This is a genomic window from Pseudomonas flexibilis, from assembly GCF_000806415.1.
GTDB lineage: Bacteria > Pseudomonadota > Gammaproteobacteria > Pseudomonadales > Pseudomonadaceae > Serpens > Serpens flexibilis.
On sequence record NZ_JTAK01000002.1, the window covers coordinates 670,883 to 724,814 of the forward strand.

Annotated in this window: 60 protein-coding genes (2 of these 60 cut by a window edge); 28 read left to right on the forward strand and 32 right to left on the reverse strand. The window is 64.8% G+C overall.

Annotated elements, in window-relative coordinates; all coding sequences use genetic code 11:
• The 4 genes from PT85_RS06910 to PT85_RS06925 form a co-directional block, all read left to right on the forward strand.
• Positions 1–226, forward strand: partial view of a VOC family protein gene (locus PT85_RS06910; protein WP_039562762.1) — the end only. 251 nt of this gene lie to the left of the window's left edge; 226 of the gene's 477 nt are visible here — the last part of the coding sequence; its start codon lies beyond the left edge, outside the window; the stop codon is at positions 224–226.
• 188 nt (positions 227–414) lie between these two features.
• A complete protein-coding gene (locus PT85_RS06915) occupies positions 415–1,587 on the forward strand; it encodes an efflux RND transporter periplasmic adaptor subunit (protein ID WP_052199861.1) in 1,173 nt (390 codons plus the stop codon).
• Positions 1,588–1,590: 3 nt separating this feature from the next.
• Positions 1,591–2,811, forward strand: a complete 1,221-nt coding sequence (locus PT85_RS06920) for an ABC transporter permease (RefSeq protein WP_039606247.1) — start codon at positions 1,591–1,593, stop codon at positions 2,809–2,811.
• Positions 2,804–3,508 (forward strand): ABC transporter ATP-binding protein, encoded by a 705-nt coding sequence (locus PT85_RS06925; protein ID WP_039606248.1) that lies wholly within the window; start codon positions 2,804–2,806, stop codon positions 3,506–3,508. The genes PT85_RS06920 and PT85_RS06925 overlap by 8 nt, the downstream gene beginning before the upstream one ends.
• 5 nt (positions 3,509–3,513) lie before the next feature.
• On the opposite strand, the gene PT85_RS06930 is transcribed toward PT85_RS06925, so the two are convergent.
• The 3 genes from PT85_RS06930 to PT85_RS06940 form a co-directional block, all read right to left on the reverse strand.
• The gene (locus tag PT85_RS06930) at positions 3,514–3,927 is read right to left on the reverse strand and encodes an IrmA family protein (protein WP_039606249.1); all 414 of its coding nucleotides are present in this window, start codon (positions 3,925–3,927) and stop codon (positions 3,514–3,516) included.
• Positions 3,928–3,980: 53 nt separating this feature from the next.
• The gene (locus tag PT85_RS06935; protein ID WP_027589144.1) at positions 3,981–4,913 is read right to left on the reverse strand and encodes a DUF808 domain-containing protein; all 933 of its coding nucleotides are present in this window, start codon (positions 4,911–4,913) and stop codon (positions 3,981–3,983) included.
• Positions 4,914–5,051: 138 nt separating this feature from the next.
• Positions 5,052–6,014, reverse strand: coding sequence for a LysR family transcriptional regulator (locus PT85_RS06940; protein WP_027589143.1), 963 nt, complete (start codon positions 6,012–6,014; stop codon positions 5,052–5,054).
• Positions 6,015–6,116: 102 nt separating this feature from the next.
• On the opposite strand from PT85_RS06940, the gene PT85_RS06945 reads away from it, so the two are divergent.
• Positions 6,117–6,872, forward strand: coding sequence for a sulfite exporter TauE/SafE family protein (locus PT85_RS06945; protein ID WP_039562757.1), 756 nt, complete (start codon positions 6,117–6,119; stop codon positions 6,870–6,872).
• A 193-nt stretch (positions 6,873–7,065) separates the two neighbouring features.
• Here the strand turns inward: PT85_RS06945 and PT85_RS06950 are convergent, their stop codons facing one another.
• A complete protein-coding gene (locus PT85_RS06950; RefSeq protein ID WP_039606250.1) occupies positions 7,066–7,926 on the reverse strand; it encodes a LysR substrate-binding domain-containing protein in 861 nt (286 codons plus the stop codon).
• A 96-nt stretch (positions 7,927–8,022) separates the two neighbouring features.
• Between PT85_RS06950 and PT85_RS06955 the strand changes: the two genes are divergently transcribed.
• Both PT85_RS06955 and PT85_RS06960 read left to right on the forward strand, forming a co-directional pair.
• Positions 8,023–8,262: a DUF1127 domain-containing protein gene (locus tag PT85_RS06955; protein ID WP_074467485.1), complete on the forward strand. Its 240-nt coding sequence runs from the start codon at positions 8,023–8,025 to the stop codon at positions 8,260–8,262.
• A gap of 103 nt (positions 8,263–8,365) precedes the next feature.
• Positions 8,366–9,286 carry a DMT family transporter gene (locus tag PT85_RS06960; protein ID WP_027590496.1) on the forward strand — a complete coding sequence of 307 codons (921 nt, stop codon included), beginning with the start codon at positions 8,366–8,368 and terminating at the stop codon, positions 9,284–9,286.
• Here the strand turns inward: PT85_RS06960 and PT85_RS06965 are convergent.
• The 6 genes from PT85_RS06965 to PT85_RS06990 form a co-directional block, all read right to left on the reverse strand.
• Positions 9,276–9,584 (reverse strand): PhlB family protein, encoded by a 309-nt coding sequence (locus tag PT85_RS06965; protein WP_027590495.1) that lies wholly within the window; start codon positions 9,582–9,584, stop codon positions 9,276–9,278. The two genes, PT85_RS06960 and PT85_RS06965, sit on opposite strands and share 11 nt — an antisense overlap.
• 257 nt (positions 9,585–9,841) lie before the next feature.
• Complete coding sequence (locus PT85_RS06970; protein WP_039606252.1) at positions 9,842–10,618, reverse strand: outer membrane protein OmpK; 777 nt, start codon at positions 10,616–10,618, stop codon at positions 9,842–9,844.
• Positions 10,619–10,737: 119 nt separating this feature from the next.
• Positions 10,738–11,442, reverse strand: a complete 705-nt coding sequence (locus PT85_RS06975) for a succinate dehydrogenase iron-sulfur subunit (RefSeq protein WP_027590493.1) — start codon at positions 11,440–11,442, stop codon at positions 10,738–10,740.
• A gap of 81 nt (positions 11,443–11,523) precedes the next feature.
• The gene (locus tag PT85_RS06980; protein WP_052237624.1) at positions 11,524–12,231 is read right to left on the reverse strand and encodes a hypothetical protein; all 708 of its coding nucleotides are present in this window, start codon (positions 12,229–12,231) and stop codon (positions 11,524–11,526) included.
• Positions 12,232–12,499: 268 nt separating this feature from the next.
• On the reverse strand, positions 12,500–13,789 hold the full coding sequence (locus tag PT85_RS06985) for an MFS transporter (RefSeq protein WP_039606253.1): 1,290 nt from the start codon (positions 13,787–13,789) through the stop codon (positions 12,500–12,502).
• Positions 13,790–13,976: 187 nt separating this feature from the next.
• Positions 13,977–14,315 carry an FKBP-type peptidyl-prolyl cis-trans isomerase gene (locus tag PT85_RS06990; protein WP_027590490.1) on the reverse strand — a complete coding sequence of 113 codons (339 nt, stop codon included), beginning with the start codon at positions 14,313–14,315 and terminating at the stop codon, positions 13,977–13,979.
• Between the two features lie 399 nt (positions 14,316–14,714).
• Between PT85_RS06990 and PT85_RS18010 the strand changes: the two genes are divergently transcribed.
• The 10 genes from PT85_RS18010 to PT85_RS07005 all read left to right on the forward strand — a co-directional run bounded on the left by PT85_RS18010 (position 14,715) and on the right by PT85_RS07005 (position 21,747).
• Positions 14,715–15,137, forward strand: a complete 423-nt coding sequence (locus tag PT85_RS18010) for a hypothetical protein (protein ID WP_139181980.1) — start codon at positions 14,715–14,717, stop codon at positions 15,135–15,137.
• 84 nt (positions 15,138–15,221) lie between these two features.
• Positions 15,222–15,686, forward strand: coding sequence for a hypothetical protein (locus tag PT85_RS17720; protein ID WP_074467484.1), 465 nt, complete (start codon positions 15,222–15,224; stop codon positions 15,684–15,686).
• A gap of 80 nt (positions 15,687–15,766) precedes the next feature.
• Positions 15,767–16,798 (forward strand): hypothetical protein, encoded by a 1,032-nt coding sequence (locus tag PT85_RS18275; RefSeq protein ID WP_234702675.1) that lies wholly within the window; start codon positions 15,767–15,769, stop codon positions 16,796–16,798.
• 74 nt (positions 16,799–16,872) lie between these two features.
• Complete coding sequence (locus PT85_RS17730) at positions 16,873–17,241, forward strand: hypothetical protein (protein ID WP_197058165.1); 369 nt, start codon at positions 16,873–16,875, stop codon at positions 17,239–17,241.
• An 88-nt stretch (positions 17,242–17,329) separates the two neighbouring features.
• Positions 17,330–17,758, forward strand: a complete 429-nt coding sequence (locus tag PT85_RS18530; RefSeq protein WP_074467483.1) for an Imm50 family immunity protein — start codon at positions 17,330–17,332, stop codon at positions 17,756–17,758.
• Positions 17,759–17,857: 99 nt separating this feature from the next.
• On the forward strand, positions 17,858–18,187 hold the full coding sequence (locus PT85_RS17740; RefSeq protein WP_074467482.1) for a DHCW motif cupin fold protein: 330 nt from the start codon (positions 17,858–17,860) through the stop codon (positions 18,185–18,187).
• Positions 18,188–18,270: 83 nt separating this feature from the next.
• The gene (locus PT85_RS06995; RefSeq protein WP_039606254.1) at positions 18,271–18,603 is read left to right on the forward strand and encodes a hypothetical protein; all 333 of its coding nucleotides are present in this window, start codon (positions 18,271–18,273) and stop codon (positions 18,601–18,603) included.
• Between the two features lie 94 nt (positions 18,604–18,697).
• Positions 18,698–19,126 (forward strand): VOC family protein, encoded by a 429-nt coding sequence (locus PT85_RS17745; RefSeq protein ID WP_074467481.1) that lies wholly within the window; start codon positions 18,698–18,700, stop codon positions 19,124–19,126.
• A gap of 645 nt (positions 19,127–19,771) precedes the next feature.
• Positions 19,772–20,251 (forward strand): YqhA family protein, encoded by a 480-nt coding sequence (locus PT85_RS07000; protein ID WP_039606255.1) that lies wholly within the window; start codon positions 19,772–19,774, stop codon positions 20,249–20,251.
• A gap of 638 nt (positions 20,252–20,889) precedes the next feature.
• Positions 20,890–21,747 (forward strand): alpha/beta fold hydrolase, encoded by an 858-nt coding sequence (locus PT85_RS07005; RefSeq protein WP_039606256.1) that lies wholly within the window; start codon positions 20,890–20,892, stop codon positions 21,745–21,747.
• A 12-nt stretch (positions 21,748–21,759) separates the two neighbouring features.
• On the opposite strand, the gene map is transcribed toward PT85_RS07005, so the two are convergent.
• Together map and PT85_RS07015 are read right to left on the reverse strand one after the other, a co-directional pair.
• Positions 21,760–22,572, reverse strand: coding sequence for a type I methionyl aminopeptidase (map, locus tag PT85_RS07010; protein WP_039606257.1), 813 nt, complete (start codon positions 22,570–22,572; stop codon positions 21,760–21,762).
• The gene (locus PT85_RS07015) at positions 22,572–22,826 is read right to left on the reverse strand and encodes a ParD-like family protein (RefSeq protein WP_039606258.1); all 255 of its coding nucleotides are present in this window, start codon (positions 22,824–22,826) and stop codon (positions 22,572–22,574) included. Before PT85_RS07015 ends, map begins: the two co-directional genes overlap by 1 nt.
• A gap of 45 nt (positions 22,827–22,871) precedes the next feature.
• Here PT85_RS07015 and queC point away from each other — a divergent pair, with 45 nt between their 5' ends.
• Genes queC through queE form a run of 3 tightly spaced genes read left to right on the forward strand, consistent with a single transcriptional unit; the run spans position 22,872 to position 24,744 of the window.
• Complete coding sequence (queC, locus tag PT85_RS07020; RefSeq protein WP_267958198.1) at positions 22,872–23,687, forward strand: 7-cyano-7-deazaguanine synthase QueC; 816 nt, start codon at positions 22,872–22,874, stop codon at positions 23,685–23,687.
• Positions 23,675–24,031: a 6-pyruvoyl trahydropterin synthase family protein gene (locus tag PT85_RS07025; protein WP_039606260.1), complete on the forward strand. Its 357-nt coding sequence runs from the start codon at positions 23,675–23,677 to the stop codon at positions 24,029–24,031. The genes queC and PT85_RS07025 overlap by 13 nt, the downstream gene beginning before the upstream one ends.
• Positions 24,028–24,744: a 7-carboxy-7-deazaguanine synthase QueE gene (gene queE / locus PT85_RS07030; RefSeq protein ID WP_039606261.1), complete on the forward strand. Its 717-nt coding sequence runs from the start codon at positions 24,028–24,030 to the stop codon at positions 24,742–24,744. Before PT85_RS07025 ends, queE begins: the two co-directional genes overlap by 4 nt.
• Positions 24,745–24,752: 8 nt before the next feature.
• Here queE and PT85_RS07035 read toward each other — a convergent pair whose 3' ends face one another.
• The 3 genes from PT85_RS07035 to PT85_RS07045 form a co-directional block, all read right to left on the reverse strand.
• Positions 24,753–25,559: an alpha/beta fold hydrolase gene (locus PT85_RS07035; RefSeq protein WP_039606262.1), complete on the reverse strand. Its 807-nt coding sequence runs from the start codon at positions 25,557–25,559 to the stop codon at positions 24,753–24,755.
• 19 nt (positions 25,560–25,578) lie between these two features.
• Positions 25,579–26,199, reverse strand: coding sequence for an isochorismate family cysteine hydrolase YcaC (gene ycaC, locus PT85_RS07040; RefSeq protein WP_039606263.1), 621 nt, complete (start codon positions 26,197–26,199; stop codon positions 25,579–25,581).
• Positions 26,200–26,296: 97 nt separating this feature from the next.
• Positions 26,297–26,701, reverse strand: a complete 405-nt coding sequence (locus PT85_RS07045; protein ID WP_039606264.1) for a RidA family protein — start codon at positions 26,699–26,701, stop codon at positions 26,297–26,299.
• A 124-nt stretch (positions 26,702–26,825) separates the two neighbouring features.
• Between PT85_RS07045 and PT85_RS07050 the strand changes: the two genes are divergently transcribed.
• Positions 26,826–27,737, forward strand: a complete 912-nt coding sequence (locus tag PT85_RS07050; protein ID WP_039606265.1) for a LysR family transcriptional regulator — start codon at positions 26,826–26,828, stop codon at positions 27,735–27,737.
• A gap of 112 nt (positions 27,738–27,849) precedes the next feature.
• A complete protein-coding gene (locus PT85_RS07055) occupies positions 27,850–28,257 on the forward strand; it encodes a hypothetical protein (protein WP_027590478.1) in 408 nt (135 codons plus the stop codon).
• A gap of 342 nt (positions 28,258–28,599) precedes the next feature.
• Here the strand turns inward: PT85_RS07055 and PT85_RS07065 are convergent, their stop codons facing one another.
• Entirely contained in the window at positions 28,600–29,361 is a 762-nt protein-coding gene (locus PT85_RS07065) for an NYN domain-containing protein (protein ID WP_039606266.1), read from the reverse strand.
• Between the two features lie 430 nt (positions 29,362–29,791).
• On the opposite strand from PT85_RS07065, the gene PT85_RS07070 reads away from it, so the two are divergent.
• Complete coding sequence (locus PT85_RS07070; protein WP_027590475.1) at positions 29,792–30,280, forward strand: DUF3015 domain-containing protein; 489 nt, start codon at positions 29,792–29,794, stop codon at positions 30,278–30,280.
• Between the two features lie 93 nt (positions 30,281–30,373).
• Positions 30,374–32,230, forward strand: coding sequence for an Lnb N-terminal periplasmic domain-containing protein (locus PT85_RS07075; protein ID WP_039606386.1), 1,857 nt, complete (start codon positions 30,374–30,376; stop codon positions 32,228–32,230).
• An 82-nt stretch (positions 32,231–32,312) separates the two neighbouring features.
• Here PT85_RS07075 and PT85_RS07080 read toward each other — a convergent pair whose 3' ends face one another.
• The 6 genes from PT85_RS07080 to PT85_RS07105 form a co-directional block, all read right to left on the reverse strand.
• A complete protein-coding gene (locus PT85_RS07080; protein ID WP_052237625.1) occupies positions 32,313–33,362 on the reverse strand; it encodes a urate hydroxylase PuuD in 1,050 nt (349 codons plus the stop codon).
• Positions 33,363–33,434: 72 nt separating this feature from the next.
• Positions 33,435–34,283 carry an alpha/beta hydrolase gene (locus PT85_RS07085; RefSeq protein WP_037008908.1) on the reverse strand — a complete coding sequence of 283 codons (849 nt, stop codon included), beginning with the start codon at positions 34,281–34,283 and terminating at the stop codon, positions 33,435–33,437.
• 194 nt (positions 34,284–34,477) lie between these two features.
• Positions 34,478–35,023: a GTP cyclohydrolase I FolE gene (gene folE / locus PT85_RS07090; protein WP_027590473.1), complete on the reverse strand. Its 546-nt coding sequence runs from the start codon at positions 35,021–35,023 to the stop codon at positions 34,478–34,480.
• A 140-nt stretch (positions 35,024–35,163) separates the two neighbouring features.
• Positions 35,164–35,724 carry a Smr/MutS family protein gene (locus PT85_RS07095; RefSeq protein ID WP_027590472.1) on the reverse strand — a complete coding sequence of 187 codons (561 nt, stop codon included), beginning with the start codon at positions 35,722–35,724 and terminating at the stop codon, positions 35,164–35,166.
• Positions 35,725–35,758: 34 nt separating this feature from the next.
• Positions 35,759–36,067 (reverse strand): hypothetical protein, encoded by a 309-nt coding sequence (locus tag PT85_RS07100; RefSeq protein WP_027590471.1) that lies wholly within the window; start codon positions 36,065–36,067, stop codon positions 35,759–35,761.
• A gap of 75 nt (positions 36,068–36,142) precedes the next feature.
• Positions 36,143–36,736 (reverse strand): cysteine hydrolase family protein, encoded by a 594-nt coding sequence (locus PT85_RS07105; RefSeq protein WP_027590470.1) that lies wholly within the window; start codon positions 36,734–36,736, stop codon positions 36,143–36,145.
• Between the two features lie 176 nt (positions 36,737–36,912).
• Between PT85_RS07105 and prmB the strand changes: the two genes are divergently transcribed.
• Entirely contained in the window at positions 36,913–37,821 is a 909-nt protein-coding gene (gene prmB / locus PT85_RS07110) for a 50S ribosomal protein L3 N(5)-glutamine methyltransferase (RefSeq protein ID WP_407681082.1), read from the forward strand.
• On the opposite strand, the gene PT85_RS07115 is transcribed toward prmB, so the two are convergent.
• Together PT85_RS07115 and PT85_RS07120 are read right to left on the reverse strand one after the other, a co-directional pair.
• Positions 37,822–39,549 carry a thiamine pyrophosphate-binding protein gene (locus PT85_RS07115; protein ID WP_039606268.1) on the reverse strand — a complete coding sequence of 576 codons (1,728 nt, stop codon included), beginning with the start codon at positions 39,547–39,549 and terminating at the stop codon, positions 37,822–37,824.
• A gap of 86 nt (positions 39,550–39,635) precedes the next feature.
• The gene (locus PT85_RS07120) at positions 39,636–41,246 is read right to left on the reverse strand and encodes an FAD-binding dehydrogenase (protein WP_039561707.1); all 1,611 of its coding nucleotides are present in this window, start codon (positions 41,244–41,246) and stop codon (positions 39,636–39,638) included.
• A gap of 87 nt (positions 41,247–41,333) precedes the next feature.
• Here PT85_RS07120 and PT85_RS07125 point away from each other — a divergent pair, with 87 nt between their 5' ends.
• The 3 genes from PT85_RS07125 to PT85_RS07135 are packed head-to-tail and all read left to right on the forward strand — an operon-like array spanning position 41,334 to position 43,881.
• Complete coding sequence (locus tag PT85_RS07125) at positions 41,334–42,365, forward strand: AraC family transcriptional regulator (protein ID WP_039606269.1); 1,032 nt, start codon at positions 41,334–41,336, stop codon at positions 42,363–42,365.
• 39 nt (positions 42,366–42,404) lie between these two features.
• Positions 42,405–42,983: a LemA family protein gene (locus PT85_RS07130; RefSeq protein ID WP_039606270.1), complete on the forward strand. Its 579-nt coding sequence runs from the start codon at positions 42,405–42,407 to the stop codon at positions 42,981–42,983.
• Positions 42,984–42,993: 10 nt separating this feature from the next.
• Complete coding sequence (locus tag PT85_RS07135; RefSeq protein WP_052237627.1) at positions 42,994–43,881, forward strand: GIDE domain-containing protein; 888 nt, start codon at positions 42,994–42,996, stop codon at positions 43,879–43,881.
• Positions 43,882–43,969: 88 nt separating this feature from the next.
• Here PT85_RS07135 and PT85_RS07140 read toward each other — a convergent pair whose 3' ends face one another.
• The 8 genes from PT85_RS07140 to PT85_RS07175 form a co-directional block, all read right to left on the reverse strand.
• Positions 43,970–45,688, reverse strand: a complete 1,719-nt coding sequence (locus tag PT85_RS07140; RefSeq protein WP_052237628.1) for a bifunctional protein-serine/threonine kinase/phosphatase — start codon at positions 45,686–45,688, stop codon at positions 43,970–43,972.
• 145 nt (positions 45,689–45,833) lie between these two features.
• Positions 45,834–46,646, reverse strand: coding sequence for a formate/nitrite transporter family protein (locus PT85_RS07145; protein ID WP_039606272.1), 813 nt, complete (start codon positions 46,644–46,646; stop codon positions 45,834–45,836).
• A 32-nt stretch (positions 46,647–46,678) separates the two neighbouring features.
• On the reverse strand, positions 46,679–47,023 hold the full coding sequence (gene nirD, locus PT85_RS07150) for a nitrite reductase small subunit NirD (protein ID WP_039606273.1): 345 nt from the start codon (positions 47,021–47,023) through the stop codon (positions 46,679–46,681).
• Positions 47,023–49,548 carry a nitrite reductase large subunit NirB gene (gene nirB, locus PT85_RS07155; RefSeq protein WP_039606274.1) on the reverse strand — a complete coding sequence of 842 codons (2,526 nt, stop codon included), beginning with the start codon at positions 49,546–49,548 and terminating at the stop codon, positions 47,023–47,025. The genes nirD and nirB overlap by 1 nt, the downstream gene beginning before the upstream one ends.
• Before the next feature lie 365 nt (positions 49,549–49,913).
• Positions 49,914–50,378, reverse strand: coding sequence for a hypothetical protein (locus PT85_RS07160; protein ID WP_039606275.1), 465 nt, complete (start codon positions 50,376–50,378; stop codon positions 49,914–49,916).
• Between the two features lie 175 nt (positions 50,379–50,553).
• Positions 50,554–51,426, reverse strand: a complete 873-nt coding sequence (locus PT85_RS07165; protein ID WP_234702676.1) for a copper resistance protein B — start codon at positions 51,424–51,426, stop codon at positions 50,554–50,556.
• Between the two features lie 11 nt (positions 51,427–51,437).
• Positions 51,438–53,189, reverse strand: coding sequence for a copper resistance system multicopper oxidase (locus PT85_RS07170; protein WP_039606276.1), 1,752 nt, complete (start codon positions 53,187–53,189; stop codon positions 51,438–51,440).
• A gap of 39 nt (positions 53,190–53,228) precedes the next feature.
• Positions 53,229–53,932, reverse strand: the 3' portion of a protein-coding gene (locus PT85_RS07175) for a YncE family protein (protein ID WP_027591928.1). Its footprint extends 298 nt past the window's final position; the window shows 704 of its 1,002 coding nt (coding positions 299–1,002); the start codon falls outside the window, past its right edge; it ends in the stop codon at positions 53,229–53,231.

Here is a 53,932-nt window from a genome sequence, read left to right on the forward strand (position 1 = left end):
TTTGTATGTGGAGGACGTCGATACCTGTTTCGCCCAGGCCCTGACCGCCGGGGCCGAGCAACTGATGGCGCCGCAGGACATGTTCTACGGCGACCGCAGCGGCATGCTGCGCGACCCTTACGGTTTCGTGTGGAACCTGGCCAGCCATGTCGAGGATGTCGCCCCCGACGAGCTGGAACGCCGTGCTGCCGAGATGTTCACCCAGCCGCCGCCGGGCACGCCCTGAGCGAAGCTGTTAGGCCGGGCCGGGGCACATCCGGCGAGGTTTGCGGCGGCCAGAGCGAGCGGTGTTCCTGGGAGCGGCTCTCTAAAAGCAGACGACGGGCGCAGCCGTGCAATCCCCCCGGCGGCTGTGTAGGCTAGCCGCTGGTCGGCGCGCTTCGCGCCGAGTGCTGGAGTTTTCTGCTCGTGCGCATTGCCTCCAAGACGCTGCTCCGCGTGCTGCTCGCCCTGCTGCTGCTGGCTCTGTTGCTGTGGTTCTGGCGACCCTGGCAGGGGCCGCTGGTCACCGGCTACCAGCTGGAGGAACGCGCGCTGGTGCAGCGGGTGGTGGCCAGCGGCGAGGTCTCCAGCCAGTCGCTGGCGCGCATCGGCAGCGAGCTTACGGGGGTCGTGAAGGCCCGCCATGTACGCGAAGGCGACCGCGTCGAAGCCGGAGACCTGCTCATCGAGCTGCGCGACGACGAACAACAGGCTCGCCTGCGCGAAGCCCAAGCCGCGCTGCGCCAGTTGATCGATTCCAGCCGCCCGCAGGCCGAGGCACTGCTGCGTGATACCGAAAGCCAGCTGGCCCAGGCCAGCCGCGAGCGCGAGCGTCGCGAAACCCTGTTCGAGCGTGGTCTGCTGTCCGCCGAGGCCCGTGAACAGGCGCGGCGCGCTGAACTGACCAGCCGCGTAGCCCGTGACCGCGCCCGTCTGCAGCGCGACGCGCTGGCCGAGGGCGGCAGCGAGGAACAGCAACTGCGCCAGCGCCTCGAACAGGCGCACGTCGCCGTGGCGCGCACGCGCATCCATGCCGCCCACGCAGGCACCGTGCAGAGGCGCAATGTCGAGCCCGGCGATCTGGTGCGCCCCGGCGACCTGCTGCTGGAGATCGCCCGCGCCGACAGCCGCGAGATTCTCCTGCCGCTGGACGAGAAAAATCTTGGGCCGGTGGCCCTCGGCCAGCCGGCCTGGGTGATCCCCGATGCCTGGCCCGAGCGCGTGCTCAACGCGCAGGTCAGCTACCTGGCCCCCGCCGTGGACCCCAACCAGGGCACCCTGGACGTTCACCTGGAACTGCTCGACGAGGCGGATTTCCTGCGCCAGGGCATGAGCGTGTCGGTCAACATCGAAACGGCGCGCCGCGAGCGCGCCCTGGTGATCGGCAACGATGCCCTGCTCGGTCGCGAAGGTGGTCAGGCGCAGGTACTGCGGGTCGCCGCCGACGGCACGATCGAACGGGTAGGGGTGCGCCTGGGCCTGCGCAGCGTGGCGCTCAGCGAGGTGCTGGACGGGCTGCAGGCGGGCGATCGCGTGCTCAACGTGAATGCCGAGCCGGGCCGCCGGGTGCGTGTCGACCTGCTGCCGCTGCCGGGCGCGGAGTGAGCCATGCGCTGGCTGGATGCGCTGTGGCTCGAATGGAAGATCGCCCTGGCCTTCCTGTTCGACAACAAACTGCAGACCCTGCTGATCATGGTGGGCATCGCCGTGGGCTCGGCGGTGATCGTGTTCATCACCGCGCTGATCACCGGCCTGCAGGCCAACGTCATCGAGCGCACCCTGGGCACCCAGGCGCACCTGAAGGTGCAGATGCCCGATGACGCCAACCGGGTGCTGCCCGCGCCGGATGGCGCCGTGGCCCTGGTGCTGGAAAGCCCGCGCGCCCAGCGCCTGCGCTCGCTGAGCAACTGGCAGGCGCTGCGCGACCTGCTGGACGGCCAGCCGCAGGTACTGGCGGTATCGCCGCTGGCCACCGGCCCGGCCATCGCCCGGCGCGGCCTGGCACGCGCCTCTGTGGCGTTGATGGGCATCGACCCGGACCGTTACCAGCGCATCGTGCCCGTGGCCCGCGACCTGGTGGCCGGCCGCTTCAGCATCGAGGGCGATCAGGTGGCCATCGGCAGCGAGCTGGCCAAGGACCTCGGGCTGAGCGTTGGCGACAAGCTGCGCCTGGACGGCGGCCAGGGCCGCGAGCTGATCATGCGGGTGGCCGGCATCTTCGAGCTGGGCGTGCGCGAGCTGGATTCCCGCTACGTCTACCTGGACCTGCGCCAGGCGCAGATCCTCCTCGACCTGCCGGGCGGAGTGACGCAGATCGACCTGACCGTGGAGGAGATCTTCGCCGCCGAGGAGATTGCCGAGCGCCTGGCGCGGCTCACCGGCATGCAGGCGGAAAGCTGGATGGCCACCAATGGCCAACTGCTCAACGCCCTCAGCTCGCAGACCATGACCACCCAGATGATCCGCATCTTCGTCGGCCTGTCGGTGGCGTTCGGCATCGCCAGCGTGCTGGCGGTCAGCGTGGTGCAGCGCACCCGCGAGATCGGCATCCTGCGCGCCATGGGCAGCGCGCGCCGGCAGGTCATGCGCGTGTTCCTGTTGCAGGGCGGGCTGCTCGGCCTGGCCGGCTCGGCCCTCGGCGGGCTGGTGGGCTGGGCGCTGGTCATGGTCTTCAACCTGATGGGCCCGGGACTGTTCTTCGTGCAGGTGCCCACCGGGCTGGTGCTGTCGGCGATGGGCGTGGCAACCCTCACCGGCGTGCTGGCGGCCGTTGCGCCGGCGCGGCGCGCGGCCCGTTACGATCCGGCGGTGGCGATCCGTTATGTCTGATACGCAGGAGGTGCTGCGCCTGGAAGGGCTGCGCAAGGTCTACAACCCCGGCACCCCGCAGGAGCTGGAAGTGCTGCACGGCCTGGACATGCGCCTGGCGCGCGGCGAGCTGACGGCGTTGATCGGCCCCAGCGGCTCGGGCAAGAGCACGCTGCTGAATGTCATCGGCCTGCTGGACTCGCCCAGCGCTGGCGAGCTCTACCTGCTCGGCCAGCCGACCCGCACGCTGGACGACGAGGCGCGTACCCGCCTGCGCAACGAGGCCATCGGCTTCGTATTCCAGTTCCACCACCTGATCTCGGCCTTCAGCGTGCTGGACAACGTGCTGATGCCGCTGATGATCCGCCACGGTAAGCCGGAGCCGGCCGATGTGCAGCTGGCCGAGCAGTTGCTGGTCCAGGTGGGCCTCGAAGGCTTTGCCGGCAAGCGCGCCGGGCAGCTGTCCGGCGGTCAGCAGCAGCGCGTGGCCATCGCCCGCGCCCTTGTGACGCGCCCGGCGCTGCTGCTGGCCGACGAACCCACCGGCAACCTGGATACCCGCACGGCGGAGCAGGTGTTCGAGCTGTTCCGCGAGATCAACCGCGAGTTCGGCTGCGCCGTGCTGGTGGTCACCCACGACCCACGCCTGTCGGCCAGTTGCCGGCGCAGCATCGAGCTGGTCGACGGGCGCATCGTGCGGGATACGGGCGTGGCGTAGGGCGTTCAAAACCGAATCGGCAACGGCCGGAAATCGCGCGGGGTCAGGCTGTGGGTGGCCAGCAGGTCGATCATGCGGCCATCCAGCCGGGCAGTGGCCTCCTCGATCTGAATGGTGAGGTTCTCGGCGCACACGGCCTCGCCTTCCAGGAAGGCATCGGCATAGCGTTCGGCGGACGACTGGCCGAACTGGTCGATGGCCAGCTCGCCTTCCAGCACGGTCTCGCCCTCCGGGGAAAGCGCCTTCACGGCGACACGCAGGTCGGTGATCTCGTGCAGGCCGCTGTCGAAGGAAAACACCGCCGAGCACTGACCCTGGCCGGCCCAGATGGTGCTGGAATGCCAGAATTCGACCGCTTGCGTCAGGTTGGGCAGCCCGAGGGTGAGCAGGCTGACGGCGAGGATGAGGGGGCTACGCATCGGGGACTCCTGTTCTTGTTCTTCACTGAACCCACGAAACACTGCGGCGGCCCTCACTGGCCGGCCGGACGATGAAACTGCTTGCCGATCGCCAGCAGACCGACGATCAGCGCGCCGACGAGGATGCCGAACAAGGCGGCAAGCAAGGTCGGTGCCAGAAACGCCAGCACCTCGCCGGCCGGCAGCGCGGCAGTGCGTTGGGCGAGCTGATCGATGACGCGCTGCACGGGTGGCAGGCCATGCACGAGGATCGCGCCGCCGACCAGGAACATGGCGGCGGTACCGGCCACGGAAAGCCCCTTCATCAGCCACGGGGCGGCGCCGAGGATGCCGCGGCCCGCGCGTTGCGCCAGTGACGAGGCACTCTGGCTGAGGTACAGGCCCAGGTCGTCCAGCTTGACGATGCCGGCCACCAGGCCATACACGCCCACCGTCATGGCCAGGGCGATGCCGGACAGCACCAGCACCTGTTGCACGAAGGGGGCGCCGGCCACGGCGCCCAGGGTGATGGCGATGATTTCCGCCGAAAGGATGAAGTCGGTGCGGATCGCACCCTTGATCTTGTCCCGCTCGAAGGTCTTCATGTCCACCGCCGGGTTGGCGACCGCTTCCAGGCGCTGGTCGTGGTCGCTGGCGTCCTCGTCGCGGCTGTGCAGCAGGCGGTGGGCGATCTTCTCGAACCCCTCGTAGCAGAGGAAGGCGCCGCCGAGCATCAGCAGCGGCGTGATCGCCCAGGGTGCGAAGGCGGCGATCAGCAGGGCGGCCGGGACCAGGATGGCCTTGTTGAGCAAGGAGCCCTTGCACACCGCCCAGACCACCGGCAGCTCGCGGTCGGCCTTCACGCCGGTGACCTGTTGGGCGTTGAGTGCCAGGTCGTCGCCCAGCACCCCAGCGGTCTTCTTGGCGGCCACCTTGGTCATGACCGAGACGTCGTCGAGCAGGGTAGCGATGTCGTCGAGCAGGGCAAGCAGGCTGGAACCGGCCACGGTGGATCCTTGCAATGAATGGGGGCGACCGCATGGTCACGGGATGGAGCGCGATTTTGCTCCGTTGGATCACGCCCCGGCAGGCAGCGTTCAATTTTATGTGAAGGCTGTCACATCCATGGCGCCAGAAGTCCGGCTTCAGGTGCCGTGCGTCAGTAGGCGCTCTTGCAGCATGCGGTCCCACGGCGGCAGCTCGCCGAAGCGTTCTTGCAGGAAGGCCAGCAGCAGGCGGGTGCGCGACTGGGTCTCGCGGTTCAGGTTCAGGGCATAAATGCTGCTCGGTTCCGGGCGGGGCAGGCCATCGGGGCAGAGCAGGGGGACCAGCTCACCGCGCAGCAGGTGTTCGCTGACCAGCCAGGTCGGCAGATGGGCGATGCCCAGCCCGGCCACCGCGCCGAACAGCAGGGTTTCGGCGTTGTTGGTGGTCATGCGCTGGCGGCGCGGCCGGCACAGCTGGCGCTGGCCATTGATCTCGAAGCGCCAGGCGTACTGCGGTGTCAGGCCATCCCAATCCAGGCCGTCGTGGTCGACCAGTTCCAGCGGCGAGCTGGGCGCGCCGCGGCGCTCCAGGTAGGCCGGGCTGGCGCACAGCACCCGCACCAGCGGCGCCAGAGGCGTGGCGATCAACCGGGTATCGGCCAGCGGGCCGATGCGCAGCACCAGGTCCACCTCACCCAGGTGATCGCCGCGCAGGTCGACGAAGCTGTCGATCAGCCGCAGCTGCACGTCCAGGCCCGGGTAGAGGGCCAGGAAATCGGCGATCACCGGCGCCAGCCGGCGACGCCCGAAGGGGGCCGGGGCATCGATGCGGATGCGCCCCTCGGGCGCACTGCTCAGGGAAACCGCCTCGGCGCGGGCCTGGCGCAGTTCATCGAGGATTCGCTGTGCCCGTTGCGCAAAAGCCAACCCTGCCGGGGTGGCGCGCACGGCATGGGTGCTGCGCAGGAACAGGCTGCTGCCCAGGGCCTTTTCCAGGCTGTCGATGCGTCGCGCCACGGCCGAGGGCGTCAGCGGATGCCGGCGCGCGGCGGCGGAAAAGCTGCCGCATTCCAGAACATCGAGGAAGATCGCCAGCTGATCGGTGAGTTGATCCGGGTTCATGAAACGGTGCCTTTGCGGATTGCGCAAAGCCATTGTGCGCGGCATCCCGTTTCCCGGCCAGTGGGTCGTGGCTAGCATGGCGGCCCTGCGACTGGAGGCACCATGCAATTCCTCGATTTCTCCCTCAATCTGATTCTCGGCCTGCTGCTCGGTACGGTCGGCGGGCTGTTCGGCATCGGCGGCGGCCTGATCGCCATCCCGGCGCTGGGCATCCTGTTCGGCCTCGACCAGCAGATGGCCCAGGGCACCGCCCTGGTGATGGTGGTGCCCAACGTGCTGCTCGCGGTATGGCGTTACAACCAGCGCAACCGCATCGACCTGCGCTACGCGCTGGCGCTGGGCATCACCAGCTTCCTGTTCGCCGTCATCGGCGCGAAATGGGCGGTCAGCCAGGACCCGCGCCTGATGCGCCAGGCCTTCGTGGTGTTCCTGTTCCTGCTCGCCGCCTACAACCTGCTGCGCATCTATTACCGCCCGCAGGCCGGCAGCACCGAGCTGCGTTACCCGTGGCCCTGGCTGGCGCCGCTGGGCGCGGTGGCCGGCCTGGCCGGCGGCCTGCTCGGCGTGGGCGGGGCGGTGGTGGCCACGCCGGTGCTGACCAGCGTGTTCGGCACCACCCAAGTGATGGCGCAGGGACTGTCGCTGGCCCTGGCCATTCCCAGTACCTCGGTGACGCTGGTCAGCTACGCCTGGCATGAACAGGTGAACTGGGCGATGGGTATTCCCCTGGCCATCGGCGGCCTGCTCAGCATCAGCTGGGGCGTGAAGATCGCTTATGGCCTGCCGGAGCGGCGGCTGAAGCTGCTGTTCTGCGGTTTCCTGGTGGTGTGCGCGGTGGGGCTGGCGTTCAAGGTGTGAAGTCGCGACGGTAGGGCGGTCAGTGCTTTATCTGGCCGCTGTGGGGGCTCCTCGGTGGACAAGGAAAACGTTGTCCACCCTACGCCTGGCTGGAACCCCGGTGCGGGTAGACGTAAAACGTCAGTGCTTTATCTGGCCGAGGTGGGGGCACCTCGGTGGACAAGGAAGGCGTTGTCCACGCTACGCCGGCTCCCTACAGCCGGAAGCCTTCGACGATATGTTCGGCCATGGTTTCGGTCACCGGGTTGCTGCGGCTGCGGCTGCGGTTGCGCAGCAGCACGATGCTGGAGGTGGGTAGCTCCGGCAGGCCGCTGCCGGCATCCAGCACGCGCAGCTCCGTGGGGATCACGCTCTGCATCTGCGCGCTGATCGCCAGTCCGGCGCTGACGATGGCCAGGATCGCCGCCAGGCTCGGGCTGGTGTAGGCGACCCGGTAGTCGATTTCCCGCGCATCCAGTGCGTTGCAGGCCCAGGCGCGACAGAAGCAGTCCTCGTTGAACATGGCCAGCGGTATCGGCCGCTGGGCATGCACATCGAAGCCCAGCGCGCCCACCCATAGCATGCGGTCCTGGCGCAGCAACTGGCCGATCTCCTCGCCGGGCTGGCGGGTGACGATGGTCAGGTCCAGATCCTGGCGCTGCAGCAGACGCGCGGACGGGTCGCAGTGCACCTCCACCTGCACCATCGGATAGCTCTGCGCGAAGCGCGACAGGATGCCGGGCAGAAAGCGCATCACGTAGTCGTCCGGCGTGCCGATGCGCACCGCGCCGACCATGTGCGGCTCGCGCAGGGTGTTCATGACTTCCCCATGCAGCTTGAGAATGCGCCGCGCGTAGCCGAGCAGCACCTGGCCCTCGGCGGTCAGCCGCACCTGGCGCCCGTCGCGCTCGAACAGCCGGCGCTGCAGCACGTCTTCCTCCAGGCGTTTCATCTGCATGCTGATCGCCGACTGGGTGCGGTTCACCGACTCCGCCGCGCGGGTGAAGCCGCCGTGATCGGCGATGGCCACGAAGCTGCGCAGCAGTTCGGTATCGATGGCGGGATAGTGGGCCATTGATCAACCTCCGAGATGTGAGGCATCAGAAACATTCGTTGGATTGATCGTAGGCCCGGCGCAAGACTGTCGCCAACCCCACGGGAGGGCAGACCGATGAAAACTTCACACGTCGTCATGGACGTCCTGCACACACCTCGGGAAGAGGGCATTTCCCTACTCCATCGCGCCCAGCGACTGCTGCGCCAGCTGCGGCGCTGGAAGACGCTGCACGACCAGCGTCACCAGCTCGCTTCACTGAGCGATGCCATGCTCAAGGACATCGGCCTGAGCCGCGCGGATGCCGAGCGGGAGGCGAGCCGCCCGTTCTGGGACGACCCCGGCAAGCCGCTGTGAGTCGCCGGGTGATTGGCAACCGCCAGTCGTTCTGGAATGATGCGCGCCGACTGAACGGAGCCGCCCTGGCTCCGTTTTTTTTATGGGTGATCGGGAGGTCGGCATGAGCGTGGCCCGCAAAGGCGCGGATGGGTTTCTGGTCCAGCTGATGGTGCTGCTGTGCGCCCTGTGGGGCTTTCAGCAGGTGGCGATCAAGCTGGCCGCGCCGGACCTGTCGACCCTGCTGCAGGTGCTGCTGCGCTCAACCATTGCCGCTCTGCTGGTGGCCACGCTCATGCTGCGTCGGGACGACTGGCGCCAGGTGTCGTTCACCTGGTTGCCAGGCCTGCTGGCCGGCGGGCTGTTCGCCCTGGAATTTTTGTTCATCGCCCTGGGCCTGCGGCACACCACGGCGTCGCGCATGGCGGTGTTTCTCTACACCTCGCCGATCTTCTCGGCGCTGACCCTGCACCTGCTGCTGCCCGGCGAGCGCCTGAACCCGCTGCAATGGCTGGGCATCGGCCTGTGCTTCACGGGGCTGGCAATCGCCTTCGGGCTGAGCGGCGAGGGCGGTGGCGACGCGCAATGGCTGGGCGATCTGTTCGCCCTGCTGGCGGGTTTCGCCTGGGGCATGACCACCGTGGCGGTACGCTGCTCCAGCCTTTCCGAGGCGCCGCCGGGGCTGACCCTGTTCTATCAGTTGGCGGTGTCCGCCGTGCTGTTGCTGGGCTTCGCCGTGATGCTCGGCGCGTTCGAACCGCTGAACGTCACCGCGATCGCCGTGGCCAGCGTGCTGTTCCAGGGCGTGATCGTCTCCTCATTCAGCTATTTCGCCTGGTTCTGGCTGATGCGCCGTTACCTGGCCTCGCAACTGGCGGTGCTGTCCTTCATGACGCCGTTGTTCGGCGTGCTGTTCGGGGTGCTGATTCTCGATGAGCCGCTCACTGCCGGCTTCCTGATCGGCACCGCGCTGGTGCTGGCGGGCATCAGCCTGGTCAGCGGCGCCGACTGGCTGCGCCGGCACCTGCGCGGCGTCAGCGCCTGAACAGCAGGCGCAGGGCCTGGCGCGGCGAACAATCCTTGAGGACGTTGGCCTTGCGCAGGATCCACAGGCCCAGCCCCACCAGCAGCAGCGCGAGCGGGCAGACGGCCGGGCGCGCGGCGATCAGCAACAGACTGCTGAAGATCAGCATCAGGGCGAAGAACTTCAGTTCAAAGGCGCTGCGTTCCTGGTCCCAGTTCGGGCTGAGGCAGAACGGGCATTCGCTGTGGCCGTGATGAACGCGCGGCACCATGAGCCGACCGCATTGCTTGCAGCGCACGTTGTGGGGGGAGTGATCCATCTCGGGTTACCTGGGTTGAGGCCATCGTCCATGTTCCAGTTCATTGCCGGGCCCGCAGTGCAATAGCCTGACAATGGACATGGATATTGTGCCGCCAGGCTCGTCAGCCAAAAGTGGCTTTTTGCCGCATCGGCGTTGGCACGCCTGTTCCGGGCCGCCGACACGTCGGCGCTAACGCAAAGAGCCGGCGCGATGCCGGCTCTTTGCGGTGGTGCGTGCCTCATTGGCGGCCCGAAAGGCGCGGACCGCCCTACGACTCAGAAGTGCAGTTTCACCAGCAGGCTGGCGGTGTTCTGGTCGGTCTCGAAGGCAGGGCTGTCCTCGATGCCGTACTTGTTCTTCCAGTAGTCGTACTCGATACCCACGTACAGCTGTTTGGCGCTCAGGCTCAGGGCCTTGCCCAGGTCGTACTTGATCTGCGGGTTGAAGTGCAGGTTGTTGCGGTAGTTGTCTTCGTTGCCGACCACCCAGTCGATGAATCCGTCGATCACCAGGTCGGAGTTGCCGACCGGCAGGGTGTAGCTCCACACGGGGGTGATCTGCCACAGGCCTTCGTCATCGCCCTTGACGCTGCTATCGGTGTGGCGGCGATAGAGGTTGACCTGGAAGTAGTCGAAGCCGGGGATGGCCAGGTCGAAGCCCGGGCCGATCAGGTAGTTCTTGATGTCGCCTTCGCCGAACTCGTAGGTGGCGGCCAGCAGTACGTCCGTTACCGGGCCGGCCTTCAGGTTGGCGCCGGTCAGCTTGCCGAACGACAGGCGCGGCGAGAATTCGCCGTAGTAGGTGGTGTCGTCGCCTTCGCTCACATCGGAGTAGTGGATGGTGTCGACGAAGAAGAACACATCACCGAAGCTCCAGCCGCTGGCGTGTTCGAAGGTCAGGGTCTGTTGCTTTTCCGGGTTGACCTTGAAGTTGTCGCCATACAGGACGGTGAGGCTGTTGTTCTGCCACTGCAGCAGGTCGGCAGCGTTGGCCTGGGCGCAGGCCAGGGTGGTGCAGCCCGCCAGTAGCGAGGCGGTGAGGAAACGGGACATGAAATACTCCTGGATAGATACGTCCCGGGCACGTATGGCCCGGCCTCGACTACGAGGCGGGGCGCATTCTATACGTCTCGCTGTACGGATGGCTGCGACATCGTGACCGTTGTGGCGGGTCAGCTGCCGCGCTGCATCAACTCCCGGCGGATATGCCCGATGGCGCCCATGGGGTTGAGGCCCTTCGGGCACACCCAGCTGCAGTTGCCGATGCTGCGGCAGCGGAACAGGCTGAACGGATCGTCCAGCGCCGCCAGGCGTTCGGCCGTGGCCTGGTCGCGGCTGTCGACGATGAAGCGCCAGGCCTGCAACAGCCCCGCCGGGCCGATGTACTTCTCCGGGTTCCACCACCAGGACGGGCATTGCGAGGTGCAGCAGCCGCAGAGGATGCACTCGTACAGACCGTCCAACCGGGCGCGCTGCTCCGGCGATTGCAGGCGCTCGATGGCCGGGGCGGGCTCGTCGTTGATCAGCCAGGGGCGGATGCGCTCGTACTGGCGGAAGAACAGGCTCTGGTCGACCACCAGGTCGCGGATCACCGGCATGCCCGGCAGTGGGCGGATCGTCAGGCGCGCCCCGTCCAGCACCTCGGCAACCGGGGTGATGCAGGCCAGGCGATTCTTGCCGTTGATGTTCATGCCGTCCGAGCCGCATACGCCCTCGCGGCAGGAGCGCCGGTAGACCAGGGAAGTGTCCAGCTCGTGCAGGTGCTCCAGCACGTCGAGCACCATGCGTGCGCGGAACTCCTCCGGCACCGGGAACACCTGCATGCGGGGTGCGCGGTCCTGCTCCGGGTGGTAGCGGTAGATGTGCACCTCGATCATGGTGCTTCCTCTGTGCGGGCGGTCGCGGCATTGGGCGCCGCCGGCCCGGCAAGGTTCACGCCGGGCGACAGGCAGGCCGGATCAGGCCTCGTTGGCTCCCAGCGCGTCGGGGCACAACGGGATTTCCTTCAGGCGAAAGCCCTCGCGGCGACAGCCCCGCGTGTTGAGCAGCAGGTAGCGGCCCAGCAGGTGCAGCACATAGATCGAGCCGAAGATGCGGTAGCCCAGGCGCAGGCAGGACTTGAGCGAGTCGAGGTTGTGCGATTCCACATAGGCCACCAGGCCGGCCTTCCCGCAGCGCTGGTACCACTGCAGCGCGCGGTTGATACCGATCGGGTACAGGCGCAGGCCGCGGTGTTCGGCGCGGGTCATGCCCTTGTACATGTAGACGTAGCGGGTATCGAACTCCAGCAGCAGTTGCGGCGGATGGATCCGCGTCGGCTGCAGGGAATACCAGCTGTACGCGGCCAGGCAGCCGTCCTTCAGGATGGCGTAGCAGCGGTCGCCCTTGGCCAGCGCCTCGTCGAGGAAGTCGCCGTCCAGCTCGTTGCGCGGGTCCATGGCGTAACGGCGCAATTGTGGCTCGCTGAGAAAGCCGCAGGTGTAGCCGGCCGGGCAGGCGAGGTACGCCTGGTTGACGTGGTGCAGGTACATTCCGCGCAGGATTCTGAACAGGGCGAACTTGTTGATGACCTTTATCATCAGCAGGTAGAGGGTGCGATACAGGCCGTGGCGCTGCAGATCGAGTCGCAGCCGGCGCAGGGCACGCTGCTGGGGCATGGTTTCCATATTGGCCTCGTGGCATCGGACGGAACATGCGACTCCCGACGCCAGGGCACTCCCGCCCAGTAACGTTTCACGAGCCGCTCCTTGGCCCCGCCCGGGTGGGCGGGTGGCTCCTGCTGCCGCGCCGAGTATGCACGCGTGCGTCGCAAGGGCCGGGCTGTATGAGCCGCTCGCCGGAAAAAAATTCCCGTTGGAATAAAGAAATGTGAATTGATAGCCCCTTGCGATAGCTCCACCGAACATTCGGTCGGGTCTGCGCGCCGCGAAGGACTCAGGCCGGCTTTTCGTCCGCCGGCGCCGCAACGTCCAGGTCCTGCAGGTCGGCGCCGCCCGTTTCCTGCTCGGCCTCCTGGGCTTCCGGCATCATCTCCAGCACGGTGGGCGTGGTGTTCACTAGGGTGACGTGATGGGCCTGGCGCCTGGCCTGCTCGCGCACCTGGTGCATGCGCAGCAGCGTGAACAGCGCCAGCAGGCCCAGGATCAGGGTGTGGTACAGCGGCAACCCCGGCGCGCCCAGCCAGTGCATCAGCGCACCGGCCAACACCGGCCCGAAGGCCGCGCCCAGGCCGTTGAGCACCAGCATGCCGGAAGACCCGGCCAGCACGTCCTCGGGGGCCAGGCGGTCGATCATGTGGGTGACCGCGATCGAATAGGTGGAAAAGCTCAGGCCGCCCCACAGGAAGGCCGCCACCCACAGTGGCGCGGCGGCCGGCAACAGGCTCATGGCCAGCGAGACCAGCGCCGCCAGACCGGTGATCCACAGCAGCACCAGCGGGCGCGGGTAGCGGTCGGAAAGGCGTCCGATCGGCCACTGCAGCAACGCGCCGCCCAGCACCGTCAGGCTCATCAGCGAGGCGATGTCCGCCGTTTCGAAACCGCGTTGTCCGGCATACACCGGCGCCATGCCCCAGAAGGCGCTGAGCGCCAGGCCCGACAGCACGGAGGCGGTCACCGCCAGCGGCGATTTGCGCGCCAGTTGCACCAATCTGATGCTGGGCACATCGGGCAGGGTGGGTTGGGCATGGCGGGTGAGGGTGATCGGGAGGGTGGCCGCGCTGATCAGGATCGCCGCCAGCGCGAACAGGAAGAAGGTCATGATGCTGCCCAGCTGCAACAGCTGCTGGGCGACGGTCAGCGCACCGAGGTTGACGAACATGTACACGGCGAACACCTGGCCGCGTTTCTCGCCGGTGGCGTCGGCGTTCAGCCAGCTCTCGATGACCATGTACAGGGTCACCAGCGCGACGCCGAGCAGCACGCGCAGCAGCAGCCACGCCCAGGGGTTGACCACCATGGCGTGCAGCAGGGCGATGATGCAGGCCAGGGCGCCGCAGAAGGCGAAGGTGCGGATATGACCGATGCGGCGGATCAGCGGCGCGGTCAGCCATGAACCGAGCAGGTAGCCGGCAAAGTACCCCGACATCATCAGGCCCAGCAGGCTCTCGGAGAACCCTTCGGCCAGTCCGCGCACGGTGATCAGGGTATTGAGCAGGCCGGTGCCGAGCAGCAGGAGGGCAACACCCTGGAGCAGGGAAATGGCCGAGGGGAGGGCAGCGTACATGGATGAATCCCGGTCGGTGCGCGCGACGCACTGAACGTCTCGCCTTGGCGAGCGCTCATCAGGTCGCGGTGCTCATTGGTTGCGAGGCTTCCCGCGGGAGACGTGCGAAGGCCTCCACCCCGGGAAGCGGACCTAAGCTCTGAGCCTGCCGGGCGCGCTCAGTTCCGGGCCATCCGTGTCGGAGCGCTCAATCGTCCCGGGTCAGCACTTCCAGCAGCTCGATCTCGAATACCAGGTTGGCATTGGCCGGAATGCGCCCGACCTGTCGCTCGCCATAGCCCAGATGGGCCGGCACGAACAGCTTGCGCTTGCCGCCCACGCGCATGCCCATCAGCCCCTGGTCCCAGCCCTTGATGACCCGGCCGGTGCCAATCACACACTGGAACGGGCGACCCTTCTCCACCGAGGAATCGAACACCGTGCCGTCTTCCAGCCAGCCGGTGTAATGGGTGGTGATCAGCGCGCCCTTGACCACGGCCTTGCCGTCGCCGGGCTGGAGGTCTTCGATCTGCAGTTCGTTGCTCATGGCGAATGCCCTGTGGGATTGAAAAGGCGTGCGTTTTCGCAGGAAACGCAGTGCAGGGCAAGGGTGCCACCCTGTCGGTTGTTTGCCCCCGGCGCGGCGCGTTACCCTCCGGGCATCTCCGCTGGCAAAGGGAATTGCTGTCTTGCTGCGCACCTTACACCGTACTTCTCCTTCGCACTTCCACGGTTGCCACCGCCGTGCTCCATGCCGGCACCGGCAGCTGCCGCCTGCGTGATAGATCGACGTCACGCGAATACGGTGTGTCGGTGAAAAGCTCGGGTAAATGGTTGGGTGGAGAAGGATTTTTTCGTTGAGGCTAGGGGCGGGTTCGGAGTTATACGGAATCCACTGTTATCCGTTAGCATTGATTCCATCTAATCACTGTTAGATTTTAAAAGCATGAACTACAAAAAATTCTACGCCGATCTGTTTTCAGGAATAGTCAACGAGTATGGAGAGCTGGACCCCGAAACGCTAACGGCAATTATTGGTTTTTCTGGCGGCGGGCCGGTGTCCCTGAACAAAATTTCCAGGAAAAATTTATTTGTCACATGCGAGCTAGCGCTTTACCCCGAGCAGAAGCGGAGTACCGAACAGTTACGTTACGAATTTATGGCTACTGATTTCTCTGACGTAGGCTGGTGTCAGTCAGTATTCACGGCACTTGGAAATCTTTCCTTCAATGCTGTCCTTGGTGATAAGCACACAATTGATATTACAGGGGTTTCAGAAAGCGGGCCGAGGCTTATAAGGCTGTCGCTGTTCTCGCGATGCTCAATAGATGGTGGCCAATATGGGATCTACAAGGTTTCACCTGCGTAAGCATCTAACTAAAGGTTCAATTCGTTCGCGTCGCTCACTGGGACGGGCTAAAGCCCGCCCTTTAACCAAGCGTTAGGTCGCAAGATGGAAATCACAGAGATCGGTCGCTGCAAGCTGAGCTTTGATGCAACTCAGTTCTCCATTGAATGCCCGCTAGGAACAGCTAAGTTCTCCGGCCTTGCAACATCCAGACTACCAAAGCTTTACGTAGCTAGTGTTGACGACAAACCCATTTATGTCGGCATCACCAAACAGTCTATTCGCAATCGTCTTCGCCTTGGCTGGACGGCTAAAGGAGACAGTGGCTACTACGGTTACGCTTGGCGACACAAGTTCACGGCGGCGCACCTCGATCTTTGGTGCCACACCAATCCGGCGGCTGAGAAAGACTGCTTAGACATCGAAACAGTAGAGGCTGAACTGGTCTACCTCATACGCAAATCCGGTCAGTGGCCTTTGTTCCAGACAGAAATTCATTTCCACCCTTCAAACGAAGTGCATCGCGCAATCGCAGCGCAAATTGGATCAAGGTACGGAATTGCGCCCTAACATGGCATTCAAGAACGTTCGCTTCGCTCACTGGGACCGGCGTACCGCCGGCCCCTTAATTTCGCGTTATGCAAGCTGAGATGAGTATGGATTCTACACCGCGATATTCAGGAAAGCCGACGCTCTACTTAGATCAAAACATACTCGACCTTTTCGTTAAAAATGGTGTGGGTAGTTTTGGGCGAGAGCTTATGAACAGGTTCCAGATTGTTTATTCTGACGAAACTCTCAAAGAGATAAGACGCTCTGCTGGCTATGAAAGCGACTTTCTTATTGTTTTAAAAAACCTTGATTCATATCATTTAAAAATCGTTGTTGAGCTACCTGGCTTCATTGTAACTGACAAAGCGACCATCACTAGTAGGGACGTATTTGAAGTATTCGAAGAATACTGTAGCAATGATGATGAATATGGAAGCATTGAAAACTCAATGCACCAGTGGCTGTTCAAGTTCTCTGGCGGAAGATCGGGTGATAGCATTTCTGATATTCATGAGGAACAGTTGGCTGCTTTCGAACAGCTTATGGGCGGTATGCTCGCAAACGCTGATGAACTTCCTGCTGAAATGAGGGTGCAGATTAAAGAGTGTTCCGAACTGATGATGGAGCAATATAAATCTACACTACATGAGCTTGAAAATACGATGTCAAAAGACATTCCTGATACGAAGGAGTGGAATGGAATAAAATCCTATAGAGAGTCAGTGGGTATAGGTCCAAAGGAATTAAATAACTTAGAGCCACCGAATGTGATCGAGAAAATATGGGATGCCTTCAAAGCTAAGCTTCCAAAAAACGACCACATCAACAGCTTAGAAGATTTTTTCCAGATCCGCATAAACCCTATCTACCCTGACAGACCTTACCATCTACACCAGAAGGTAACCGGTATGTATAACATGCTTAACACTCTTGGCTACTTTCCCGACTCCAAAGTACATAAGGAAAGACGATTTATTGCCGCTATGAGTGATAATAGTCACGCATCAATGGCCTCATTTTGTAATTTATTATTATCTAGAGATGAGAACTTTGTAAAAAAGGTGCGGGCAGTTTATGAGTATCTCGGAGTGCAAACAGAAGTAAAGCTGGTTACGGTAAGTAATGCATAACAAAGTGCTGCTATCGGAAAAAATTTCCGCTGCGCTACAAATTTGCCGCAGAGCGCGTTATAAGGCTATGTGACATGAGCGTTGCCATCTATTACAAAGTTGTGCGGGTCGCGCCTCTGACAGATGCCGAAAAGAAAGCCATCGACGGGTTGGTTGAAAAATACTCGGTAGATAACGACATTGAAAAATATCTAAAAACTGGAAAAGGGCTCAACTGGGAGTCATTCAGTTTTTCTGAGGCCAACGAAACAAAGGTAGTCCTCTCCGGCTCCACTACGCTCCCAAACAACACCGAAGACGCTACCTGGGTAGGTGTACAGCACTGGTGCAAGCTTCTAAGTGAAATTAGGCGGCTGATTCCAAACGCAATCTGGAACGTTCATGTTGAAAATCATGAAATTCAATGGGACTCAAAAGCGTTTGTCTATGACCCAAACAAATAATGGACTTATAACACGTCGCTCAAGCCGACTCGCTATGTCGGCGCTCCGCGCCGCCTTCGCTCACGGCTTAGCTCAGCGTTAGGCTCGCATGGAAACTACAAAGCTAATCCACGGATCGGAGAAAGTTGTCGAAACCCTAGGGTTCTGGCCAGGCTTCCATGACGCAGAGGTCATATCCTTTTCCGCATCACCTGCGCTGCCACTAGACGCAAACTCTCCAATTGCAAATTTGGTCGTGCGTGTCAGGCAGTACACTGAGGTTGGTGCAGGAACCGCCGACTATGAGCTCGCAATCACCAAAAGCATCTTGGTAAATTTTAATTTTGGTGGCATCAGCGACATATCCATATCAGAGTTCAATCACCAGAACGTCATAAATTCAATCAAGTTCACGCCTATCGAGAATGGAGAAATGGTAGTCCTAATTGAATCAATTTGGGGTTTCGGTGGCAAAATAAAATGCAGTTCGGTCTCAGTTGAGTCCGTCCAAGAGCTACCAGTTGTTGTGCGCGCCTAACAATGCGCTCAACTATCGCTAACTTCGTTCGCTGGACGTCCAAAAACTGCGCTTTTGGCCGCCCCTTAGCTTAATCGTTAAAACGTTATAGGCCTCGCCATGGAAATTAGAGGAATACCATTCGGGACCACCGACTGGTCGAAAATTGAAGCGACGGAGCATCATGGCGAGACGGGTGCCGCTTACTGGAGAACGTGCCAGTTTGGAGTTATCCGTGTTCGCATGGTTGAGTACACGCCAGGTTATCTGGCAGATCATTGGTGCTCAAAAGGTCATATCCTTTTATGCTTGGAAGGCGAACTCGATACAGAACTCCCTGATGGGCGCAGGTTTACCTTGGCTCCCGGAATGAGTTACCAAGTGGCTGACGGAGCAGAACCGCACCGCTCATCCACAAAGGTGGGTGCCAAGCTTTTTGTGGTTGACTGAAATTTCTAATAGGTGGTTCACGTTCGCTTGCACAATGGGGCGTCGCCGCCTCATAACCTGAACGTTAGGCCAAGGAGGCCCGCATGAAAGCATTCGCCGCAATCCTTTTGGCACTGTTCGCAGGCCTGCAGGCGCTAATTGCCCGGTATTGGTCTCATACAACAGCCGCCGAGCAACTCAAGAGTGTCTTCACCTCTATGTATGGAAGTGTGCCCGCTTGGTCCGAGCTAGCCTTCTCTATTGGCGCAGGCTGGCTCGCGGTACCAATCCTTATTGCTGCCTTTCTTGTGGCATCCATATTTTCAGCAGGCTTACGGTCTTATCTTGGAGCGGCCTCATTCGCGGCTTTTTTCATCACCATCCTTATGGTGTATGCCATGTACCCAGTACATCTAATTCTTGCCATCGAGGCCTAGGGGCCTAACAATTCATCTAGAAGGACGCCTGCTAAAGTTTCACCTGCGCGGCCGCCGCTTAGGTCCAGCGCTATGCATCAAGGAGACAGAAACATTGAAGCCTCGAATTTCCGTTATCACACTTGGCGTAGCTGACCTTGAGAAAGCTGTCCGGTTTTACCGGGATGGTCTTGGGCTTCCGGCCGAGGGAATTGTTGGAAAAGAGTTCGAGTATGGGGCTGTGGCATTTTTCGATCTAAGTGCCGGCCTAAAGCTAGCTCTTTGGCCGAGGCAGAGCCTTGCTCATGATTCTGGACTACAACTGAAGAGTCCGAGCTCGACAGAGTTTTCCATTGGCCATAACGTGATGTCTAAATCCGAGGTTGATGAAGTAATGGCACAGGCTGAAAGTGCCGGCGCCAGCATTGTAAAACCGGCAAATGATACTTTCTGGGGTGGTTACGCTGGCTATTTTCAGGATCTTGATGGCCATTTGTGGGAGGTTGTCTGGAATCCGCAGCTACTTCCGGAGCAAGATGCATAACAATCGGCTGTTTTCGCCCTTTTGGGGCTGGGTATAAGGTGGAAAAATGGATCTTAACCAGCAGCTAGACCTAAGATGCCCAAAATGCGAAACAAGAGTTTCGCAAAAGGTTCAACGCCGAATGAATAGTTTCTGGGGTGGTCTATCGGTGGCTGTGTGCGAAGAGTGTAAGGCTAATATCCAATGGCATCACTCCTTGCATCGTCGATTCAGAGTTGGTGGCTTTCTCTTCAGGTGCGGACTGTTTTTAGCATTGGCCTCGTTGGCGAATTTCATCACTCAGAACAAGGGGCTTGCATCATTACTGCTAATTGCAGGGGTGTTTCTCACTTTCTCTGGAATTCTCTGGACCTATACGAAGCATGAGGGCATTAAGGTTGAGGTTGTAGAGAAGACATAGCAATGCGCTCAGTTGTCAATGATTTCGCTCGTTAGCTTGATAGTTGTGTGCTTAAGGAGAAGCAAGTTGGACATTAGGAGCCTGCACTTTGTGGTTGCTGATAAGTCCGCAGCAAGTCTGTGGCTCCCGTGTTCGACTAATGCAGTAAATGGCATGATTTTAACGGGGTGATAGACGGTCGGTGAGATCGGTTAAGAGGAAGATCTGAGTCTACAATTGAAGTTTTGACGCGGCCCGGAGGAGTTATGATTGAGAAAGTTTTCAGGGGCAGTCGGTTTACCGTGTTGGTGGCGGTTCTTATCTGTGCGGTGTCGTCTTTGCTCTTGTACGGTGCCTCGGTTAATATAATTTTCAATACCGCGCTGGATTTTGTGCGTGATGTGCCTGCCTCTGCTGACGGCGGCAAAATTCTTGCGGTTCGCCTCCTGAAGCTGTTGGATCTTCTGCTGATCGCGATCACCTTTCAGATTATGGCGGTGAGCCTCTACCGTCTGTTTATCCGTCCAACGTCTATTGATGAAAAAGAAGCCAAGAACCCTCTGGATATTAATAGCTTTCATGATTTAAAGATAACGATAAGCCAGGTGGCTGTTCTGATTCTGGTGGTCCTGTTCCTTGAGCAGGCGGTACAGATTGGCGCTACGATCGCTACGCTATATTTTGGTGCTGCCATTGGTATCGTTATTTTGGCCTCGGTATTTGCGTGGAAGAATATAAAGCACTGATGCAGGGGGCAGCCTGCTTTGGGCGAGAACCAGCGTCACGGGCATCTGCCACTAGTACGGCACAGCACGTTTAATTACGAACGTTGACAGTCCTGTTGTAGTTGACAATCGCGACACGGCTTGCCGCTCCGCAGCCCATGTCGCGTGCCTTTTCGCGCTGCGTTGAGGCTGTAGAAACAGCTGCCGCCTCCCACACCGCCCATACCTCCCTCGTAAGCCGGCATAACCCACACCTGGGTCGGCCGAGGCACCGCATACGCCCATCACGAACACCACGTGACCGGTGGCGTCTGCAAGGTTCTGAAAATCGGCCCTTTTCCGCTGCCCGACGACCGTTGGGCGGATGGATGCGAATTCCTCGGGCCTGACTTGTTGCCGTCACACACCACTGCTTCACTGGGGGCGCTAACAAGACAGAGCGGTGCCCGCCTCGGGTCGAGGCGCGACACGCCACGCGCGGGATGACCCGCCACACATGCCCCCATCCATCAGCCTGCCGGCCAGTTCGTATTCGGTCGCCGGGGGGCCTTTTTTACTTATGCCTGCCGAATCGTGCGCAACCGGGAACCCGCGCGCGAGGGGTAAGGCATGCCGGATGAAACAGGAACTCGTCAGTTGCCATTAGGGAGGCACGCCAGATGAAAGCGGAAATCGCTGTGCTGGATATTCAAGGAACTCACCGGATCTACACGGAGCTGCATCGCAGCCGGACGCCCGCAGGGACCATCCTGCTGGTCAATGGCTCGCTGTCCACCCTGACATCCTTTGCCCAGACCCTCCGCTACCTGCAGCCGCATTTCAACGTCGTGCTGTTCGATCTGCCGTATGCCGGCCAGTCGCGGCGCCACAACAACCATCAGCGGCTGCTCAGCCGCGAGGATGAGGCGGACATCATCGTCGGGCTGATCGAGCACTTCCAAGCCGACCACCTGCTGTCGTTTTCCTGGGGCGGCATCGCCAGCCTCAAGGCGCTGGCGCGCCGCCCTCGGCACGTGCGCAAGGCGGCGATCTACTCGTTCTCGCCGGTGATCAACGGCGCCATGCTCGACTACCTGGAGCGCGGTTCCCAGGTGCTGGGCGCCTGCGACCGCGACGGCATCGCCGCGCTGGTCAACGGCACCATCGGCAAGCACCTGCCGTCGCTGTACCAGCGCTACAACCACCGGCACATCCGTTCGCTGGAACTCTACGAGTACGCACAGATGAAGTTCCACGTCGACACCGTGCTGCACCACGAAGGGCGCTCCTGCGTCAGCCAGGCCGATGCCATCGACATTCCCCTGCTGTTTCTCAACGGCGAATGGGACGAGTACACCACTCCCCAGGACGCCCGCCTGTTCGCCCAGCATGCGCGTCAGTGCGACTTCCACCGCGTCGCCAGGGCCGGGCATTTCATCGATGTCGAACACAAGCGCGCCTGCCTGGAGACCCGCGATGCGGTGCTGGATTTCCTGCTCGCGCCGGCCATCGCGCAGCGCCAGGCGGTGGCGGTCTGAGCGCGGCGTTCCTCAGGCTTCGACTGCCATATGCCGGGCCAGGGAAGGGGAGGCGTCGCCGGCGTCCGGCCACTGCGTAAGCACCTCGAAACCGCCGTCGGTGACCGCGACCATGTGCTCCCACTGCGCGGAGAGGGAGTTGTCGCGGGTGACCACCGTCCAGCCGTCGGCGAGGCTGCGCACCTGGCGCTTGCCGGCGTTCAGCATCGGCTCGATGGTGAAGATCATGCCCGGCTGCAGGCGCACGCCGCTGCCGGGGGTGCCGAAGTGCAGCACCTGCGGGTCATCGTGGTAGACGCGGCCGATGCCATGGCCGCAGTACTCGCGCACCAGACCGTAGCCGTCGCGCTCGGCAACGCGCTGGATGGCGTGGCCGACATCGCCCAGCGTGGCGCCCGGCCGCACCGCGCGAATGCCGGCCCACATGGCTTCGTGGGTGGCTTCCACCAGTTGGCGCGCCGCCGCGTCGGGCTCGCCGACGAAGAACATGCGGCTGGTGTCGCCGTACCAGCCATCGCGGATCACCGCCACGTCGATATTGACGATGTCGCCGTCGCGCAGCACCTGGGCGGACGGAATACCGTGGCAGACCACCTGGTTGACGGACGTGAGGATGGTCTTCGGGTAGCCGTGGTAGCCCAGGTTGGCGGGAATGCAGCGCTGCACGTTGATGATGTACTCGTGGCACAGCGCATCCAGCTCGACCGTGCTGACGCCGGCCTGCACGTGGGGTGCGATCATCGCCAGCACCTCGGCGGCCAGCCGGCCGGCTTCGCGGGCGCAGGCGATTTCCGCTGGCGAGTGCAGGGGAATGCGGCGGCTCATCAGTTTTCTCCCGCCGCGTGCGGCAGCGGTGGCTCCGCCGGCAGCGCGCACAAGCGCCCGATATCCAGCCCGCCCTGCTGCTCGGCGCGAATCAGCAAGCGGGACAGCTCGCGGTGATCCAGATCCGGATACAGTTCGGCGAGCATGCCCAGGCGCATCCAGTGCTCGGCCTGGGCGTTGATCGACCGGCTGAGGGCGACGCTGGCGGTGCGCAGGTTCTCGTGCATGCCGTCGGAGATTTTGACGATTCCCATGAAATGATCCGTATATGAAATGTATACGGCGCGTAGCTTAATCGTATGCATGGCAGCCGGCAATCTGCGCCAGCATGGACAAGCCGAGACCGGCCGTTACAATGGCCGCCGCGTTACCGGTCGCAGCCTACCCGGACAAAACAAGGACACCCTATGAACGCTCTGTTGATCTGCTCCGGCGGATTCGACTCCGTGACCCTGGCCTACCGGCTGGCGGCGGAGCAGTCCCTCGGCGCCTTGCTGACCTTCGACTACGGTCAGCGCCACCGCAAAGAAATCGACGCCGCCCGCCTGGCCGCCCAGCGGCTCGCCGTGCCCCATCTGGTGATGGATATCGGCCAGATCGGCCGCCAGCTCTCCGGCTCCGCCCTCACCGATGACATCGCCGTGCCACACGGCCACTACAGCGAAGAAACCATGAAGGTGACGGTGGTGCCCAACCGCAACGCCATCATGCTCACCATCGCCTTCGGCGTGGCCGCCTCGCGCGGGCTGGATACCGTGGCCCTGGCCGTACACGGTGGCGACCACTTCATCTACCCGGACTGCCGCCCCGACTTCATCCGCCTGTTCGGCGAGATGCAGGCCCGGGCATTGGACGGCGTCGCCGAGGTGGCGCTGCTGGCGCCCTACGTGAACACCGACAAGACCGAGATCGCCCGCGACGCGGCGCGCTTCGGCGTGCCGGTGGCCGACACCTGGTCGTGCTACGAAGGCGGCGACCTGCATTGCGGCCGCTGCGGCACCTGCGTGGAGCGCATCGAAGCCATGGTGCTGGCCGGCACGCCCGACCCCACACCCTACAAGGACTCGCAGTACTGGCGGGACGCGGTGGCGAGGGTCAACGCATGTACACCATAAAGAAAGAGTTCCACTTCTCCGCCTCGCACCAGCTCAAGCAGATGCCCGACGGCCACCCCTGCGCGCGCCTGCACGGCCACAACTACGTGGTGGTGCTGGAGCTCAAGGGCGAGCAACTGAACCCCTACGGCTTCGTGCGCGACTACCTGGAGCTGCAGGCGTTCAAGGACTACATCGACGACACCCTCGACCACCGCCACCTCAATGAGGTGCTGGGCGACGAATGCACCACCGCCGAACGCCTGGCCCGCCATCTGTATGACTGGGCCCGCGCCCGCTGGCCCGAGGTAAGCGCCGTGGCGGTGTCGGAAACGCCCAAGACCTGGGCGGAGTACCGGCCATGATCGCCATCAGCGAGATCTTCGGCCCGACCATCCAGGGCGAGGGCGCGCTGATCGGCATGCCCACGGTATTCGTGCGCACCGGCGGCTGCGACTTCCGCTGCAGCTGGTGCGACACCCGCTACGCGGTGGACCCGGCATTCCGCGCCGATTGGCAGCCCATGGACGCCGAGGCGATCCTGGCCGAGATCAACCGGCTGAGCGGCGGCGAGCCGATTCTGGTCACGCTGTCCGGCGGCAACCCGGCGCTGCAGCCGCTCGAACCCCTGTTGCTGCTCGGCCAGCTGCAGGGCCATCGCTTCGCCATGGAAACCCAGGGCAGCAAGGCGCAGCCCTGGTTCGACGCACTCGACTATCTGACCCTCAGCCCCAAGCCGCCGTCCTCGGGCATGCCGTTTCGCCAGGATCGCTTCGACGCCTGCCTGGCCGCCGCCGGGGCCGAGACCCAGGTCAGTCTCAAGCTGGTGATCGTCGACGAGGCGGACTACCAGTGGGCCCGGGCCCTGGCCGCCAATTACCCGCAGTTGCAGCTGTTCCTGCAGCCCTGCAACCCGACACCGGCCACGCCGGAGCAGCCGGCGCGCGAGGCCGACACCCAGGCCCTCAACGCGCAGCTGCGCTGGCTGGTCGAGCGCATCGCCGCCGACCGCTGGTACCGGCCCCGGGTGCTGCCGCAACTGCACGTGCTGATCTGGAACAACGAGCGGGGCGTGTAGCGCCGTCGTTAATGGCGCGGGAGGCTCGCCAGAAACCGTTCGATCTCATCGTTCACCGGCTCCGGATCGGTGACCGGCCCCATATGCCCGAGTCCGGCGAAGTCGACCCGGCGCACGTCGGGCAGGGCGCCGGCCAGCAGACGGGCCACGGCCAGTGACGAGGCGGGCGAGCGCTCGCCGGTCATGTACAGCACCGGCATGTCCAGGCGGCGGAAGGCATCCAGCGGGGTGGGGTCCCGGGTCAGCGCATGGGCCCAGTGCGGGATATTGACGATGCTGGCCAGGATGGCCGGCCTGCGCTCCTTCGGGATCTGTTGCCACGCGCCGGGTTCCATCCAGTAATCGATGAAGCACTCGGCGGCGGCGTTCGGGTCGTTGGCCTCCAGCGCGCGAATGGCGGTGGTGACGGTGCTGCGGATGCCATCGGCGGCGTTGGGTGGCGGCGACTCGGCGTCGAGCAGGGAAAACAGCGTCGGTTCGTACAGCGCCAGGGCGCGCACCTTCTCGGGGTGACGCAGCGCGGCGAGCAGGGCGATGGCGCCACCGTAGGAATGGCCCACCAGCACCAGCGGCGGCCGGGCGCGCAGCAGCAGCGGCTCGATCAGGTCGACCTCGTCGGCCAGGGTCAGCAGCCGGCCGCCACCCCAGTGCGGCGTCTTGCCGGCGCCGTAGCTGTCCGGCGCGAATACCCGGTAATCCCCAGACAGCCGCTCCATGAGGCTGCGCCACTGGCTTGAGCTGCTCGCATTGGCGTGGAAGCAAAGCACTCCGCAGCCGTCGCCGGCGGTGCGGAAGAAGGGTTCGACAGGCGTCATGCGCGCCTCCGCAGGCCCGCTATTTCGCGTGTTGCGCGTAGCTGACCATCAGGTTGCGATAGTCGGGAATGTGGCTGGCAAACAGGCTGCCGAGGCCCTCGACGTCGTTGCGCCAATCGCGATGCAGCTCGCAGGCCACGCCGAACCAGCTCATCAGCTGCACCCCCGCGGCACTCATGCGCGCCCAGGCCGAGTCCCGGGTCAGGGCGTTGAAGGTGCCGGAGGCATCGGTGACCACGAACACCTCGAAACCCTCCTCGATGGCCGACAGGGCCGGGAAGGCCACGCAGACTTCGGTGACCACGCCGGCGATGATCAGTTGCTGCCGGCCGGTGGCCTTCACCGCAGCGACGAATTCCTCGTTGTCCCAGGCATTGATCTGCCCGGGCCGGGCGATATAGGGGGCATCGGGAAAACGTTCCTTCAGCTCGGTCAGCAGCGGCCCGTTGGGGCCGTTCTCGAAGCTGGTGGTCAGCAGGGTCGGCAACTCGAAGTAGCGGGCCAGATCGGCCAGGGCCAGCACGTTGTTGACGAACAGGTCCGGCTCGATGTCGCGCACCAGGGAAAGCAGGCCGGTCTGGTGATCGACCAGCAGCACGGCGGCGCTCTGCTTGTCGAGCCGCCGGTAGGGAATGGCCATGGTCTTGCCTCCTTGCCTCGGTCGGAGTCCGGGCATAACCGTCTGAGTGCGCGGCTCGAGGTCGGGTTCCGGCGGGGACAGTCGCCGGTCCACGGGGTTAGGGCTGGTCCGGCTCCGGCAACATGGCTACCACCTTGATCTCGAAGGCGAAGCCCGACAGCCAGGTTACCCCGACGCCGGTCAGGGTCGGGTAGGGCGCTTCGCCCCAGTAATCCGGCAGCACCTTCATGAGCGTGTCGAGGCGGGATTCGGGGTCGACCACGAACAGGGTCACGTCCACCACATCCGCAAAGGTGCAGCCGGCCGCTGCCAGCACCGCGTTCAGGTTGTCGAAGGCCAGCCGTGCCTGGGCCTCCAGGTCCGGCTCGGGGGAGCCGTCTTCGCGACTGCCGACCTGCCCGGATACGAACAGGAAGCCGTTGGAACGAATGGCCGGGGAATAGCGGTTGCGCTCGTACAACGCCTGCCGCCCGCTGGGAAACACCACATCACGCTGTGCCATAAGGCCTCCTGAAAGGGTCGTTGACCCGAAAAAATGACCCGCCCACTTTAGAGTCGCCAGATGAGGCGATAAACGCGCAAAATCCGCCCTCACTGTTTTGCATTTCCAAACAATCGGAGCGCGCATGGATCGGTTCGAGGCGATGCGGGCGTTCGCCTGTGTGGTGGAGGTGGGCAGCTTCACCAAGGCGGCCGAGCACTTGCACCTGAGCAAAAGCAGCGTCACCCAACTGGTGCAGCAGCTGGAAACCCGCCTACGAGTGAAGCTGCTCAACCGCACCACGCGCCGGGTCGGCCTGACGCCCGACGGCGCCGTCTACTACGAGCGCGTAGTGCGCCTGCTGGCCGATCTGGAAGAAGTAGAAGCCAGCCTGGCCGGTGCGGCAGCGCAACCGCGCGGGCGACTGCGGGTGGATGTGCCCAGCCCGTTGGCGCGCCTGGTGCTGATTCCCGCCCTGGCGGATTTTCATGCGCGCTACCCGGACATCCAGCTGGACATGGGGGTCAGCGACCGGGTGGTGGACCTGATTGGCGAGCATGTGGACTGCGTGATCCGTGGCGGCGAGCTGGCCGACCAGTCGCTGGTGGCGCGCCACATCGGCAGCCTGCGTCTGCGGGCCTATGCTGCGCCCAGCTACGTGCAGCGTGCCGGCGTTCCCCGGCATCCGCAGGAACTGGAGGACAGTCACCACCGCATCGTCGGTTTTCTCTGGGCGCGTACCGGCAAGGTCCAGCCCTACGCCTTGCAATGTGGCGACCAGCGCCTATATGTGCGCGGCCGTCATATGCTGGCCGTCGACGACGGCAATGCGTACCTGGCCGCCGGCCTCGCCGGGTTGGGCGTGCTCTGGCTGCCCGACTACATGGGCGCGCCGCACCTCGAACGGGGCGAACTGGTGCCGTTGTTCGAGGAGTGGCACGTCGAGCCCATGCCGCTGTATGTGGCTTTCCCGCCGAACCGGCATGTGAGTGCGAGGTTGCGAGTGTTCATGGATTGGGTGGCCGAGGTGGTGGGGCGCTGGGCGCCGGTTGCCTAGGCTTTGCACGGAAAGTGCTTGGGCTCAGTGCTTGGGCTCGGCGAAATCCGGCCTGTTTGACGCGGCGGGGCGCGGTCGGCTTCACTGCCCGCAGAAACGGAGGGTCGTCCCCATGTTTGTCTGGCTACTAGTTGTCACCCTGGCCGTTTCGGCCGCGGTCTGCTTCCTCGTCGCACGCATTTTCGACAAGCCGATCGGCAATATCCTCGCCCGGCTGGTTTCCGGAGAGCTGGGGTCGGCGTGGCACCGCTACATCACCTTCGCCATTTATGTGGTGGGTATTTCCGGTGGGGTGCGCATCTGGGCGCTGGAACAATATGTGACGCCTCGCGCCAAGGACGAGGAAATCATCGAATTGAACACGGCGCGCTGGGTGCTGGAGGTGTACCGAACCATCATCGAAACCCTGCAGGGCATCGCCTGGATGCTGCTGGTGTTCTTCATCTTTGCGCTGATCGCCTACGTTATTCTGCGTGGCTTCGAGCTACGGCATGCCAGGAAGGAGCAGGAAAAGCAGTAGGCTGGCCTCTTCGATCGGAATCTGTGTGTCTGGAGCGGCTTATCACGCTCTTCAGGCAGGAGCCTGGTTGAGAAAGTAGGTCCCAAGGCCATGCAGTACCGGAAGGATCATTAGTCCGAAAAAGGCCATTACCCGATACGTTCGGGTGCTTCGGTACCTTTCAAGAAGGCCGACGAGGGCGATGAAAAGGCAGTAAGCGGCCAGCAGGCCAAACAGATCGCTGTCGGCAATGGCTGCCAGGTAGCTGGAAAAACTCATCGGTGTCGGCCCACGGGTAGGGTTCTGGTATTGAAAGGGCTATCGGGCGCCTGGCTCTAAACGCCAGGCGCCGTGCTGTTGACCTCAGCACATGGTGAGTTCGGGAACGGCCTGCGCTGTCTGCTTGCGGATGGGTCGGATGAACATGGCTGTTCCATCAAACCGCATGTCGATTTCAAAAAGCTCCGATACCCGGATCAGATCGCCCAGCTTCTGATATCCATAGTTCACCGCCGAAAAAGAGCTGTTGTTTCGTATGTAATCGCCGACGTTGCTCAGGTTCGACCAGCCATCGTCGTCGGCGGTCTGATCGGCCGCGGTCCGGAGCAGGCGAACCAGGCTGGTGTCACCGCGGAGTTCGTTGCGGGTCTTTTTCTTGGGGCGCTCGGCAATGGCCTTTTCATCATCGGGGGAACCCATCAGGTTCTCTACGTAAATAAACGACGTGCAGGCTTGAACGAAGGGCGAGGGTGTTTTTTTCTCGCCAAATCCGTAAACAGGGAGGCCACTTTCCCGTAGTCGATGTGCTAACGGTGTAAAGTCGCTGTCGCTGGTCATGAGGGCAAAGGCATCGATGTTCTTGCTGTACAGCAGATCCATTGCGTCGATTATCATCGCTGCGTCGGTGGCGTTCTTTCCTTTCGTATAGGCGAATTGCTGCATGGGTCGGATGGCAAAGGGGTGAAGACGTTCGACCCAGCCGGTTAAATGTTCGCTTTTCCAATCCCCGTGGGCATGGCGGACATTAACCATGCCGTATTTGGCCAGCTCTTCCAGAACCCCCTCGACGGCGTTGTGGCTGACATTGTCGCAATCGATCAGGAGGGCGATACGCGTCTGCTGCACGGCAACTCCCTTGTCAAAGGCTTAGGCCAGAACGGTGCCATTGATTCAGGGCCTGGGCAAGGGTCGATGCACAGCTCCAGAGCGGGTGCGCAGGGTGGCGGGCGGTTGAGCTGCTCGTACGGTGGTCCGTGCTTCAGTATCGGCATTGCCGGCAGCACGCAGAACAGATAGCTACCGGCGTTTGATGGTCAAACCGTAAGCGTTCGTACCAAATTCGTTCCTGATATCACGTCGAAGTGATCCAGTTCACACTTTTAGTCCCGGTACTCATGACGGTTATTTGATCCGCGTCAGACCCCGCTGGAGGTTTCCGAGTACAAATTGCAATCAGCACTTATGTGCCTTGACAGCTCTAGGGTGATTGCCGAAAGCTGTAACCCCTGTCGGGTTAGCCGACACTTAATGATCGTCTTGAAGAAGAGAAATAACTATGAAACGGATTCTGCTCGGTACTCTGATTGCTGCCGCCTCGCTGAACGCATTCGCTGAAGCGCCGGGTGGCCCGAACTGCGGTTGGGGCAACATGCTGTTCGAAGGTCAGAAGGGCCTGCCGTCGCACCTGGTGGCTTCCATCACCAACGGCACTTCCGGCAACGCCACCTTCGGCATGACCTCCGGCACCAACGGCTGCTCCACCAACGGCACCCTGACCTACGGTGGCAAGTCGATGCTGGTGCTGGGCAGCATCATGAACGAGCTGTCCGAAGACATGGCCAAGGGTGAAGGCGAAGCGCTGACCACCTTCGCAGTCGTGCTGGGCGTGCAGCCGGAAGACCGTGCGCACTTCTCCGCTGTGACCCACAGCCATTTCAACGAAATCTTCAGCTCGGCTGACGTCACCGCCGAGCAGGTCCATGCTGCTACCCTGGCAGTGCTGAAGAAAGACGCACGTCTGGCTCAGTACGCCGACAAGGCCTAACAAGGCTGCGGGCGTTCTACGGGACGCCCGACTCTTTTCGGTATGCCCGCCACGGCGGGCATATTCATGTGCTCCTCCCGCTATTGGCTTTTCATGCTTCGACGCTTGCTTCCCCTTTTGCTGAGCGGCGCTTGTAGCTTGTCGCAGGCTGCCCCGCACATCACACCCGACCGTTTGCAGATCCTGGCCAATGAACCGTTCTGGTTGTCCCTGGGGCACTACGAGCGCGGCACGCTGGGCGGCTGGCGCAGCTATGTCGACGATGATGAATATTTCCTTGCCGAGCATGGGGAGAAGGACCCGCTCGCCGAGCTGAGAGCGACTATCCCGGCCTTGTACCGCGACCCCGCGCTCGGTGACCGCCATCCGCAATGTCTCTATCCGGCCCGCACGCGCTGGCTGCGCGACCAGCTGTCACTGAACGATCTGCCGAAGGTGAATTGTGCGGAGTTCGACACCTGGTACAACGACATCGCGCCGCACAGCACCGTGCTGGTGTTCCCGGCGGCCTACCTGAACAGCCCTTCGTCGATGTTCGGCCATACCTTGCTGCGCATCGACCCCGTGGATATCGACCGCGAGGGCAGCCCACTGCTGAGTTCTGCAATCAACTTCGGCGCCTATATCGAGGGCATGGACAACAGCATCCTGTATGCCTGGAAGGGGCTGATGGGCGGGTATCCCGGATTGTTCTCGCTGATGCCTTACCGCGAGAAAATCAGTGAATACAGCCGCCTGGAGAACCGCGACCTGTGGGAGTACCGCCTGAGTCTTACCGCGGAGGAAACCGGGCGCATGCTGGAGCATGTGTGGGAGCTGCGGCAGATCCAGTTCGATTACTTCTTCTTCGACGAAAACTGCTCCTACCGGTTGCTCGAGCTGCTGGAAATCGCCCGGCCGGGGCTTGAGCTGACCGATCAATTTCCCCTGACCGCAATCCCTGCCGATACCGTGCGGGCGGTGAAGGACGCCGGGCTGATCGAGCGCATCGATTACCGACCTTCCCGTGAGCATGAGCTGCTGGCGCGTGTCGCGCCGTTGGATAGCCACGAGCAGGGCTGGGTACAACGTCTGGCCGAAGATGACACCGTGCTGCAGGATGGCGAATATCTGGCCCTGCCGGCCGAACGCCGCGCGCTGATTCAGGACGGTGCCTACCGCCTGCTGCGCTACCAGAAGAGCGGCGCCGAGCGTGATGCTGCCACCGCTGACCGCAGTTATCGCCTGTTACAGGCGATCAACCGCAACCCGCCGCCGCGCCTGGACGTCCAGCGGCCGCTGTTGCCCGAAGACGGCCATCGGTCGCGCGCCTTGCTGTTGGGTGTCGGCAATCGCGGTGATCGCGCCTTCGCCGAATACGGCCTGCGCATGGCGTATCACGACCTGCTCGACAACCTTGACGGTTTTCCGCTCGGGGCGCAGATCGAGCTGGGAGAGTTGAGGGTGCGCCAGTACGAAGGCAATCACTGGCAGGTTCAGCAATTTGATCTCATCAGTATCCGTTCGCTCACGCCGCGTACCCGCCTGCTCAAGCCCTGGTCCTGGCAAGTTGCAACCGGCGCCGAGCGGGTGCTCGGGATAGATGGAAAAGAACGCCTGGCAGGCTATTTCAACGGAGGGGGCGGTTTCTCCTGGAGCCTTGGCGAAGGACTGCTCGGATTCGCCATGGGAACCGTACGCCTTGAACACAATCGTGACTTCGCCGCCGCGCTCAGTCCGGCAGCCGGTTTCGATGCCGGTCTGCTCTGGCGCAATGCAGCTGGCAATCTGCTGCTCGAGGCCCAGGGCGACTATTTCCATAACGGTGAAGTGCGCCGGCGCCTCAGCCTCAGCCAGCAACTGGAGTTGAGTGAGAATCTCGGCATCCGAATGAGTGCGCAACGCGAATTCAGCCAATGGTCCTCGCCGGAAACGGAAGTGCAGCTGCAACTGCGCTGGTATTTCTACTAGGCAGACGCTGCGCTCGGGTCAGCAACCGCGGGACAAACGCGACTGGCGCAGGCCGCTTCGTGTCAGCCAGAGCGTTGTCCGCCTACTCGATCCTCCCGCCTTTTTCGATCCACAACCCCAGCAGATCCCGCTCGGCCTGGCTCATCTGGGTGAGGTTGGCCAGCGGCATGTTCTGGCTGGCCACGGCCTGTTCATGGATGGCGCGCTTCCAAGTGAGGATCTGCTCTGGCGTGTCGAAGGTCGGCACCAGCGGCGTGGCCTGGAAGACCGGGTTGCTGGGTGTGCGGGAATGACACTCCAGGCAGCGGTCCTGGATGATGCGTTGCACCAGGGCGAATTCCCGGTGGGTGTCCAGTGGCTCGGGCGTCGGGATGGCGTGCTTGAAGGCCGCCGCGAACGACGGTGCTGCCGGTCTGGCGCGGGCTTCGCGTTGCAGGCCGTCCGGCATGGCTACATACAGCGCCAGCACGCCGAGGGCGCTGGACAGCGCCCATTTCGGCGTCAGCGCCTGCTCCAGTCCGTACCAGATCAGCACCAGCAGGCCGCCGATCAGCAGCAGCAACTGCCAGGCGTAGGGATTGGCCATCAAGTCCGGCGCGTGGGCGCAGAGCAGGGTGAACAGCAGGGGCAGGGTCAGGTAGCGATTGTGCCGCCTGCGCAGGTTGGCGCGCGCGGCGCAGGGCTGGGTTGCCCGGCTCGCGCCGTGCAGGTTGCTGGCCATCAGGGTCACCAGCAGCGCGCCGCTGTGCAGGTAGGCGCCGCTGCCGCCGAACAGCTGGTGGTAGCCCCACACGGCGTAGCCGAGCAGTCCGTAGAGCACGAACGCCAGCAACAGCGGGCGGCGCTGCAGGGCATCGCATAAAGCGCGGTAACCGAACCAGGCGGCGGCCAGCGTACCGACCGTGACCAACACTGCTGCTTCGGGGCGCAGTACCGTGTCGCCGAGGGATACCGGCGCCGGCAGCAGGCACCAGGCCGCAACCGCCAGCAGTGCGGCCTGATGGCGCATCGTCAGGCGTGGGGCGGCGCAGGGATCAAGGGGGAAGGTGCGCGCCAGCACGTATAGCGAAGCCAGCCAGAGCGCGGCGGCCAGTAAGGCCAGCCAGCCGAGGGTGAGGGCCAGGGCATCCATGCGATGGGTCTCCGTGTAACGGCAGCTTCTCCGTCTGCCGTTCTTTCAGAGACAGGCCATCGCCCGACTGGTTCAGGGCGTTGGCACCTGCTGTTCCAGCCACTTCACCAGTTGCTCGCGCCAGTGCCTGGTGTAGAGCATTTCGCCGTGGCGGCGCTGCGGATCCAGCCACAGCCAGACTGGCGGGGCGGCGGTGTGGTAGAGGCGCTCGCCGTGGCTGCAGGGCACGGTAAGGTCGGCGCAGCCGTGCAGGATCAGCAGCGGCATGGGCGGGCGCTGATGCAGGTAGCGGTCGGGGCTGAAGTCGTCGCGGATGGTCCAGGCCAGCGGGTAGCGCAGCGGGGAGGTCAGCCAGACATCGCCGAGCTTTTCCCGGGCGATCAGCCGATAGCCGGAGAACGCGCTGTCCAGCACCAGGGCCTGCACGTCGCCGGGCTGGCTGTGGGCGACCACGGTGGCTGCGGTGGCGCCGCCCAGGCTCTGGCCGTAGACCACCAGCGGCAGCTGCTCCTGTCGTGCCCGGGCCACTGCCCAGGCAAGACCGGCGCGGGCATCCTGGTTGACGCCGTGGATATCCGGAGTGCCTTCGGAAAGGCCAAAGCCCCGGTAATCAATGAGAAACAGGTCCCAGCCATGGCGGTTCAACCAGCTCATTGCCACGTAATGGGTGCTGATGTTCTCGGCGTTGCCGTGCAGGAAGTAGATCAGCCCGCGACGGGGCTGGCTCCGGGCCGGCAGGTACCAGCCGTGCAGGCGGGTGCCGTCGGCGGATTGGAAATGCACGTCCTCGTAGGGCACACCGGCCTGCGCGGGGGTGCCGCGCAGGCCGGGCTCGGGAAAGTAGAACAGGTGGCCACAGCCGGCGCAGAGGGCCAGCAACAGGCCGAGCAGGGCGTGGCGGATCAGAAGTGAGGCAGCCATGTCAGTCCGTTTCGCTGCGTGTGTCGTCGCGTTTTTCCCGGTGCGTGTTCAGGTGCAGCGGCTGAATTGGCGCGCGGAGCACGTCGGCTCCGGCACCCATTAGCGTAAATCACAGGCCCAAGGGCTCTAGCAAGCGCTCCTTGGGAAGCTGCGAGTGCTGTCGCGAAGCAACTTCCGCGACGTTTGCGGCGACCTCAGCGGATCAGGCTGAGAAATTCGCTGCGCGTGGCGGCATTGCTGCGGAACTGGCCGAGCATCACCGAGGTGACCATGGAGGAGTTCTGCTTCTCAACGCCGCGCATCATCATGCACATGTGCTGGGCCTCGATGACCACCGCTACGCCAGCGGCGTCGGTGACCTGCTCGATGGCCTCGGCGATCTGCCGGGTAAGGTTCTCCTGGATCTGCAGGCGGCGGGCGTACATGTCGACGATGCGCGCGACCTTGGACAGGCCCAGCACCTTGCCGTTGGGCATGTAGGCCACGTGGGCCTTGCCGATGAAGGGCAGGATGTGGTGTTCGCACAGCGAGTACAGCTCGATGTTTTTCACCAGCACCATTTCGCTGTTGTCGGAGCTGAACAGCGCACCGTTGGTGACGTCTTCCAGCGTCTGCTCGTAACCGCGGCAGAGGAACTGCATGGCCTTGGCGGCGCGCTTGGGCGTATCGCGAAGGCCTTCGCGGGCGACATCCTCGCCGAGTTGTTCGAGGATCGAGCTGTAGTGTTGTTCCAGTGACATTGGTTTACCTGTCGGGCATGGAAATGAGCACGAGGCGCGCAGGGTAGGGACGCAAGCGTCCGGCTGCAAGCCTCACGATACCCGCGCGTGGCGTGGGTCGTCGTTTCTGCATGAGGAATTATCGCTTGCCGTGCGGCGCTTCATTCGTCCCGGCCGTCCAGCATGGTGCGCTTGAGCAGCACGTAGAGGGCGCCGGTGCCGCCGTGGCGCGGCAGGCAGGAGGTGAAGCCGAGCACCTGCGGATGCTGGCGCAGCCAGGTGTTGACGTGGCTCTTGATCAGCGGGCGCTTGCCGTCCAGGCGCGCGGCCTTGCCATGGGTGACGCGCACGCAGCGCACTTCCAGCTTCGCGGCCTCGGCGAGGAACTCCCAGAGCGTCTCGCGGGCCTTTTCCACGGTCATGCCGTGCAGGTCGAGGCTGCCCTCGAAGGCGATCTGGCCGGCCTTGAGCTTGCGCATCTGGCCATCCTGCACCCCGTCGCGGGCCCAGTGCAGTTCGTCCTCGGCACCCACGTCGATGACGAACTGGTCGGACAGGCCATCGACACGGAGCGTGTCACTGCGCTGGGTGGCGTTCTGTCGACGGTTGGCCAGTTGCTGGCGATCGGCGCGTGGCTTGCCGGTGTCGGCGCGATCGTCCTGGATGCGGCGAACGCCACGCACGGCCTGGCTGAAGAGGGAAAAATCGTCGTCTTGGTTCATGCGACCTCCTGAGGGCCGCTAGTTTACTCCCGATTCAGTCGCGCTTTTTCATCAGGTGCGGCGACAGGCCGAGATCCTCGCGGATGCGCAACCGCTGGCGGCAGTGGCGCCAGATGAAGATACCCAGGATCAGCAGGGCGATGCCCAGCAGGAGCAGCGTCCAGGCATTGGCGGGGCTGTCGTTCAGTTCGCCGAGAGCAGGCGGGCGGCCCAGCAGGGTGGCGGTGCCGGCCATGACCAGCAGAACGCCCAGGGTGGCGCCGAGCGCGCCGGCCAGGCCGCCCAGGCGCCAACTCCAGCGGCGTGGCGCCGGGCGGGTCGAGAAATTGTCGGAGAACTTCATGCCGTTGCACCTCACGAGCCAGCCGGTGTGAGACCTGGGCCGGCTGCGCGGGTTCGCTGGCGGGCGACGGGAGGCTCAGAGCACGTCGCGGGCGTGGGGTACCACCACCGCAAAGTTGTCGGCCAGGGCGGCCATTTCCATGCGGTGCAGGTCGGCGGCAGCCAGGGTGCCTTCGCCCAGCGGGATGTCGCGGGTGGCGATGGCCGCATCCACCAGGGTGCAGCGGTAGCCGTAGTCCTTGGCGGCACGCACGGTGCTGCTGATGCTCGAATGGGTCATGAAGCCGCAGACGATCAAGTCCAGATGTCCGTGAGCCATCAACCGGTCATTCAGGTCGGTGCCGGCGAAAGCGTTCGGCAGGCGCTTCTCCACCACGGTTTCGCCCGGTTGCGGCGCCAGTTCCGGCAGGAAGTGACCCCGCTTGCCTTGCGGGTCGAGCAGGCCGCCGGGAATGCCCAGGTGGCGCACGTAGATGATGGGGCGGCCCTGGCTGCGCGCGGCGGCGATCAGCTCGGCGATCTGCGCCATGGCGGGCTCCAGGCCCGGCAGGGCCAGCGTGCCCATGCGGTATTCCTGCTGCGGGTCGATGATCAGCAGGGTGGCATTGCCCAGCGTGGCCGGCGCATAGGCGCGACCGTACAGTTGGAGCATGGAAAGCGGCTGGGTCATGGGTATCTCCTGAAACGCGAGGACGGCATTGTGGCCTCAGTGGTAACACTTGTGAATCGGCTTGCGACGTTTTTCCAGCATCAAAATGATGGCACTTGGTCCCATTGCGCGGGACGGACGGTCTTGCTTGGGATAAAATGCCGCGCATTTGCCCAGGAGAGTTCATTGTGTCCGTTCTGCCCACCCGCCTTCGTACCTTGCGCGATTACATTCGCTGGGCGGTCAGCCGTTTCCAGGCTGAGGAAATCTACTTCGGGCATGGAGCCGACAACGCCTGGGACGAGGCCCGCATGCTGGTGCTGGGTGCCCTGCACCTGCCGTACGAAATGACCGACGCCTACCTGGACTGCCGCCTGGAAGACCACGAGCGCGACCTGCTCGGCAGCCTGATCGAGCGCCGCGTGGTCGACCGCGTACCGACTGCCTACCTGCTCGGCGAGGCCTGGTTCTGCGGGCTGCCATTCAAGGTGGACGAGCGCGTGCTGGTACCGCGCTCGCCGATCGCCGAGCTGATCAGTCAGCGTTTCGCGCCCTGGCTGCCGGCCGAGCCGGCGCGCATCCTCGACCTGTGCACCGGCTCGGGTTGCATCGGCATCGCCTGCGCCTACGCCTTCCCGGAAGCGGAAGTGGTGCTCGGCGACCTGTCCTTCGATGCGTTGGAAGTGGCCAACTGCAACATCGAGAAGCATGGACTGGAGGATCGCGTCTACACCGTACAGGGCGACGGCTTCGATGGCCTGCCCGGCCAGCGCTTCGACCTGATCGTCTCCAACCCGCCCTACGTGGACGCCGAGGACTTCGCCGACATGCCGGACGAGTACCACCACGAGCCGGCCCTGGGCCTGGCCTGTGGCGATGACGGCCTGGACCTGGTGCGGCGCATGCTCGCCGAAGCCGCCGACCACCTCACCGAGCAGGGCATCCTGGTGGTGGAAGTGGGCAACAGTCAGGTGCATGTGCAGGCCCTGTACCCGGAAGTGGACTTCACCTGGCTGGAGTTCGAGCACGGCGGCCATGGCGTGTTCCTGCTGGCGGCGAAGCAATGCCGGGAGCACCAGGCACTGTTCCGCAGCCGTCTTTCCTGATCAACCGGTCACCCGGCGCCACAGCGCTCGGCCGATCACCCGCACCTTGTCCCGGGGCGTGAAGCGCTTGAGGGTGGCCTTGACCACCCCCTGGGTGAAGCGAGTGCGCTTGGAGTAATCGACGCGCACATCCACCAGCACCGGGCGGTTCTGCGCGGCGAGTTGCAGCGCCTGGCGGATGCCCTCTGCGCAGCCGTCGTTGCCGTCGATGGCCACGAAGGCGGCGCCGGTCGCCTCGGCCAGGGCTTTGATATTGAGCGGCTGCAGCACCGTGCAGGTCTTGCGGTTGTAGGGGATTTCCTGGGCCTGGGCGATCTGCGACAGCTCCCCGTCGTTGAACACGAACAGCGGCACGCCCAGCCGCAGCTGGCTGGCGGTGAGCAGCTCCAGGCCGGTCATGCGCAGCGCGCCGTCGCCCACCACGCCCACCACGGTCTTGTCCGGATTGGCCAGCTTGGCGCCGATGGTCGCCGGGATGCAGTAGCCCATGGCGTTGAAGTCGCTGGGCGACAGGTAGCGGCGCGGGCCATGGATCGGCATCAGCTCGGCGATCAGGAAGGTGTGGTTGCCGTCGTCGGCGACCACGATGGCCTCGTCGTCCAGCTGGCTGCGCAATTCGGCGAAGAAGCGCGCCGGGTTCACTCGACCCTGGCTGTCGTGCTTGAACCACTCGTCACGGTAGGCCGCCTTGTCGGCGCGGATACGCTCGGCCATGCCGCTGCGCGCGGCCGGCTGCAGGGCTTCCACCTCGCGCAGCAGCGCCGGGATGAGCTGCGCGGCATCGCCCTCGAGCGTGACCCGGGCAGGGAAGTTGGCGTTGAACACCTCCGGGTTGATGTCCGCGTGAATCAGGCAGTCCGGCACCGGCATGCTGTAGCTGCCGGTGGGGATTTCCGAGAAGCGCGTGCCCACCGCCAGCAGGCAGTCGCAGCCGGTGAAGGCGTTGGCGGCCGCCGGCACGGCGTAGTCGCCGAAGCCCATGCCCACGTGCAGCGGGTGGTTACCCGGGAAGGCGCTCAGGCCCTGCAGGGTGGTGCAGGCAGGCGCGTCCAGCAGCTCGGCCAGGCGCACCAGCTCGGCCTGCGCGCCCACCGCACCCCAGCCGAGGAACAGCCCCGGACGTTTGGCGCTGACCAGCAGCCGGGCGGCCTCGCGCAGGGCCTCGGTGTTGGCTTGCGGGGCGGGAATGGCATTCTGAAAAACCGGCATCTCGTCCACCTCGCCGAGGAAGTTGCCGATGTTGTATGGCAGCTCGACGAACACCGGCCCCGGCTCGCCGCCGGTGGCGATGCGGTAGGCCTCGTACAGGGTGGGAATCACCTCGGCATGGCTGCCGATGCGGAAAGTGGCTTTGGTGATGGGCTTGAGCAGGGCGTGCTGGTCGATGTCGTGCAACTGGTAGCGGTAGGGGCTGTCGCTGTGGATGCCGCCGGAAATGATCAGCATCGGAATGCCATCCAGCCCCGCCTCGCCGATGCCGCTGGCGGCGTGGGTGACACCCGCCGCCGGCACGATCACCAGGGTGCCGATGCTGTCGCTGGTGCGGCTCACCGCATCGGCCATGAACGCCGCGCCGCACTCGTGGGTGACCAGCACCGGCTGGATCTTCTCCGAGGCGTTCAGCTCGTCATACAGCTCGGTGTTGTGCACGCCGGGTATACCGAAGGTGAAACGCACGCCCAGCTGTTCCAGGGCAAAACGCGCCAGTGCCGCGCCGGTCTTCTTCATGTCCTGCTCCTTGTGAATGTTGTTGTGTGGCAAGGCCTGAACCGAAATCTATGGGGAAGGCTCGCGACAAGTTCGCTCCTGCAGAATCAACCACCTTGTGCAATCGCCTGTGCCGCGCGGCGGCCGTTGAATACGCAATTGCTCAGGAATGTCCCCTCCAGCGAACGAATGCCGCTGATCCCACCGCCCCCGAAGCCCGCCGCCTCGCCGGCCGCGTACAGCCCGGGCACCGGTTGGCCCGTCGCGTCGAGCACCCGCGACTGCAGGTCGGTGAGCATGCCGCCCATGCTCTTGCGGCTGATGATGCGCTCGCGGATGGCGATCAGCGGGCCGGCCTTGGGGTCGAGGATTGGCTGGTTCCTGCAGGTACGCAAGCGGTCGCTGCGCCACTGGCGCAGCTGGGCCAGGCGGCGCAGCTGGTCGTCGTTGTGCAGCGCTGGGCCGCGCTTGAGCATGGCGTCGTAGGCCTGCACATCGGCACGCATGCCAGCCAGGTCCACCGGCAGCGGGCCGAGGGCGTTCATGCGCCCGGCCAGTTCCTCCAGCGTGTTGCCACTGACCACGTCCGGGCAGCGCTCCAGCATCCAGTTCACCAGCGCCTTGTTGCCGGTGAGGGTCTGCCAGATCAGCCTGACCAGCTTGCGGTCGCGGAACAGCGGGTTGGTATCCGTGCCGGAAATGGCCATTTCCTTGATCGCGATGCGCCAGTTCATCAGTTGCCAGCTGTACTGGCCGGGTAGTCGGCCGACGCGCTTGCACAGGTCGTGGGTGTCGAAGCCGGTGACCAGCGGCTGCGGACCGATACGCCGGCCGTGGGCGTCCAGCCACAAAGCCGAACGCGGCGGAATCAGGCTCAGCCCGTGGTCGGGGTATTCGGGTTCCGGGTGGGCGATGCCGGCGGCGTAGTTCCACATCTGGCCCAGGTTGACCACCTGGCCGCCCACCGCCTGCACCTGGTCATGCAGGGCGCCGTCGGCGCATGGCGGGGTGCCGCTGAGCAGGTTGTCGGGGCAGGGGCCGTACAGCGCCGTGTCCCAGTGCTGGCGCACCCGGCCGAGATCGCCGCCGATGCCGCCGGTGCACACCACCACCTGTTCGGCCTGCACCCGAAACGCGCCCCATGGGCCGTGCCCGTGACAACCGCTGACCGCGCCGTTGCGCCGCTCCAGGCCCTCCACCCGGTGCTCGAACAGCAGATCCAGCAGGTAGCTGCACGGGTGCGAGAACAGGCGCGCGGCCAGCGTGCCGACCAGCCCACGCCCGCAGCCCCAGGCCACGTGGTAGCGCGGCAGCGAATTGCCGTCGCCCTGGTTGCCGCGCTCCACCCACTGCACGGCGGGGAAGAAGCGGATGCCCTGGTCATGCAGCCAGTCATAGATCTCCACGCGGTTGCGCGCCACGTAGTCCTCTGCCCAGCGCCGGCCCCATTGCGCGTCCGGCGCGAACTGCGCGGCGCGCAGCCAGTCGGCGAGGAACAGCGCGGGGGAATCCTGGATGCCGTTGCGTTTCTGCTCCGGGGTTTCGCTCAGCAGCAGGCCGCCGAACGCCTCGTTGGCCTGGCCGCCGCAGGCTGAGCGCGGGCCGGCGTCCAGCAGGGTGACGCGTTGCCCCCGGTCGAGCAGTTCCAGCGCGGTGACGATGCCGGCCAGGCCGGCGCCGATCACCAGGGTATCGGCGTGGTGCAGGGAGTTGCTCATGTGCCCTCGGTGTAGTTCTTGTTTTTGCCGGCGAGCATAGGCAGCCTTGGCGCGGCCCGGCCTGACATTTTGCGAACGAGGACCGCCATGACCCAGATCGCCCGCAGCGCCGTGTTCATCGGTTTCGAAGCACTCTGCCGCGCCAATGGCCTCGACCCGCTATCCCTGCTCCCACGTTGTGCCCTGGACCCCGAGGTGCTGCAGCGCCGCGACCTGTATGTGCCCTATGCACGCTTCGGCCAGGCGCTGGCGCTGGCGGCCGAACGCTCCGGCAACCCGCTGTTCGGCCTGCACCTGAGCCGCCTGCACGACTATCTGATCTTCGGTCCGTTCGGCCTGTTGCTCGCCCAGGCGGAAAGCTTCCCCGAGGTGCTGCGCCTGACCCGCAACTATGTGCACCTGCACGCCCAGGGCATCGAACTGGCGACGCTGGAGCAGGGCGATGCCCTGGAGATGCGCTACAGCCTGACGCTGCGCGAGCACATCGACACGCGCCAGTTGCTGGAGCTGGGACTGGGCGTGGTGCACCGCAGCCTGGGCAGCCTGTTCGGCGACGCCTGGCGGCCGCGGCGGCTGGAGATCCGCCATGAGGCGCGCGCACCGTTGCCGCACTACGAGGCGTTCTTCGGCTGCGAGGTGCGTTTCGGCCAGGCGCGCAACGCCTTCATCACCGACCGTGCGCTGGTGAACCATCGCCCGCTGGCCCAGGCCGCCCCGTTGCGCTCCCACCTGCTGGCCGAGTTCGCCGGCCAGGCGGACATCGCCGAGGACCCGGTGGCGCAGCTGTGCTACGTGCTCCAGTCGATCCTCACCACCGGCGAAGCCAGCCTGCCGGTGGCCGCCCGCCTGCTCGGCCAGCACCCGCGCGTGCTGCAGAAGACCCTGCAGGCGCGCGGGGTCAGCTTTCGTACCCTGCTCGACCGGGTGCGCTACCAGGAAGCCTGCCAGCAGCTGCGCCAGTCGGGCCAGTCCATCACCGAGCTGGCGCTGCACCTGGGGTATGGCGACGAAACCGCATTCTCGCGCGCCTTCCGGCGCTGGAGCGGGGTGTCGCCGCAGGCGTGGCGGCAACGCGCGAATGCGGGGCCGATCAATCCTTCGCGCTGCGCCAGGCCATAGACTCCGCGACTTTATGCGCAACGACATTGCGGGGGTTGCATGAGTCCGAGTCTGACGGTGGCGGTGGTTCTGGTGGTGGCGTTCTTCGCCGTGGCGTATGCGGTGGGACTGTACAACGGCCTGGTGCGCCTGAAGCATGGCGTGGGCAAGGCCTGGGCGAACATCGACGTGTTGCTGCGCCAGCGCCATGAAGAGCTGCCCAAGCTGGTGGAAACCTGCAAGCAGTACATGCAGCACGAGCGCGCCACGCTGGAGCGGGTGATCGCAGCGCGCAACGCGGTGGCCAGCGCCCGCGAGCGGCATGACGTGCAGGCGCTGGGCCAGGCGGAAAGCGGCTTGCGCGCCGGGCTGGGGCAGCTGTTCGCGCTGGCCGAGAATTATCCGCAGCTGAAGGCCGATGAGAGCTTCCGCCATCTGCAACAGCGCATCAGCGCCCTGGAGAGCGGCATCGCCGACCGGCGCGAGCTGTACAACGAGGCGGTCAATCTGAACAACGTGCGCATCGAGCAATTCCCGGATGTGCTGCTGGCGCGTTTCTTCGGCTTCGCCGCCGCGACCCTGTTGCAGTTCAGCGAGGCGGAAAAGGCCGACGTGGATCTCAAGGCGCTGTTCGGCTGAGGACGGGGCGATGAATGTCGTGCATACGCTGGCGCTGTTCGCCGGGGCGGTCTTCGCCTGTGCGGCCGGCGGCTGGAGCAGCGTGCGCTGCTGGTCGCAGGCGCGCCATCTGCAGGACACGCCCAGCTCGAAGATCCGCTCCGCGGCGCAGGGGTATGTGGAGCTGGCCGGCCTGCTCCAGTCCGCGGAGCAGACGCAGTTCGGGCCACTCACCGGACAGCCGTGCCTGTGGTGGCGCTACGAGATCGAACGCTATAGGACGAGCGGCAGGTCGCGCCGCTGGCAGACGTTGGAGAGCGGTCGCAGCGAGGCCTGGCTGCGCCTGGCCGACAGCACCGGCGAATGCCTGATCGATCCGCGCGGCGCGCAGGTTTATCCGGCGACGCGCCAGGTGTGGGAGGGCACGCTGCGCCACCCGTTGCGCGACGCCTCCTACGGGTTGCTGGACGGGCTGTTCGGCGCCCGGTATCGCTATACCGAGGAACGCCTGCACGAGGGCGAGTACCTGTATGCCATCGGCGAATTCCAGACGCAGAGCCCGGCCAGCCAGTCCGTTGACGGGGAACAGGCCCGTGGCGCGGTGGTGCGCGAATGGAAAGCGGATTTCACCGGCCTGCTGCGCCGTTTCGACGCCAACGGTAACGGTCGCCTGGATGACGAAGAGTGGCGGTTGGTCCAGCTGGCCGCCCGCCTGGAAGCCGAGCAGCGCCATCGGCAGGCCGCCCGGCAACCCGACTGGCACCGCCTGGCCAAACCCGGCGAGGCGCAGCCGTTCGTTCTTTCCAGCCGCGGCAAGGAGGGCGCGATCCGTCATCTGCGCAGGAAGGCGCTGCTAAGCGCGCTGGTGTGTCTGGGAGGCGCCTGGGCGATGGCCTGGCTGCTCGATCGGTTTCTCTGAACAGTTTGTTCGGGGGCGCAGGGCGGTCAGGGCAACGCTTTGGCCGCCGTTGCATCGTCCGGGGCCGCAGGCGGCCCCGAAGAGGACCTCAACGCAACAGCAAGAGAACAATCACCCCCAACTGCACCCACACCACCGTCTGCCAGAAGCGCAGCGGATGGCGCTGCAGCAGCGGTGCTTTCGTGCGGTGCAGCAGTTCCGGCGGCGGCTGGCGCAGGTCGTGGAGAAATTCCGACAACTCGCCGTAGCGCCGCGCCGGGTTGGGGTGCACAGCCTTGCGCAGCACGTCATCGACCCAGGTCGGCAGGTCGCGATCCTCGCGCCACAGCGGGCGGTAGCGCAGGCGCAGCTGGGCGGTGCGGCTGCGTGTACGGGACACTTCGGCGCCGTAGGGCAGGTCGCCGCCCAGCAGGCGGTAGGCGATCACGCCCAGCGAGAACAAATCCGAACGCACGCTGCTGCCTTCGCCGAGGAAATACTCCGGTGCGGTGTAGGCCAGCGCGCCGGGCACCGGGTTGTCCGGATCCATGCCACCTTCGGCCAGGCCGGAGACCTGCGCCGAGCCGAAGTCGATCAGCTTCAGGGTGCCGCCGGCGTCGATCAGGATGTTCTCCGGACGCAGGTCGCGGTGCAGCATTTCCAGGCGGTGAAAGGCGCGCAGCCCGCGGGCGATCTGCTCCAGCAGGTCGCGCACCTGCTCCAGCGAGGGCTGCGGATGATCGGTCATCCACTGGGCCAGCGTCTGGCCCTCGACGTACTCCGCCACGCTGTACAGGTACTGGCGCGGCCGGCTTGTCGCCGGCGCGCGCACCACATGCACGCTGTGCACGCGGCGGGCGATCCATTCCTCGAGCAGCAGGCGTTCGAGATACGCACGGTCGTGGCGCAGGTCCAGGGACGGGGTCTTCAGCACCAGCCGTTCGCCGCTGTGCTCGTCCTCGGCCAGGTACACATGGCTGCGGCTGCTGGCATGCAGTTCGCGCAGGATGCGGTAGCCGTCGAAGCGCGCCGGCGGCTCCAGCAGCGGCGGCAGGGCGAGTTCTTCGAGCTGGCGCTGGACTTCCCCGGCCTCGCCGTCAGGCAGGGCATTGATGCGCACCAGTTGGGCGGTGAGGTTGTCCGGGCTGCCCCGGGCATGGGCTTCCAGCACCAGGCGGCGCGCGGTGGCGTCCAGATCGTCCCCGTGGGCATCGATCAGCGCGAGCAGTACCGCCTCGTCCAGCCATTCATGCACGCCATCGGTGAGCAGCAGGAACAGGTCGCCGACCTGCAGGGGCAGGGCGCGGTAGTCGATTTCCAGATGCGGGTTGATGCCCAGGGCGCGACCCAGACAGCTCTGCTCCGGCGACAGCCAGACCCGATGTTCCTCAGTGAGCGCCTCCAGCTGGCCGTTGCGCAGTCGGTAGAGGCGCGCATCGCCGACATGGAACAGGTGCGCGGTGGTGGACTTGAGCACCAGCGCGCTGAAGGTGCAGACATGGCCGCGGTCACGGTCATAGCGGTACGGGCCGCGCCGCGTCTGGGCATGCAGCCAGGCGTTGGCAGCGACCAGCACGCGCTGGCCGGATTGCTTCACCGACCAGGCGTCCGGCGTGCAGAAGTAGTCTTCCAGAAAGCTCTTCACCGCCGTTTCGCTGGCGATGTGGCTGACCTCGCTGCTGCTGATGCCATCGGCGATGGCCAGGGCGATGCCCTTGCTGTGCTGCTGCTCGGGATCGGGCAGGCGCAGGCCGTGGAAGTCCTGGTTGAGGGGCTTGCGACCCTTGTCCGAGAACTGGCCGACGGTGACGGCGAGGGTGGTGGGCATGGCGGCACTGTACTGACGGGCGGGGATTTCCCCTCTCCCTTGATGGGAGAGGGGCTAGGGGAGAGGGTGAGTGGACTCTGTATCCCCCTCTCCCTAACCCTCTCCCGCCAGGGGAGAGGGAACGGACTCGTGCACGCCGACTCCCTTACAGCACCGCCCGCTTCGGCGCCGTGCGCACATGGGTGGCGTACAGGGTCAGGCCGGTGAAGGCCAGGCCGCCGACCAGGTTGCCCAGCGCGGTGGGGATCTCGTTCCACAGCATGTAGTCCATGATCGAGAAGTCGCCGCCCATCATCAGCCCGGCCGGGAACAGAAACATGTTCACCACCGAGTGCTCGAAGCCCATGTAGAAGAACAGCATGATCGGCATCCACATGGCGATCGCCTTGCCGCCGACGGTGGTGGAGATCATCGCGCCGACCACGCCCATCGACACCATCCAGTTGCACAGCACGCCGCGCAGGAAGATGGTCGCCCAGCCCGCCGCGCCGTATTCGGCGTAGCCCAGGGTGCGCGCCTCGCCGATGTGCGAGAGCTTCTGCGCCACCTCGCCCGGCTCGGTGGAGAAGCCGTAGGTGAAGACGAACACCATCATGAAGGCCACGGTCAGCGCGCCGGCGAAGTTGCCGAGGAGCACCAGGCCCCAGTTGCGCAGGATGCCGCCGACGGTGACGCCGGGACGGCGGTCGAGCAGCGCCAGCGGGGTGAGCATGAACACCCCGGTCAGCAGGTCGAAGCCCATCAGGTAGAGCATCACGAAACCGACCGGGAAAAGCATGGCGCCGGCCAGCGCCGAGCCGGTCTGTACGGTGATGGTCACGGCGAACACCGCCGCCAGGGCGAGAATGGCGCCGGCCATGAAGGCGCGGATCAGGGTGTCGCGGGTGGACATGTGGATCTTGGATTCGCCGGCGTCGACCATCTTGGTGACGAATTCGGCAGGCACGATATAGGACATGACGGGATTCCTGTTCTTCCGAAAGAGGGCAATCAGCCCAACGCAATTTCCACGGCGTCGCCGTTCAGGCGCGCCGGCCAGACCCGCAGGCGTTGCTGCGGGTCTTCCAGGCACAGGCCGTCGTCCAGCCGGAAGTGCTGCTTGTAGAGGGGGGCGGCGACCACCGCCTGGCCCTTGAGGGAGCCGACGAGGCCGCGGCCGATGACGTTGGCGCCGGATCTGGGGTCGCGGTTCTCGATGGCGTAGACCTGGTCGCCGGGCAGGTGGAACAGCGCCACCTGGGTGCCGTCCAGCCAGGCGACCACGCCGGAATTGGCCACCAGATCATTGCGGCTGCACAGGGTGCGCCAGTGGGTGAGCGGGGCGAGCATGTTCATCAGTGCACCTCCTCGGCGGGAATCAGTGAAAGCTCGGACGCGCGCGCCGGGCGGCGCTGGCCGCGTTCGCGTACGAAGTGGATGTCCGGGTCGTCGCGGTGGTCGTTGACGAAGGTGCGGAAGCGCTTGAGCTTCTCCGGATCCTTCAGTGCGTTGGCCCATTCGCATTCGTAGCGATCCACCACGAGTTGCATCTGGCGCTCGAGCTCGGCGCCGAGGCCCAGGCTGTCGTCGAGGATCACCGCCTTGAGATAGTCCAGGCCGCCGTCCAGGCTTTCCCGCCACACCGAGGTGCGCTGCAGCTTGTCGGCGGTGCGGATGTAGAACATCAGTACGCGGTCGATGGTGCGGATCAGGCCGGCGTCGTCCAGGTCGGTGGCGAACAGTTCGGCATGGCGCGGGCGCATGCCGCCGTTGCCGCAGATGTACAGGTTCCAGCCCTTCTCGGTGGCGATCACGCCGATGTCCTTGCTCTGCGCCTCGGCGCATTCGCGGGTGCAGCCGGAGACGCCGAACTTGATCTTGTGCGGCGCGCGCAGGCCCTTGTAGCGGTTCTCCAGGATCAGGGCCATGCCGACGCTGTCCTGCACGCCGTAGCGGCACCAGGTGCTGCCCACGCAGGACTTCACCGTGCGCAGCGACTTGCCGTAGGCGTGGCCGGTCTCGAAGCCGGCGTCTATCAGCTCGGCCCAGATGTCCGGCAACTGGTGCAGTTGCGCGCCGAACAGGTCGATGCGCTGGCCGCCGGTGATCTTGGTGTAGAGGTCGTACTTCTTCGCCACCTGGCCGATGGCGATCAGCCCCTCGGGGGTAATCTCGCCGCCGGGCACGCGCGGCACCACCGAGTAGGTGCCGTTCTTCTGCATGTTGGCCATGAAGGTGTCGTTGGTGTCCTGCAGCGGCACCAGTGCCGGATCCTGGATCGGGCGGTTCCAGCAGGAGGCGAGGATCGAACCCACCGCCGGCTTGCAGATGTCGCAGCCCAGCTCGCCCTTGCCGTGGCGGGCCAGCAGATCCTCGAAGCGCTCGATGCCTTCGACGCGGACGATGTCGTACAGCGCCTGGCGGGTGTGGGCGAAGTGTTCGCACAGGCTCTTGTCCACCGCCACGCCGCGGGCGGTCAGCTCATGCTCGAACACCTGCTTGAGCAGGCTGGCGCAGCCGCCGCAGCCGGTGGCTGCCTTGGTGGCGCTTTTGAGCTCGCCCAGGTCGGTGACGCCGGCATCCACCTGGCAGCACACCGCGCCCTTGGTGACGTTGTGGCAGGAACAGAGGGTGGCGGTGTCGGGCAGGGCATCGGCACCCAGCGCCGGCACGCCATCCGAGACCGGCAGGATCAGGCTGGACGGGTCGGCCGGCAGCTTGATGCCGTTCTGCGCGTACTGCAGCAGGGTGTCGTAGTAGCTGTTGTCGCCGACCAGCACGGCACCCAGCACGCGCTTGCCATCGGCGGACACCACCAGGCGCCGGTAGCTGGCCGTGGCTTCGTCGATGAAGCGGTAGCTGCGCGCACCCGGCGTGGCGGCATGGGCATCGCCGATGGAGCCGACGTCCACGCCGAGCAGCTTGAGCTTGGTGGACAGGTCGGCGCCGGTGAACGGCGTGGCCTCGCGCCCGGCCAACTGGTCGGCCACGGTGCGCGCCATGCTGTAGCCCGGCGCCACCAGGCCGAACACGCTGCCGTTCCAGGCCGCGCATTCGCCGATGGCGTAGATGGCCGGATCGCTGCTGCGGCACAGATCGTCCACCGCCACGCCGCCGCGCGGGCCGAGCTCCAGGCCGGCGGCGCGGCCCAGGGCGTCCTGCGGGCGGATGCCGGCGGAGAACACGATCAGGTCGGTTTCCAGGCTGTCGCCGTCCTTGAAGGCCATGCGGTAGCGGTACTGGCTGCCGGCGACGATGGCTTCGGTGGCGCGCGACAGGTGCACGCCGACGCCGAGGGCCTCGATGCGCGCCCTGAGCGCCTCGCCGCCCAGCTCGTCCAGCTGCACCGGCATCAGGCGCGGGGCGAATTCCACCACATGGGCCTCCAGGCCCAGCGACTTCAGTGCGTTGGCCGCTTCCAGACCGAGCAGACCGCCGCCGACCACCACGCCGCGCCGGGCGCCCTGGGCGGCGGCGCGGATGAGGTCGAGATCATCCAGGGTGCGGTAGACCAGCCGGGACGTGCCCTCGGCACCGGGAATCGGCGGCACGAACGGGTAGGAGCCGGTGGCCAGCACCAGATGGTCGTAGGCGTAGCGGCCCTGTGCGGTCACCACTTCGTTGCGGGCGCGGTCGATGGCGGTCACCGCCTCGCCCAGGTGCAGCTGCACGCCGTGGCGGGCGTAGAAATCCGCCTCGCACAGCGCCAGCGACTCGGCATCCCGGCCGCCGAAGTATTCGGACAGGTGCACCCGGTCGTAGGCGCGCTGGCGCTCTTCGCCGAGCACCCGCACCTGGAACCGCTCGAGCGCACCCTGCTCGGCCAGACGGGCGACGCAGTGATGACCCACCATGCCGTTGCCGATGATGACGATGTTCATGTGTCCTTCCTCTGCCTTTGCCGGCCGGTGTTCCGCCGGCCGAAACGCAAAAAGGCGCCTGGAGCCGTTGAGAGCTCCAGGCGCCTTTGCCTGGTGATTCGATGTGGGGTGGTGTTGGCCGAGCGCCGTTGCCCGGATCACCTGAATAACGGGGTCTTCGCTGACCCTGCCTGGGAGTTAGCAGGGAGCGTGCCAGCGACGGAATGACGTGCGGCAATGCCCGATGCAGAGGGGTTTGGCGGCGAATGAGGGCAGGCGCGACGGGCTCGACGAATGATCCCTGATGGGGCGAAGCGCCCGTCGCGCTCCCTGTTTTGGAGCAGAGGCGTTATCCCCTCTCACCCGGCCGGGGAGAGGGGAATGACTCAGCGGTACTTGTGGTGCCACTGCTCCTTGTAATGGCCCCGGCCGCGTTTGTGCTTGTGATCGTGGCGCACATGGCGACGGTCGCCACGGTAATCGCGTCGGTCATCATCGCCGTAGGCATTGCCCAGCGCGCCGCCGGCGGCGCCACCCACAGCGGCACCCAGCAGGCCGCCATTGGTACCGCCGACCTGCTGGCCCAGCACATTGCCACCGGCCGCGCCCAGTCCACCGCCGACAGCGGCTTCGGTGCGAGAGCGCTTGTCGGCGCCAACGGCACTGCCGGCAGCACCACCGACCCCGGCGCCGATCACCGCGCCGGTGCTGCCGCCAAGGTGTCCGCCGACCACGCTGCCCATCACGCCACCCAGCGCTCCACCGACGGCGGCTTCGGTGTTATTGCCGGCAAAGGCGGCGCCGCTGAACAGGCCGAGGGTCAGGAAAACAATCGGGGCATGCTTCTTCATCAGATGTGGCCTCAGAAAAATGACGGGGCGATGCTCGCTGCCCGAGGGTGCCGAAACAAGCCCTCGGCCGACGAGCTGCACGGCTTTACCGACTTTTTAAGCCGTCCTTACAAAACGCGGAACTTTGCGTCCTGGCGCGCAGCCAAACGCCCCTGGCCGGTAGCGGTCGCGGGCCTCAAAACCAGAAACGAACCCCGGCGACCACGGCGGTTTCTTCGCGATCCTCTCCCGCGCGGCGCAGGTAATCCGCCGTGTTGCCATAGGCGCGCTGCCAGCTCACGCCCAGGTAGGGGGCGAACTGCCGGGTGATCTCGTAGCGCAGCCGCAGGCCGGCCTCCACATCGCTGAAGCCCGCGCCAACGCCGCGTGCCGCGTCGTTGCGGCCGTGCAGGTTGAGCTCCACGGCCGGCTGCAGGATCAGCCGGTTGGTCAGCAGGATGTCGTAGTCGGCGGCCAGGCGCAGGCCGGTCTGGCCGCCTTCGCCGAAGAACGCGCTGACTTCGGTTTCCAGGCCGTACAACGGCATGCCCTGGACACCCGCCACCGCCCAGGTCTGCGGCGAGCCCGGCTTGAAGTCCTGACGCACGCCGAGCACGCTTTCCCACCAGGGGCCGATGGCGTGGCTCCACAACAACTGCAGTTCGGCTTCCTCGGTGTGGCCATCGATGCGCTCGCCTTCCGAGCGCACCGCCAGGCGGTTGATGTCGCCGCCGATCCAGCCGTCGATGTCCCAGGCCAGGGCGTTGCCGTCGTCGGCATCTCGCCATTCCAGCTGGTCGGCAAGCAGCAGGAAGTTGGTCCCGCCCGCGTGCATGGCGTGCGGCGGCAGGTCGGGGAAGGCGGCGGCGCGGTCGGCGGCGGTTGGCGCCGGGATCGGCGTGCGGCCAGCGCCGTGCGCTGGCGCACGGTGGTGGCGATGTTCGTCGGCACTGGGTGAGGGTGTGCTCGGCGGATGGTGGCCATCGTGGGCACCTTGTGCCAGCGCCTGTGTGGTAAGCAGCAGGCCGACGGTCAGCGAAGCGAAATGGGATGTGCTGCGGAGGTTCATCATCGGCTTCCTCATTCTTCCACGCGGAATTCGCGGAACATGCCGAGGTCCATGTGCATCAACAGGTGGCAGTGGAAGGCCCAGCGGCCCAGCGCGTCGGCGGTGACGCGAAAGCTGCGCCGGGAACCGGGTGGCATGTCGATGGTGTGCTTGCGCACCAGGAAGTTGCCCTGTTGGTCCTCCAGGTCGCTCCACAGGCCGTGCAGGTGGATGGGGTGATGCATCATGGTGTCGTTGACCAGCACCATGCGCAGGCGCTCGCCGTACTTCAGGCGGATCGGCTCGGCATCGGCGAACGGCACGCCGTCGAACGACCAGGCGAAGCGCTCCATATGGCCGGTCAGGTGCAGCTCCAGGGTGCGCCCCGGCTGGCGACCGTCGGGGTCGGCGAAGCGGCTGCGCAGGTCGGCGTAGGTCAGCACCCGGCGCCCGTTGTCGCGCAGGCCGATGCCCGGATCGTCCAGCTTGGCCACCGGCATCATGGTCTGCATGTCGAGCAACGGGTTGCCCGCCTCGCTGGCCGGGTGCGTCACCGTGCCCTGATCTAGGCCCGCCATGGCGCCGTGAGCGCTGTGATCCATATCCGCCATCGAACCGTGGGAACCGTGATCCATACCGGCCGCCTGACCGTGCGCCCCATGCTCGCCGTGGCCCATGTCCGCCATGCTCAGCACCGGGCGCGGGTCCACGGCCGGCACCGGCGCGCGCAGGCCGTCGCGCACCGCCAGCGTGCCGCAGGCATAGCCGCTGCGATCCATGGCCTGGGCGAACAGGCTGTAGGCCGGTTGGTCGCCGGGTTCGACCAGCACGTCATAGGTTTCCGCCACCGCCAGGCGCAGTTCGTCCACCTGCACCGGCTCGACCGGCTGGCCGTCGGCGGCGATCACGGTGAGCTTCAGGCCCGGGATGCGGAAATCCAGGTAGCTCATCGCCGAGCCGTTGATCAGGCGCAGGCGAATGCGCTCGCCCGGCTTGAACAACCCGCTCCAGGGATTCGCCGGCGTGCGGCCATTGAGCAGGTAGGTGTAGGTGGCGCCGCTGACGTCGGCCAGGTCCGTGGGGCTCATGTTCATCCGTGCCCAGGCCCAGCGGTCACCCAGCGTTGCGCTCCAGCCCTGGTCGGCCACGTCGCGGATGAAGTCGCCGACGGTGCGGCGGTGCTCGTTGTAGTAGTCGGACTGCTTCTTCAGCTTGGCCAGCACCCGCGCGGGGTTCTCGTCGGTCCAGTCGGAGAACATCACTACGTAGTCGCGTTCGTAGCGGTGGGGCTCGGGCTGCCGTGGCTCGATGATCAGCGGGCCGTACACGCCGAGCTGCTCCTGGAAGCCGGAATGGCTGTGGTACCAGTAGGTGCCGTGCTGCTTCACCCGGAAGCGGTATTCGTACAGGCCGTTCGGCGCGATGCCGGCGAAGCTGAAACCCGGCACGCCGTCCATGTTGGCCGGCAGCAGGATGCCGTGCCAGTGGATCGAGGTGTCCACCGGCAGGCGGTTGCGCACGCGCAGGGTCACGGTGTCGCCTTCGCGCCAGCGCAGCAGCGGGCCGGGAATCGAGCCGTTGATGGCCATGGCGGTGCGCCGCTTGCCGGTGAAGTCGACGTCCAGCGCGTCGATGGTCAGGTCGAACTCGGTGCCGGCCAGCACGGTCGGCTGCCCGGGGCTGGTCAGCGCCCAGACCGGCTGGCGCCACAGGCCCAGGCCGGCGAAGGCGCCGCCGGCGGCGAGGCCCTTGAGCAAGGTGCGTCGTGAAGTCGTGGAATGCATGCGAGCGGATGTCCTTATGAGTCAAGAAGGTGCGCGAACTCAGCGCGCCACGATGCCGTTGGGGCCAGCGGCGGTCGGGTAGCGGGTCAACTCCCGGTGGCTGTTCAGGTCGACCACCGACACGCTGGCGTCGAAGGCGTTGCTGATGTAGGCGCGGCTGCCGCCCTCGGCGATGGACACGCCGTGGGCGCCCTTGCCGACCTCCGGGCTGGCCAGGAGCCGGCCGCTGCGGGCATCCAGGACCGACAGGCTGTGTCCGGGCGCCTGTGCGCTGCCCTGGTTGGCCACCACCAGTTGCTTGCCATCGGGCGAGACGGACAGCTGGATGGGACCGGGGCCGACCGGGTAGGTGTCGAGCAGCGAGCGCTGACGCGGATCGACCGCCGCCACCGCGTCTTCGCCACTGAGGGACACGAACAGGCGCTGGCCGTCGGGGGCGAAGGCGACCTGCACCGGTTTCTTGCCGACCGCGATGCGCGCGACTTCTTTGCGGCGCTGCACGTCGATCAGGCTGACATCGCCGCTGTCGCGGTTGGCCACCGCCAGGCTGCGGCCGTCCGGCGACAGGCGCAGGCCGTGAGGGTAGCGACCTACCGCGATGCGCTCCGCGACCCGCCTGGTGACGAGGTCGACGACCAGCACCGCATGGCTGTCTGCATCGGTGATGAATACCCATTTGCCGCTGGCATCGGGCACCACGTGGGCCAGGTGACCGCCGATGGCAATCGGGATTGCCGGGGCGT

Excerpts from the sequence above, each read along its gene's own strand:
- PT85_RS06940 (WP_027589143.1), bottom strand. The coding sequence starts at position 6,014 with ATGAACCCGGATCAACTCACCGATCAGCTGGCGATCTTCCTCGATGTT.
- PT85_RS07080 (WP_052237625.1), bottom strand. The coding sequence starts at position 33,362 with ATGGATGCCCTGGCCCTCACCCTCGGCTGGCTGGCCTTACTGGCCGCC.
- PT85_RS07135 (WP_052237627.1), top strand. The coding sequence starts at position 42,994 with ATGAATGTCGTGCATACGCTGGCGCTGTTCGCCGGGGCGGTCTTCGCC.
- PT85_RS17730 (WP_197058165.1), top strand. The coding sequence starts at position 16,873 with ATGAGCGTTGCCATCTATTACAAAGTTGTGCGGGTCGCGCCTCTGACA.
- PT85_RS07035 (WP_039606262.1), bottom strand. The coding sequence starts at position 25,559 with ATGACGCCTGTCGAACCCTTCTTCCGCACCGCCGGCGACGGCTGCGGA.
- PT85_RS06920 (WP_039606247.1), top strand. The coding sequence starts at position 1,591 with ATGCGCTGGCTGGATGCGCTGTGGCTCGAATGGAAGATCGCCCTGGCC.
- PT85_RS06930 (WP_039606249.1), bottom strand. The coding sequence starts at position 3,927 with ATGCGTAGCCCCCTCATCCTCGCCGTCAGCCTGCTCACCCTCGGGCTG.
- PT85_RS07130 (WP_039606270.1), top strand. The coding sequence starts at position 42,405 with ATGAGTCCGAGTCTGACGGTGGCGGTGGTTCTGGTGGTGGCGTTCTTC.
- map (WP_039606257.1), bottom strand. The coding sequence starts at position 22,572 with ATGAGCCGCCGCATTCCCCTGCACTCGCCAGCGGAAATCGCCTGCGCC.
- nirD (WP_039606273.1), bottom strand. The coding sequence starts at position 47,023 with ATGAACATGCTCGCCCCGCTCACCCACTGGCGCACCCTGTGCAGCCGC.
- PT85_RS18275 (WP_234702675.1), top strand. The coding sequence starts at position 15,767 with ATGAGTATGGATTCTACACCGCGATATTCAGGAAAGCCGACGCTCTAC.
- PT85_RS07000 (WP_039606255.1), top strand. The coding sequence starts at position 19,772 with ATGATTGAGAAAGTTTTCAGGGGCAGTCGGTTTACCGTGTTGGTGGCG.
- PT85_RS07125 (WP_039606269.1), top strand. The coding sequence starts at position 41,334 with ATGACCCAGATCGCCCGCAGCGCCGTGTTCATCGGTTTCGAAGCACTC.
- PT85_RS06990 (WP_027590490.1), bottom strand. The coding sequence starts at position 14,315 with ATGAGCAACGAACTGCAGATCGAAGACCTCCAGCCCGGCGACGGCAAG.
- PT85_RS06950 (WP_039606250.1), bottom strand. The coding sequence starts at position 7,926 with ATGGCCCACTATCCCGCCATCGATACCGAACTGCTGCGCAGCTTCGTG.
- PT85_RS07075 (WP_039606386.1), top strand. The coding sequence starts at position 30,374 with ATGCTTCGACGCTTGCTTCCCCTTTTGCTGAGCGGCGCTTGTAGCTTG.
- PT85_RS06965 (WP_027590495.1), bottom strand. The coding sequence starts at position 9,584 with ATGGATCACTCCCCCCACAACGTGCGCTGCAAGCAATGCGGTCGGCTC.
- PT85_RS17740 (WP_074467482.1), top strand. The coding sequence starts at position 17,858 with ATGGAAATTAGAGGAATACCATTCGGGACCACCGACTGGTCGAAAATT.
- queC (WP_267958198.1), top strand. The coding sequence starts at position 22,872 with ATGCATGGCAGCCGGCAATCTGCGCCAGCATGGACAAGCCGAGACCGG.
- PT85_RS07015 (WP_039606258.1), bottom strand. The coding sequence starts at position 22,826 with ATGGGAATCGTCAAAATCTCCGACGGCATGCACGAGAACCTGCGCACC.
- PT85_RS06925 (WP_039606248.1), top strand. The coding sequence starts at position 2,804 with ATGTCTGATACGCAGGAGGTGCTGCGCCTGGAAGGGCTGCGCAAGGTC.
- PT85_RS07045 (WP_039606264.1), bottom strand. The coding sequence starts at position 26,701 with ATGGCACAGCGTGATGTGGTGTTTCCCAGCGGGCGGCAGGCGTTGTAC.
- PT85_RS06970 (WP_039606252.1), bottom strand. The coding sequence starts at position 10,618 with ATGTCCCGTTTCCTCACCGCCTCGCTACTGGCGGGCTGCACCACCCTG.
- PT85_RS07115 (WP_039606268.1), bottom strand. The coding sequence starts at position 39,549 with ATGAAGAAGACCGGCGCGGCACTGGCGCGTTTTGCCCTGGAACAGCTG.
- PT85_RS06995 (WP_039606254.1), top strand. The coding sequence starts at position 18,271 with ATGAAAGCATTCGCCGCAATCCTTTTGGCACTGTTCGCAGGCCTGCAG.
- PT85_RS07105 (WP_027590470.1), bottom strand. The coding sequence starts at position 36,736 with ATGACCCAGCCGCTTTCCATGCTCCAACTGTACGGTCGCGCCTATGCG.
- PT85_RS07055 (WP_027590478.1), top strand. The coding sequence starts at position 27,850 with ATGTTTGTCTGGCTACTAGTTGTCACCCTGGCCGTTTCGGCCGCGGTC.
- PT85_RS07005 (WP_039606256.1), top strand. The coding sequence starts at position 20,890 with ATGAAAGCGGAAATCGCTGTGCTGGATATTCAAGGAACTCACCGGATC.
- PT85_RS17720 (WP_074467484.1), top strand. The coding sequence starts at position 15,222 with ATGGAAATCACAGAGATCGGTCGCTGCAAGCTGAGCTTTGATGCAACT.
- PT85_RS07050 (WP_039606265.1), top strand. The coding sequence starts at position 26,826 with ATGGATCGGTTCGAGGCGATGCGGGCGTTCGCCTGTGTGGTGGAGGTG.
- PT85_RS07140 (WP_052237628.1), bottom strand. The coding sequence starts at position 45,688 with ATGCCCACCACCCTCGCCGTCACCGTCGGCCAGTTCTCGGACAAGGGT.
- PT85_RS07085 (WP_037008908.1), bottom strand. The coding sequence starts at position 34,283 with ATGGCTGCCTCACTTCTGATCCGCCACGCCCTGCTCGGCCTGTTGCTG.
- PT85_RS06960 (WP_027590496.1), top strand. The coding sequence starts at position 8,366 with ATGAGCGTGGCCCGCAAAGGCGCGGATGGGTTTCTGGTCCAGCTGATG.
- PT85_RS18530 (WP_074467483.1), top strand. The coding sequence starts at position 17,330 with ATGGAAACTACAAAGCTAATCCACGGATCGGAGAAAGTTGTCGAAACC.
- PT85_RS07120 (WP_039561707.1), bottom strand. The coding sequence starts at position 41,246 with ATGAGCAACTCCCTGCACCACGCCGATACCCTGGTGATCGGCGCCGGC.
- PT85_RS07165 (WP_234702676.1), bottom strand. The coding sequence starts at position 51,426 with ATGAACCTCCGCAGCACATCCCATTTCGCTTCGCTGACCGTCGGCCTG.
- PT85_RS06985 (WP_039606253.1), bottom strand. The coding sequence starts at position 13,789 with ATGTACGCTGCCCTCCCCTCGGCCATTTCCCTGCTCCAGGGTGTTGCC.
- PT85_RS07160 (WP_039606275.1), bottom strand. The coding sequence starts at position 50,378 with ATGAAGAAGCATGCCCCGATTGTTTTCCTGACCCTCGGCCTGTTCAGC.
- PT85_RS07025 (WP_039606260.1), top strand. The coding sequence starts at position 23,675 with ATGTACACCATAAAGAAAGAGTTCCACTTCTCCGCCTCGCACCAGCTC.
- PT85_RS06975 (WP_027590493.1), bottom strand. The coding sequence starts at position 11,442 with ATGATCGAGGTGCACATCTACCGCTACCACCCGGAGCAGGACCGCGCA.
- PT85_RS07070 (WP_027590475.1), top strand. The coding sequence starts at position 29,792 with ATGAAACGGATTCTGCTCGGTACTCTGATTGCTGCCGCCTCGCTGAAC.
- PT85_RS07145 (WP_039606272.1), bottom strand. The coding sequence starts at position 46,646 with ATGTCCTATATCGTGCCTGCCGAATTCGTCACCAAGATGGTCGACGCC.
- PT85_RS06945 (WP_039562757.1), top strand. The coding sequence starts at position 6,117 with ATGCAATTCCTCGATTTCTCCCTCAATCTGATTCTCGGCCTGCTGCTC.
- PT85_RS06980 (WP_052237624.1), bottom strand. The coding sequence starts at position 12,231 with ATGGAAACCATGCCCCAGCAGCGTGCCCTGCGCCGGCTGCGACTCGAT.
- PT85_RS06955 (WP_074467485.1), top strand. The coding sequence starts at position 8,023 with ATGAAAACTTCACACGTCGTCATGGACGTCCTGCACACACCTCGGGAA.
- PT85_RS07170 (WP_039606276.1), bottom strand. The coding sequence starts at position 53,189 with ATGCATTCCACGACTTCACGACGCACCTTGCTCAAGGGCCTCGCCGCC.
- PT85_RS18010 (WP_139181980.1), top strand. The coding sequence starts at position 14,715 with ATGAACTACAAAAAATTCTACGCCGATCTGTTTTCAGGAATAGTCAAC.
- PT85_RS07095 (WP_027590472.1), bottom strand. The coding sequence starts at position 35,724 with ATGAACCAAGACGACGATTTTTCCCTCTTCAGCCAGGCCGTGCGTGGC.
- folE (WP_027590473.1), bottom strand. The coding sequence starts at position 35,023 with ATGTCACTGGAACAACACTACAGCTCGATCCTCGAACAACTCGGCGAG.
- queE (WP_039606261.1), top strand. The coding sequence starts at position 24,028 with ATGATCGCCATCAGCGAGATCTTCGGCCCGACCATCCAGGGCGAGGGC.
- ycaC (WP_039606263.1), bottom strand. The coding sequence starts at position 26,199 with ATGGCCATTCCCTACCGGCGGCTCGACAAGCAGAGCGCCGCCGTGCTG.
- nirB (WP_039606274.1), bottom strand. The coding sequence starts at position 49,548 with ATGAACATCGTCATCATCGGCAACGGCATGGTGGGTCATCACTGCGTC.
- PT85_RS07100 (WP_027590471.1), bottom strand. The coding sequence starts at position 36,067 with ATGAAGTTCTCCGACAATTTCTCGACCCGCCCGGCGCCACGCCGCTGG.